Source organism: Brevibacillus sp. (assembly GCF_003521185.1).
Classification (GTDB): Bacteria; Bacillota; Bacilli; order Brevibacillales; family Brevibacillaceae; genus Brevibacillus; species Brevibacillus parabrevis.
Genome location: NZ_DOTK01000060.1, coordinates 1 through 55419, shown reverse-complemented (window position 1 = coordinate 55419; position 55419 = coordinate 1). Strand labels below are relative to the sequence as shown.

Below are 55419 nucleotides of genomic sequence, written 5' to 3'. Positions count from 1 at the left end.
ACTTCCACCGCTTTCCCTTGCGTTTCCAAGTCTGCGAATTTTCCAGTCCCGAGCAACAAACGGGAGCGAAACTCGTAAGGTCCAATTTTCAAAGTATCCATGATGATCATCCTCCTCCGACAAAATGAACGATTTCGATGCGGTCTCCATCGGCAATCGGCGTTTGTTCATACAGGGAGCGGTCGATAATTTCTCCGTTGCGCTCCACGACCACGATTTTCTCTTGCAGGGAATACGAAGCGAGCAAAGCGCGAACCGTATTGATTTCGGCCGAAAGCTCTGCTGTTTTTCCATTCAGCACAACAACCATTGTATTCCTCCTTCTTGGTGGCACTTGCCGAGGGACAAAAAACGGCTTCCCTCGCCTGCCGGAAGTCACTCCAGTCAAACGGTGGAAGCCGTATACGTATCCAAACGGACAGATGGAATAAAAAAACCATCCGCCGTGGGATGGTTGAGTTGATCTCATCAACTGGTGCGCATCCTCTGCGAAAAATCTCGCAAACGACCGCCCTAGTGAAATCGATTCATATACCTCTTCCTCCGCTGGCATGACCCAGGTCAGGTTCAACGGTCAGTAACACACTCGTTACAATCTCAGCCAACGACGCTCGGCCCCCGTTTGGTAGTAAACCTATGCAATTGTCTTACGTTCGAGTATTACAGTACCACTCTATTTCGGGTTTGTAAAGGTTTCCTTGTGCATTGCTTCCAGTTCCGTCAGGCAGCGCTGTGCCCAAGCCGCCATTTTTCTCAGCTTGTCCATCTCGCTCTCCATGGCGATGCGCACAGATTCTTTGTACTCGGGCACCTCGCCGTTGTAACGCATCACTGCCGACACCGGGGCCATGAATTTTTCCAGATAAGAAAGCGCTGGACGCTGGTGGAACAGCGGCACGTCTACTTCATAGGAAGTGTGCAGATCGCCCTGTTGCGGGTACTTCGTCACCGCCAGCACTTTGACCAAAAGTTTTGTATCGTGAATTTCCAGCACTTCGGCGATGTATTCTCCTGTCCGCTGTTTGACGCGGACTTTGTCTCCGGGATTCCAGAACATGATAGACTCCTCCTTGCATTGTCGTTATGGTTGCGCGTCGTATTAAGCCAGCAGCTGGGCAAGCAGCTTGCGCGCGTGGGCAATTACTTCGTCAGCATGCGGCTCGGACTGTCCGCCGCCTTGGGCCATCGCCGGGTTGCCGCCGCCTTTTCCGGCAATCAATGGCAAGGTGTCTTTGATCAGCTGATTCACGGCGACATTGACTTCTTGCCCGCGTGCAAACACAAGCTGGGTTTTGTCGTCTGTTGCAGCCGCGAGCAGGCAGACGGCATCTGGAGCTTCCGCGACCATCAACTGGGCAAACTGCTGCAATTGCTGGATTGATTTGTCCGGGAACACACGGGCGATCACGCGCGCGCCACCCTCCCGCTCAGCCGTGGCGAGCTGTTTTCGCACCTCGACCTCAAGCAATTGTTTTTCCACTTCGGCGAGCTTGGCTTTTAGCGAATCGCGCTCGGACAAAACACGCTCCGCCTGGGCGATCAGCTCGGCCTCGCTCGTGACGAGCAGCTTGGCCAGTTCGCGGACAGTCGCCTGCTTGCGCGTGTAATCCCGCAAAGCGCGCAAACCGCAAATAAATTCCAGGCGGATGTTCCCGCGATGTCGCTCCCAGCCGAGGATTTTGATGGCGCCCACTTCACCCGTGCGCGCCGGATGGGTTCCCCCGCATGGATTGTAGTCGTATTCGGGGATGATGACGACCCGGACGTTTTCTGTCACGGTCGGCTGCTTTTTCAACGGCAAGCTGGCAAGCTCCTCGTCGTCCACAAAACGGGCGATGATCGGATGATTTTCCAGCACAACCTGATTGGCTCGCTGCTCGACAGCTTCCCATACATCAGCCGTCAGCTCATCCAGTCGCACGTCGATGGTCACGCGCTCTTTTCCCAAGTGAAACGCAACCGTCTCCGCCTGGGCGACTTCCAGAAACGCAGCGGACAAAATGTGCTGCCCGGCATGCTGCTGCATGTGATCAAAGCGGCGATCCCAGTCGATTTGTCCCGTTACTTCCGTGCACTCTTCCGGAAGGGGCACTTCCAGCCGATGGCGCACTTCGCCGTCTACTTCCTCCACATCCACGACCCGACATTCGTTCAAGCTGCCGAGATCGGAGGGCTGTCCGCCTCCCGTCGGGTAAAAAGCCGTCTGGCTCAACACGACATATGGCGTGCCATCTGCTTCCTGACCGCGCTTTTGTACGTGTGCCGCAAACGTTCTCGTATACGCATCCTGGTAATAAAGTCTGTCTTCCATGTTTGCTCCTTGCCGCCGGAAGGAAAAGACAACTGCTTTTTTCGCATTCCGGCCGTTTTCTCCCGCCAGGGGTTCTTAGTATACTGGTACCATACAGATCGAGGAGGGGTTATCCTTGAACAAAAAAATGTTTACGCTTGCAGAAGCAAACGAATTGTTGCCATATGTACGCGAAGAGCTATCCTTTTTGCAAAAATCGAAGCGCTCTTTCTATGAACTGTATCAAAAACGCGAGCAGCTCAAAAAACAGCAGCCCCTCGATGAAGGGGCGATCTTTTCCCTGGAATGCCAGCTTGAGTTTCTCGAATTGGAAGCGAAAATGCACGTCACCCAATTAATCTCCAAAGGAATCCAGGTCAAAGACATCGATATCGGTCTGTTTGACTTTCCAGCGATGATCGACGGAGAGGAAGTGCTGCTGTGCTGGCGCGAAGGCGAGGAATCGATCACGCACTATCACGGCTTGCACGATGGCTTCATGGGCCGCAAACCGATCGTGTAACGGCCGCCTTTTCCTTTAGCCAAACAGCCGATCCATCTGCTGTTCGCGGACGAGCCGTTCCTCGGGGCTTGCCAAGTCGTATTTTTTCAACAGGTGAAACAGCTCGTTCAAACGCTCCTGGTCAAGCTCGCCTGCAAGCATGCTCTGAAATTGTCCGACCCGCTGTTCCGACAAATAGGGGGCTTGCTCGGCGAGCTTTTTTTGCACATCCTCTTTGCTGTGATCCAGTTTGCATTCTCCCATGGTTTCTCTCCTTTTCCGGTATTTACTCCCATCATACCACGATCATCCCCTTTCGAAAACGTATCCGCGCCGCCACAAGTGCCAGCTGGCGCATGTCCTGTGCCACTGCGTCTGAGCGCATCTGCCCCCGGCTGCCCTGCATCTCGTTTTGTCAATAAAAAGGGGCTGTCCCAAAAGCCGATTTCCGACTGAGAGACGCCCTTTTTGTCTTTCAAAAACGTGGATACATCCACGGTTTCAATTGTTTGTTTGACGTTAGCTAGTCTGCGCTTTTGGGACAGCCGCTTTCACCTACGCCCGCTTGCGGACCCGGAAGTTGCTTTCGATCAGGAGCCAGTTCTGCGGAAACGGCAAGCCAAGCTTCCAGTAGCTGACTCCGCGCAGCCCCAGTTGTTTGACGAGATCAAATTTGGCCTGGATAGATCGGGCATCCTCGAACCAAACCTCATGCTGCCTGCCTTCTTCATCCATATAAGTGAAAAACGGGGCTTGCGCGCGGTAGTCGTAGCGAATGACGGCGTTTTGCTGCGCCGCCAGCGCGATGGCAGCCTGCGGACTTAACGCTTTTGCCGTCGTCCCTTGCTGGAAAGGCAGCGTCCAGTCGTAGCCGTACAAATTTTGTCCCATTAAAATCTTCTCCGCCGGCATTTCCGTTATGGCGTACTGGAGAACCCGCCGCACCGGGCCAATCGGAGACACGGCCATCGGCGGTCCGCCGCTGTAGCCCCATTCGTACGTCATGATCACGACGAAATCGGCAATTTCCCCAATCGCCCGATAGTCGTGCGCACTATACCATCTGCCCTGCTGCTCTGCACTCGTCTTTGGCGCCAAAGCGACGGAAACCATCATCCCCTGAGCATGTGCGCGATCGCGTGCGCGGCGCAAAAACCGGATGTACGCCTCCCGATCCTGGGCCGGAAGCGCCTCCATGTCAAAGTGGATGTCTCCCATACCCAGCTCGCGCGCGGTGGCAAAAATGTTGTCCAGCAGCTTGTTTTGCAGCTCCTGGTTATTCAAAACAAGACTGCCCAGTTCCGTGCTGAACTGCCCGCCCTCCAGGTTCGTGACGACGAGCATCAAGACGACCTGGTTTTCTTTGGCAATAGCCGGGAAATCGTTCAACGTCGGACGGGCCAGCGTGCCATCCCGTTTGATCCGAAAGCTGAACGGCGCCAAATAGGTCAAATGCGGTGCCGCGGTGCGCACATCGGCTTCCAAGGCTGGCGGCACTGTCTGGCGCGGCTCCACATACGCATTGAAATCGGCCGCTCGGCGCGGGCGGGGTGGAATGTACAGGCGTTGCCCGATTTGCAGCGGGCGGTATTGCGATATCCCGTTAACGCGGGCCAGCTCGGCGGCACTGATCTGATAACGCTGCCCGATCGTGTACAAGGTGTCTCCCTGCCTGACCCAGTAGTAACTGCCAACAATCGGAATCACCATCGCCTGTCCCACGACAAGCTTGCCTGGATCGGGCAGCTCATTTGCTTTCGCAATCGCCTCGGCAGTCGTCCCGTACGTCGAGGCAATCCCGGTCAGTGTCTGTCCTTCTTCCACTACATGGATTTGCATGAGCCTCCCCCTTCGCAAAATGTCTCTCTTTCTTTTATTCAAGGCGAAGGGGATAGGTGTTTGTCTAGACGAGTGTTTTCAGCACATCGTACAAATAGCCGACAGAGTGCAAGGCATAATGCCTGCTTTCGACCGACCCGCCACGAAACACAAACAATGCGGGAACGCTGGTAATTTGCAACTGCTCCGCCAATGCCGGAGCCAGATTAATATTGAGCTGGTACAACGGAAGCTCGGGCCGCGCTGCGCTGATGACGGAAAGCATCCGCTCCGCCAGCTTGCAAGTGCCGCACATCGGTGTGTAAACAAACAGCGCCAAGACCGCTTTTTCCTGGCACAAACGGGCGAGCGTGCTTGTGTCTATGTCTTGCATGGTGCGGGAGTCTCCTTTTTTCTCGGATTCTTTATGCTAGGCAGGTCGCGGCTTTTTTGTCAATGGATGGGGGGAGGAAAGCTCATATCTATTATTCTGCGAGAAGGATTGATCGTGGTTCGTTTCTTGCTTACAATGTCCGTAATGAAGCAGCTCATCCTAGCTGTTAGTAAAGACGGGAGGTTTTTTATGATGGGAAAATACGGAGATACAGCACTTATGACCATGAAGCTGGTTGAATCCCAAGAAGCCAGTAGTCCACTGGAAGCTTGGGAGAGAGCGTCTATCCATATGTTTGGAGCAGGTACAGCTAGTCAGAAAAAGGGTTGCCCGAAAAGTGCATTTTTCGGACTTTGTGAAGAGGGATTCGTTCGTGGCATTGAGCCTGGAAGTTACACAACCTCAGTGGACAACAAAGCTTACGCCCTTCAAGCAGTTGAATGGCTAAAGAAAAACCCTTCTCTTTCACCAAAACCAACCCAGTTGTGGAAAGCGCTTCACATTCCGAAAAGCCACAACAATCAGATGGATGTTGTCCTCTCGCTGTGGAATCATGGCTATATCGATCGCTAGAAAAACGCGCGCCTCTTCTTCCTATGATCAAGAGAATCCCCCTCTCCTTGCAAAAGAAAAAGCACCCCGTCAGGTGCCATTTATCTGTTCCGCAATTTGCTCACGATAATCGGGATCGCGATTAGGGTAATAACGATCGGAAAAGAAACGTCACCGATTGCCGAGATGAGTTCCACTTGGTTCAAGCTCACTGCTTCCATGATTTCCCTCCTCTTTCCTCTATTAGACTTCCTATCCGGAGCAAAGTTGCGTAATCAGCATGATTCTGTCCATCGCCGTTCTTGCCCAAAACCTGGGGTAAGGTACTTTTGGGGCATCTCATCTATAAGTATGATGGAGGAAAAACATAAGGTGGCTCTCATGAAAAGCATCACTCTTTTCTTATCGCTTTTCCTGCTGGTTGATGAGCCGTATTTGTCATCGGGCAAAAAGACTGTCCACGAAGACAACATCCCGTTTACAGATGATTTTGGCCCGATCACGATTCCAAACGATGCCGCCTTTGTGATGGGAGATAATCGCTTGAACAGCTATGACAGCCGCTCTGTTGGACCTGTACCCATTGCACAAGTGATCGGGAAAGCAGCCAAAAAACTCGCAGAAAAGCGCTGATTTCAGGCATTGGTTCATTGGGCTTATATGCCTCTTTGAAAAAATAAATGGAATTAACATAATTTTTTTACATAAATTGGTGATTTTTTCCCTCTCTTTTACGACTTTTTAGTAGAGTGCTTGTTTCACTCTTCTATTCCTGTCAAAAGGAGGTGATCTTTGTGAAAAAGGTTGTTGCGATGATTTTTACCGCTGTGATGATCATGTCGATTTGCGGCAGTGCTCTCGCTTACCAGGGAACTGGATATTTGCCGCTGCTTCGATAGAAATGCCACCCGGGTGCTGAAAAAGCACCCTTTCTTTTTGGGAGATTTGACATGCGATTGCGATTATTTACCCGCTATATGGAAAAATGTGTAATATGCGTCTGAATCGGCGTCTCTTCCTGGCAAAATCATTTTGACATAATGAATATTATGTAAACAAAAACTTTACTGTATGCCTTCTCTCTCTTCCCCCGATTCCTCTACCGCGCGATATCCAGATGATGGTATTGTGCTACAAGTAAGCATACATTCGCTTTTCAAATTTTCATCGCAGAATTGACAAAAGGGAGAGAGCCTACTGAAATTCAGATTGCTATTTTTCCTGCCATTGCTCGTTTTACTACCCGCCACCTTCGTTGGTGCTTTGGCGATGAGCGTGCATGAAGTCCCGCCCTCGATATGGCTGCAAAATATAGTCGTATTCATCATTGGCGGGAGCGTATCCGCACTCATCCTTGCCAGAAACAGACACCCCCATGCAAATCGATCGCGGAACATTATCCTCACGATCGCAGTGCTCTTTCTTTTCCTGCTGCTAACCTTCTGGGACAGCGGCATCGACAATGTGCACCGCTGGATTGCGCTCGGTCCTTTGCGTTTTCATGTGGCCAGCATCGTCATCCCCTTTTTCATTATGCAATTATGGCGACTATTGAAAGCCGAAAACTGGTGGTTTTCCTTTCTGCTGACGGCAGCAACGTCCTTGCTGTTGTTTTTGCAACCAGATGCCTCGCAACTTACTGCCTTCACTGTCTCCATGGCTATTCTTTTATGGAGTCGAGCAGATCGAAGCATCCTTCGTTTTGTCGTTGTGGGCCTGCTCTTTATTTTCGCAGTTATATCGCGGATCAATCTCGATCGCTTATTGCCTGTTCCCTATGTCGAAAAAATTTTGTACCTGGTTGTTGACATGGGAATGGTTTGGCTGCTTGTCGAAGTCCTTTCCATTTTCGCACTGATTGCCCCTTTTCTGTTGCTGCATTCTGCGCATGCCAAAATCGTTTCCATCGCGCTCGGCGTGCATTTTGCTGTGCTTTTCCTGACAGCGCTTTTCGGCAATTTTCCTGTACCGATCATCGGATACGGCGTCTCGCCAATGATTGGGTATATCATCGCCTTGACATCGATCATACGCGCAAGAAATGACCTGCCTTGCTCATAGCGCAGGTCATTTTTTTGCTAAAAAGCATCGAGCAGTCAAGCAAGCTGACGTTTGGGTGCAAAGCCGCTCCCACTCCATGTAAAGCTAACTTGACACACCACCACCTGTAAAGTACACTTTACGTAAAGTTAGCTTTACAGGTGGTGTATGATGAAAAATCGCGTTCGTGAAAGACGTCTGGAGCAAGGCTGGTCACAAGATGCGTTATCGGAAAAGGTGGGTGTTTCACGACAAACGATCATTTCTTTGGAAAATGGAAAATACAACGCTTCCTTGATCCTCGCGCATAAGCTGGCACAAGTATTCGGCTGCATCATTGAAGAGCTGTTTATTTTTGAAGGAGATGAGAATATATGATCGATACCTATTTCGGTTTGTTCGGTTTGCTTGGCGGGCTGATCATCGGCTTATCCGGTCTATATTGGGGCAACAAACTGGCCGGGAAAAGGCGTGGATTGGACGAACGCCACCACCTGATCCGCACGAAGGCAAAATCGTCCTCGTGGATCATCACGCTGGCAGCCGTCTACGTTCTGTTTGCCGTTGCCATTTTGAATCCGGGCGTCTCGCTTGCTTTTGTCCTCGCGATGATCATACTGGTGCAGTTAGGCAGCTGGTGCTGCTTCATCTTTTATTACCAGACGAAATATTGAACAGGCGAACACTTGGGCATTGCCTATCCGCGACAAAACCCGCCGCTTGAACAAGAGGGACGGGTTTTGTTCTGAGAAGCGCCCCATATACAAGGCAGAGAACGTCTCGACTTTTTTCATAAAAGCGGGGGTTAGCGCCTGTAATCAGCACTTTTCCCCCGAAAAAGGGAACCACGCTCATGGCTGCTTCCATTTTTGCTTAATCTATCCCTCCTGCTCCTGCATCGTCTCCATCATCGTATAAAAATAGCGGCCATCGCCAGTCTGGAAGTAGCGATACCACGCCTCCAACGTGTCCTTTTTAAACAGATCGAGCAGCGCAATCACTTCCCGCGCCAATAGCAGACTGCCAGCAGCGCTGGTCGTGATCAGATTGCCGTCTACGACGATCTGCTCGTCCTGATAAAAGGCAGCGCCTTTGTATGTCGGACAAAACATCGTCAAATAATCCAAGCTGTTGCTCGTATGCTTACGCTTATCCAATAAACCGGCATTGGCAAGGGCGGCCGTCGCTCCACATATCGCTGCCACATTGCCGCCTGCATGCAGCAGTTGTTTTGCTGTCTCGACGATTGGAGCATGCTCGGGATCATTCCAACGGTCTGCTCCCGGCAAGAGCAAGATCGCGGCGGTTTTAAGCGTGATCTCATCGACCGTCACATCCGGTACAACCGTCATGCCGCCCTTTGTCGTGATCGGACGTTTGGAAGCCCCGACCGTTTTGACAGGAAGACGGCTCCCCCTGTTTTTAAAATATTGACCCGAGTTCAACTCGGCAATTACCAAGCCAAGCTCCCAATCTGCCATCGTATCCAGCACGTAAACGTAAGCGTACTTCATATGATCCTCCCGGGGTTTCTCTGATTTCTCCACTGATAAGGGCGTCGAATCCTTGTCTATACCGAATTGTAAACGTCCAATGTTGACAACAGCATGTCAATGATCTCTCACGTCTGCCCCCATTTTTTTATTGAGCTTGTCGGCTATATCCATATCAATCGGAGAAATGCAAAAAAGAGGAGGAAATCCCGTCAATCTATAACTTTAGTTAGGCCTTCAAAAACATAAAAATTGGTACAATCGAATAGCCCGTTGTACATTTTCTCTCTTTTACTGTTGATGGAACGCCGTGTGCGATGAAAGTCGCCCGCACGGTGTAGGCTCGAACGAACACCCTCACCCACAGAAGGGGATAAGTCGGGAATAGCTATCAAGTGATTATGAGACCTGCTCAAATTTTGGAACCTGCTGGACTTTCGATTAGCCAATCTCCAGTCATCATCAAATGCGGTGATTATACGTACTGGTCGTATACACCTTCGACGAATGACCTTGTACTGGTTGTCGTCGCCTTTGATTCCAACAACCAGGAAGTCAAACGCTGGGAAGTTCCAGGTTATCGGTATACGCTCGACATTGGGATCGACAACCAAAATCGAACCGTAGTGTTCTACATGTGGCAAAAAGCTCCCAACTATCCAAACGGCTCCTATCCTGTTTCTTTGACATGGGATGAGCTGCGGATTAACTAACTTGCCTTCAACGCCCCTCGGGATCACCCGGGGGTATTTTCTTATCTGAATAGGCGTACTGCTTTCATCCGGTGCCATTCCAGCAAAAAAGCCGACGCCCCTCCAACGGGAACATCGGCTTTTGCCAAAACCTTTATCTGGCGATCGTCGTACCAGCCAGCTCTTCCGTCACCGTGCACACAGCGGAAGAATCCCAGCTGCCTTTCCCTTGCGCCTTGGCTGCTTCATACATTTGCGCCACGGTGCCGCCGACGAGGACGGGAACGTGTTGCTCGCGAGCCGCAGCCGCGTACAGTTGCAAGTCTTTGTGCATATGATCGAGCGAAAAGATCGCATTTTCGTACGTGCCATACAAAATATTCGGGCCAAACACAGACAGCACGCGATTGTGGGCGGAGCCTTTCTCGATGACGGCGGCAAGCTTGTGCGGGTCCACTCCTGCTTTTGCCCCTACACTGAATGCTTCGCCAAGAGCGGCCGTGATGACAGCGACGACAGAGTTGTGACACAACTTGGCTACCTGACCGGAACCGGACTCTCCGAGGTAAAAAATTTCTTTGCCGATTCCTTGCAAGTACGGCATGATCTCGGGCAGCTTGCTTTCATCTCCCCCGACCATGATCGTCAAGGTCCCTGCTGCCGAGCCTGCTGGCCCGCCGCTAACCGGGCAATCAAAGTAGGAAATGCCCCGCTCAAGCCCGGCCTGATTCAACCGTTTGGCCGTCGCCGGATCGATCGTGCTCGTGTCAAAGACGAAGCTGCCTGGGCGAAGCTCGGCAAAAAGTCCGGCCTGTCCCAGCATGACCTCCTCCACGACAGAAGGGCCAGGCAGCGAGGCGAAAACAACCTTTGCCTCGCTCCCTATCGCTTGCACGCTGTCTACGACAACGGCCCCTTTTTCCGCAGCCCACTCTTTTGCCGCCGGACTTGGATCATACGCGTACACTTGATAGCCTTTTTGCAACAGGCTGCCGATCATCCCTTTGCCCATTGCGCCGATGCCAATGACTCCAATCGTCGCTTCCATCTCTCTTCCCCCTATCTATCCAGAACTTATGGCCGGATGTAAACCGTCTTCGTTTCGACATAGAAATCGAGCGCGGATTCGCCCTGCTCTCTCGGCCCCAGGCCGGAGATTTTTTTGCCGCCAAACGGAAATTGCGATTCAAAATGGGTAGACGGCATATTGACGTGCGTCACGCCTGACTGGATACCTTTCACAAACTGGAACGCTTTTTGCAGATCGTTGGTAAAGATCGTGGAAGACAAGCCGAACTCCACCTGGTTTGCGATTTCCATGGCGTGATCGAACGAATCGACGTCAATGACCGCGATCACGGGCGCGAAAATCTCTTCTTTGGCAATCGTCATCTCCTGCGTGATTCCGGTAAAGACGGTTGGAGCGACGAAGTAACCGTTCGCCAAATCTCCGTCTGTCAGCCGCTGGCCGCCGCATTCCAGCACGCCGCCTTCCTCGATGCCTTTTTGAACATAATGCAAATACAGGTTGAGCTGATGCTCGTCCACGACCGGGCCGTTATGGCTTTCCGGATCGAAGCCATTGCCAACTTTCAGGCTGCGTGCGCGCTCCACCAGCTTGCGCTTCACTTCCTCCGCCACTTCCGGTACGACCAGGACGCGGCTTGTTCCCGTGCACCGCTGTCCGTTGTCAAAAAAGCCGCTGGTCACGATGCAATCGATGGCAAGGTCAATATCTGCATCCGCCAAAATGATTGCCGGGTTTTTCCCGCCCATTTCCGCCTGAATTTTGCCGCCGCGGGCACCGACCGCTTTTCCTAACGCCAAACCGACCTCCGACGATCCCGTAAACGAAATCCCTTTGATCAGCGGATGATTGGACAGCTCGTCCCCGATTACCGAGCCAGGACCAGTCACCAGATTGACAACGCCTTTTGGCACGCCGCTTTCAATCAGGAGTTCCGTCAGCTTGACGCTGATCAAGGAGGTGTTGCTGGCAGGCTTGAAGACGACTGTGTTGCCCGCGAGAATAGCCGGAACGATTTTCCACAGGCCGATTCCGAGCGGGAAGTTCCACGGCGCGATAATCGCGAAGACGCCAATCGGCTCGCGCACCGTGTAGCCCAGCACACGCTCATCAAACGAAGGGACGGTTTGCCCCGTCAAACGAGTGGCTTCTCCTGTCAACTGCTTCATGGAGGCAATCGTCTTGAGCACCTCGCCCCGCGCTTCCCGCAATGTTTTTCCTACTTCGCTTGTAATGATCGCAGCCAGTTCTTCTCTCTGCTCTTCCAGCAGTCGAATGAGCGTAAACAGAAACTCTCCGCGCACCGGAGCCGATTTTTTGGCCCAGTCAGGAAAAGCTTGTGCTGCCGCTTCGATGGCAGACCGCGCATCCAGTCCATCGGATTTTTGAAAATAGCCGAGCACCTCGCTCGTATTGGCAGGGTTCGTGCTAGGAAATACTTGTCCGGTATGGCTATCCACCCATTCACCGTTGATGTAGTTCTTGTGCGTTGTCGTCATGTATGACTCCCACCTTCCGTCTTCGATAACCATATTGTATAAATTCGAAATTGTTTATACAATGTAGAGGCACACACAAATAAAATGAATTTTATATACATTTCTCTACACGGAAGGTGCCTACATGCATACTCTTTCCTACTTGAACGAAAAGTTGAGTGCGTGGCTTGCCATTGCACCTATGTCGATCTGGGTTCGCCTCCCGCGCGACCGCCAATTTCGGCTGGCGTATACAGTGACGCCGTCAGCTGCCGTCGCTTTCGGGACCTTGCTGACCGCTCCCGCCACGCTCCCGGCTCATGAGCAAGAGCGCTACCGATATGAAGAAATCGAGGACAAACATTTGCTGCGGTTCTTTTTCGCTGAGGAAGGACAAGCGCTCATCTGGTTGGACTCGCCCTCGGAAGCGGCCTCCACGTTGACGGATGATCAATGGGAGCTATTGTGGCTCGGGTTGAAGCTACATCTCGCAGAAGAAGCGATTGCGAGCAAAAACGCCGAATGGAGCAAACTTTTGGCAGGCATCCGCTCGATTTCCGGTACGCTTGATACCGAAGCGATCATTCGTGACATCATCGGCAATGCCCTGTCCGTCATCCCTGCCGCTGACGCCGGACTGCTGCATTTGTACGATCCTGCCATCGACCGCCTCGTGCCGAAAGCGACCGTCGGCTTTCACGACACGCTGTTCAAAGACTTTCGCCTGAAAATCGGCGAGTCGATCGCCGGGAAAGTCTTTTTGGACGGACAACCCCGCCTGTATCGCTCCCATCCCGAGACGACGCAAGCGATGAGAGACATTTCCGCGGACAATTTTCACTCGTTGAACCACGCGAAAGACTTGCAAAATTTGAACGGGCTTTTATGTGTGCCGATCTCGATTGCCGAAAAGCGAATTGGCGTGCTCGTCCTGCACCAATTTCACCAAGACAACGAGTTTACCGACTACGACCTCGCCCTGTTGCAAGGCTTCGCCGATCAAACCTCTGTCGCGCTGCAAAATGCCGAGCTGTACGCCGAGACGAAGCAGGCGTATGAAAACATGGCGACACTCAGCGCCCAACTGCAAGCCCGGCATGATGATCTGATCAAGCGCAACAAAATTCACGAATCGATCAAGCAAATGTCCCTGCAAAACAAAGATGCGGCCACAATTGTGAAGGCACTGTCGCGCATGACCGCCAAGCCCATTCAGTTCGTAGACTGGCTGGAAGAGGGCCACGAAGCTTTTGCCCAGCTCCCCTACTTCAACCGCGACGAGCTGCACACTTTGCTGGCTGGACGTCGCCACCCGCTTTTTGTCCACTTGTATTCCGCAGGGCGTGCGGACAGCGAATACTGTTACCTGTATCCGCTGATCAACGGCAGCGTGCTGCTCGGCTGCCTGATCATCCCTTCCGCCAAAACAGGCTTGTCGGAGCTGGCGAGAATGACAATTGAGCAAGGGCGGTCCGTGCTCACTCTCGATTTGGTGAAAAAGCAGTCGATCAGCTCTGTCTTGTACAAGCGTGCCCACGACCTTTTCCAGGAAGTAATCGGCAGCAAAGGCAACGACCTGTTGGAACGCGCCCGCACACTCGGACTGGTGCCGCACGCCCACTACCTCGTGGTCTACGCTCATCTGAGTCACTGCCACGATCTCGCTCTGCTCGAAGCCAACATCCATCGGCTAGTGAACCGCTGGAAGCGCGATTTTGCCCCTGCACAAGTGCTGACCTACGGCTTTCACAATCACGTCACACTCCTGCTGCAAATGAATGGAACAGAGGAGCGAAAAGCTTTGAGCGAGCAACTGCAAACAGCCGTGGAGGAATGGGAGCGGGCCCAGGAAGCGTCCTTGTCGATTGGAGTAGGCAGCATGATCGAAGGCGTCGAGCATCTGGGCAAAAGCTTTGAGGAAGCGAGAAAAGCGGCGCACTACTTGGCGGCACGAAATCGCAGCGGTGTCATCCATTACGCCGACCTGGGCGTCAATCGCCTGATGCTCAACCAAAGCCAGGCTGACATTGACGCTTTTGTCGCCGACGTGTTTGCTCCCTTTTGGGCTGAGCCACAAAAATATCAGGAGTGGGAGCACACGCTTGTGACGTATATCAAATGCAGCCAGTCGCCGCAGCAAACCGCCCGCGAGCTGCACATCCACGTCAACACGCTCTATCAGCGGCTGAAAAAAGTGGAGGAACTGCTGGAAATCGACCTGCACCGTCCCGAAGACTTGCTCAAGGTCCAGCTCGCCTGCCATCTCCGCTACGAATAGCTTTTTCGCGCAAAGAAAAACCAGACTCACTTCGACGTGGGTCTGGTTTTTTCGTATCGTTTTACTTGCGCAAGGAACGGCGCAAAATTTTGCCTGTGGTGTTTTTCGGAAGCTCCGGCACGATTTCCACCTGGCGCGGCACCTTGTATTTCGCCAGCTTATCCTGGCAAAAGGCGACGATGTCTTCCTGCGAAACCGCCACTTCTTTTAGCGCGACAAAAGCTTTGACCGCTTCGCCGTGCACCTCGTCGGGAACTCCGATGACCGCCGCCTCGATCACGGCAGGGTGCTGGTACAGCACTTCCTCCACTTCACGCGGATAGACGTTGTAGCCATCGACGAGAATCATGTCCTTTTTGCGGTCGACGATGTAGACATACCCCTCCTCGTCCATCCGCGCCATATCTCCTGTGTACAGCCAGCCGTCCTTGAGCGCGGCCTTCGTATCTTCCGGCAGCCCCAGGTAGCCGAGCATGACATTCGGCCCTTGCACAGCCAGCTCGCCTACCTCGCCCCGCGGCAATTCGTTGCCTTCCGGGTCGACGACCTTGTTCAAAACATGCGGCAAGTTTATCCCGACCGAACCGGGCTTTCTCGTGCCGCGCAGCGGGTTGAAGGCTGTTGCCGGAGCAGCTTCGGACAGCCCGTAGCCTTCCAGTACCTTCACTTCGTACTTGGCTTCGAATTTGTGCAGCAGCTCGACAGGCATCGATGCGCCACCCGAGCAGCAGAGACGGATCGAAGCGAAATCTTCCTTCGTCGCATGCGGCAGTTGCAGCATGTAATTGTACATCGTCGGCACCCCGGCAAAGCAGGTCGCCTGTTGCTCGCGGATCGTATTGACCACTTCGACCGGGTGGAAACGCGGGATGATGATCATCGCCGCTCCGTAGCGAATCGGACCGTTCAGGCACACCGTCATGCAAAAGACGTGGAACATCGGCAATACCGCGACTACCCGATCTTCCGGGATCAGCTCGAACAAAATTCCCATCGCCTCTGCGTTGGAGGCCATGTTGCGGTGGGACAGCATTGCCCCTTTTGGCTGCCCGGTCGTACCGGACGTGTACAAAATGACCGCCAAATCGTCTTCGTTTCGCTCCGGCTCCACAAAGCTGCCGTCTCCCGCTTGTGCTACCTGCGCCAATGTCAGCTCGTCGCCTGTCGCTTCGTTGTAGATGAGATGTGTCAAATGCTCCAGTTGTTCCTTCAGGGGTGTCAGGACAGGTTCGAGCGTAGCAAGGGCAATGACCGCTTTTGTCTGGCTGTTGGCGAGAATGAAGCTGATTTCTCGCGGCGTGTAGATCGGGTTCATCGGGACAACGGCCGCACCCACGCGCAAAATCGCGTAGTAAGCGCTTACAAAATCGGGTCGATTGTCCATGATCAGCGCTACAGCGTCTCCCTTGCCAATCCCGAGCTTGGACAAGCCTTGCGCCAGCTCATCGACCCGGCGGTTCAGCTCCTGGAAGGTAGTCGTCTCCCCCAAAAATATGTAGGCGGGATGGTCTGGGAAATTTTGCGCGCTTTGCAGCAAATTTTCGTTCAAATGATACATCGCTCATCTACCCCCTTTTCAGAAAATTTTAACACCTGAGACGAGCATGATAAAGCTTTTCTTTTAGGAAATCGTGGGGATTTGCGCTGCTGTCGCTGTCTTGTTTTCTTCCCGTTTGGCAAAGAGCAGGAACAGCACGCCGCAACCGACAAACAACAAGGCATTTACGATCATCGCCTGGCCAAAACCGATGCCCACATTGGGCGCTGCTTGCACAATCGAGCCTGTGACGAGCGGAGAAATGATTCCGGCGAGCGTAACGAGGCTGGAGAGCGTGCCCACCAGCAAACCTGTGCGCTCCGGCAACATGCTGCTGACGATGACAGAGGCAGCCGTCCCTACGGAAAAAGCAAACCCTTTTCCCAAGCAAAGCGCAATCAGCACGAGCGGCAAAGACTGTACCAGCGTCACGGCGTAGAAGCAAATTCCGCCCAGGATGATGGACGCTCCTCCCACCAGCACGTACGATTTGCGATAACTCCGATGTTTTTTGTACAGACGATCGCCTGTCCAGGAGATCAAGATCGTCATCAATCCGGCCAAAAGTCCCATGCCAGCAATCGCGTAAGCCATTTGTTGATTCGTCAGGTGAATCACTTGCACCAGGTAGACAGGTTCCCACACAGCGGCAAAGGTTGTGCCCCACATTTGTGCGAAATAAATCAAAAAGCTGAACAAAAAGGTGGATGACAGAAAAACTTTGGATAAGTCCGACCATTTTGCCTTGGGCAGTGCTTGCACAGTCTTCGCCGCCTCGATGCTGACTTGCGGCCTGTCTTTGCCGACCCACAGCCAGATCAAAAGCCAGATCAGGCTGAGCGCACCCATGAACGCCCAGGCAAACCGCCATCCGTTGCTGTCAATGAGCGAAACGATGAGCGGTGCCGAAGCGACTGCCCCTACAAACGCGCCGAAGTTGACCGTGGAGTAAACAAGCCCGCGCTTTTCTTCGGGAAACCATTTGTTCAAGTGGCTGACGACTGTCGCCCAAAATGGTCCTTCGCCAATTCCGAGCAACACCCTGGCGATCACAAGCATCGGCAATCCGGCAATGGCGTAGGCGCCAAACTGGATAACCGTCCAGGACAAGGCCATGATGGCGAGCATCTTTTTCGTCCCGATCCGGTCGGACAACGCCGCTCCCAAAATACCAGCGATCGAGAAAAACCAGAAGAAACTGCTACCGACAAGTCCCCATTCTTTCTGGGACAAAGAAAATTCCGCCATAATAGGAACAGCCGAATAACCCGCAATCGTTTTATCGGCGTAGTTAATCATGTATAGCACGAACAGCATGATCATGGTGATTCTCGCCATCATCTGAATCACTCCATTCCAATAGGTGGGGGCAAGGCAATTACTCAGTCTTTTCTCAACCTCACGCGGCCGATTCCATCCTCGATCTCAATCACGGTTCCATACGCTTCACTCATCGTTTTCAGTCCTTGCAATATCTCGGGATCTGCACTCAACCTCGGCCAGCCCATCCGGTAGACAGGCTCCTCGAAGCCGAGTTCAATCGGGTGCAGCTCCAGCTCGCTTAGCTCGCCACCCTCCATTTTCCAAAGCGGGATGACGGACTGCCACACTTCTTTGTGCACGCACAGTCCGCGCGTATAGCCAGCGCTCATCGCTTCCAGCGCATCAGCGACGTTGTGCGAATGGTCCAGTCCGTATTGCTCGTAAAAGTCCGCTGGCTGCGAAGTGACAAGCTCGGTTTGGAACACGAAGTCTCCCAGACTGTAGAAGATCGGGCGGTTTTTGTAGATTTCAATGCCGCGCAACAGATGCGGGCCGTGTCCGACGACCGCGTGTGCCCCGGCGTCGATGCACGCTTTGGCAAAAGTCGGCAAAAAGTCGGCAGGCACTTCTTTGTCCAAGCCTTTCATCTCGTGCGCGTGGATGCTTACGACGACGTAATCCGCGCGCCGCTTCGCTTCCCCGATTCGTCTGACCATCCTGTCCAGATCGCGTGGGTGCGGCTGTGTCGATGTTCCCGCCTCTTCCCCTGCCATAAACCGGGAGGCACCGAACAAAAACACGTCTTTGCCCGGATGATTCATGAAGCCTTCCTCGATCAGCACTTTGCTGAAAGCGTTAATGTCTGTCGAATCCGCCAGCTCTTGCAGTTGGGCGAGCTTTTCTGGCGGCAGATGATGGGTCATGACATAGCGCATCGGGTTGACGCCCGGCCGTCCGATGCTGTCTGCACGCTGCTCTCCCGCCGCCCACCACGGATGAAAGGTCGATGTCGCCGCGATCAGCGCGACTCGGGCCGACTCGCATTCGAGATAGCGGGGAGCAGAAGCCTCCGCCAGATTTTTGCCAGCTCCGGCATGGACAAATCCGTATTCGTTCAGGTGGCGCTCTGTCGCTTCCAGCCCGCCGTACAAATAGTCGAGGGTGTGATTGTTCGCCCATCCGATCATGTTGAAGCCGTAGTCTTTCATCACTTGCAGCGATGACGGCGGCGACATGGCCCAGGTTCCGCCGCTTTGCGCACTCGGATACCCTTCGTTGTCATGGACGGTCGTCTCCAGATTGGCAATGCGCACATCAGCGCGCTGAAGCAAGCTGGCAATCTCGCGAAAAGCATTGTCTCGATAGGGCAGGTCGCGGGTGATGAAGCTGTCTCCCGTCGCTGCAAACCAAACAGGCACAGACATGAAAAGTTCCTCCTTTATGAGTCGCGTAATGGCTGTTTCAATAAATCGTGAAGTCGTCCTCCCCCTCTCCCACGAACGAATAAAGCGTCGAGCTGATTTCGTCATAGTGCTGGAGCCTTTTTTGCACAGAGACGGGGTCGTGGATCATGACGCCTTTGACAAGGGCATTCAGCACAGAGAACAAGGTAGGCATGCCGCTGGTGGCGACCGGCTGCGGCGTGGAGATTTTCAACAACAAGTCTGCCGCCTGGCTGATCGGGGCCAGCTCGCCTTCGGTAATCGCCAGCACCTTCGCGCCCAAAGCTTTTGCCGAGTTCACCATCGCTACTGTTTCACTCGGATGGCGAGGAAAGGACAGCGCAATCACAAGCCACTCCTGATCCCGCTCGGTCAAAAAATAGTCGGCATTGTCTACCGCTCCTGTGTATAAATGGGTGTTGCCCTTGATCGCGTTTAAGGTAGAAAACAGCCACTTCGCCGGGATGTGGCACCAGCGAAAACCGACGACAACGATGCGGTTGGCAGAAATGATGCTCTGCACGGCCTGGTGCAACAACTCGTAGTCGATCTGGTGCAAAGCTTGCTGGAGGTAGGCGATATCGGTTTCCATGACTTGGTGGGCGTAATTGTTGCGCGTCAGTGCCGCCTCCGTGTCGCGGTACTTCTGGATCGGCCCTTTCGTCTGCTCGCTGGTCAAGAGCGATTTCTTGATCTCCTGCTGCAGCTCGGTATAGCCGGAATAACCTAGCGCGTAGCAAAAACGAATGACCGTCGCTTCGCTCGTATTGGTCAGCTCGGCGATTTTTTTGGCTGTGTGGATCGCGAGCAGGCTCGGCTTTTCGAGGGCGATTTTGGAGATGATTTTTTGGCTGGCTGTCAAGTTTCCATACTGCTTGCGAATCCGTTCCGTTATGAGCTGATCCATGCCGGAAAACTCCTTTGCGGTTGCTTTGCGAACCTATTTTCAAGAATAGTATATATCTTGAAATAATTCACTTCAATACATCTTAGAAAATGTAGTTTATCCTTCATTTTGAAGCGAAAAAACGCATTTTGACAGGAGTTATTGCGCTTTTCGCAAGGCAAGATTGCAGGCGGAAAAACCGGGGTGGTTTGCATGCCGCCTCCTTTTTCAGCCGGGCAAAAGTTGATTGAAAAAGAAAAAGACCGTCGCATCCGGCATGGAGTGCGGCGATCTTGCGGTTGTCTGTTGTGCTAATATAACCTCAAAATTTGAATCTGCTGATCTTCCACTGTCGCGTTGTACTCATGTGTCCATGTTCGTTCCAGCTCGCTTGGGCTGGAGAGCTTTTGCTCGATTCCTTCCGTCAACTCCGCACAGGAACGTCCCAGCACGCCTTCGACCGCTTCTTCAACCGTTCCCTGCTCGTTCATGGAAATCCGCAGCTTCCGCGCATCTGTTCCGATCGTCAGCACATAGGAAATCACTTGCCCGCTCTTTTCCTCGCTTACCGTCACCGTTCCTCCCGCAGCCACAATCGAGTCGCGCAGAGCTTCGACGGTTCCCTGCAAATACCCCTCCCTGATTTCGGAGAGCAGCGATGCGGAGCGCTGGCGAAGGAGGCCAGGCGACAAATCATGCGATTCAAAGTAAGGGATAAGCCCGTCTTTTGTCTCCTCGAAATAGACGTGAATCCCATCCTTGAACCCGGTCAGCAGCTTGCCGAGCACAGTTCCGCCAATCATCAATTCTTTACTGAACATGTTTTTGTATTCTGTCCAGACAACGTTCTCCGGCTGGTAGCCCAAAGTTCGCAACGCTCGAAAAAGCGTACGTTTGTCCTGGAATGACATCGAAAATGTCGTGCAGTGGCTCAAGCGAATCCCTCCCTGGGCTAAAAATCGATATTTCTGCCGACTGCCTCCTCGCGAGCGACTCCATCTGCCACGGCATTTGCCGGGCTTGCTGGGCTTGCCAGGCTGGCGCGGACGGCAAACTCTTTTGCCCACGAACGCAGCTTCTCGATTTCCTCCCGCCTGGCTTTAGCCAAGGGAACTGTGCGCTGCATGGCCAGCAAAATATCTTCCGTGTCGATATCCCGATCTTTTTCCTCGGGATTACTGCGCTTCGCAAAAGCATCGATCAGCCCTTCATGGAGCGAAGCCTCAATCTCGGCACCCGTCAGGCGTATGCCTTCCCCCCAGTATTTCTCGCCCGATACTTCGACGAGCCTATCGATGTCAAAACGGGCCGGGTTGCGCTTCAGCCGCTCCAGGTGGATTTTGAGAATTTCTTCGCGCTCTTCCGGTGTAGGCAAGTCCACAAAAAAGATTTCGTCAAACCGTCCTTTTCGCAAAAGCTCTGCTGGAAGCTGCTCGATCTTGTTGGCAGTCGCGAAGACAAATACAGGACTCTTTTTCTCCTGCATCCAGGTCAACAACGTTCCAAAAATGCGCGTGGCGACTCCCCCGTCGGAAAAACCGCTGCCCACGCCGGACAAGCCTTTCTCGATTTCATCGATCCAGACGATCGACGGCGATACGGCTTCACACATCATGAGCGCCGAGCGAATATTCGCTTCGGACGAACCGACGATGCCCGCGAATACCCGTCCCAAGTCCAGGCGGAGCAGCGGCATTTGCCAAGCAGCCGCCACACTTTTCGCACACAAGCTTTTTCCGCAACCGGGAACGCCGACCAGCATGACCCCTTTTGGCCACTGGATGCCGAACTGTCTCGCTTCCTCCGAGTACGACGCTTTTCGTCTCAGCAGCCAGCGCTTCAAGTTTTCCAGTCCGCCGATCTGCTCCAGGTTCAATGATTCTGTCGAGATGTATTCCAGAACCCCCGATTTTCGCACAATCTGCTTCTTCTCTTCCAAAATGGTAGAGACATCGCTTGCGGATATTCCGCGATTTTTAACCAGCGCCTTCGCCAAACAGTTCTCGATCTCGTTGCGCCCCAAACCTACGGCGGCCCGGGCCAGCGCTTCTATGACTTCCGGGGATTGGTCGATCACGATGCCCGGACGACCGACGTACGCATCGGTAAAGCTGCGGATGATTTGCTTTACTTCATCCAGGTCAGGCAGAGGCAGGTCGAGAATCGTGATCTCATGCTGCAGCTCTACAGGAATTTCCAGGGAAGGAGCGATGATAATCGAATTGGAAGGGAAGCCTGTCCGCGTCTTTTGCGCAAATTCGCGAAACGTTCTGATGTTTACATGCGATCCGCGCAGCAGCGGGTGCAGATCAAACCATAAAAACAGCGTAGGCTCTTTCGCCAAATCTTCGGCCATCGTCAGAGCGATGCGAAAATCTGTGCTCTTGTGGTCAAGCTCTTCCCCGTTCAGCACAAGACCTTTTGTCGCTGTCCACGTCACAATCCGCTTGTTCAGGCTGGCGCCAATCCCTTGGAACACATCGAGCGCCCGCTCCTCTTCCGATGTAAAAATGTACAGGATGCTGTATCTGGCGCGAATCAAATACTCCACTTCCTTGACAAAATCTTGCAGCATGTATGTACTCCTCCTACAGCCATGTGTACAGGCTCGATTGAATATTCGCGGTAGGAAAACCAGTCAGATGCAAGGAACGCTCCCCTTGAACCAGTTCGACTTTTCGTTGGGGAATCAACTCTTCCGGCGTGATCCGGTTCGTCAGCACAATCAGTTTCTTGCCATGCCAAATCTCCTCCGACTGCGCCTGATAAGGCCCTGCAATCGCCACGTCAAACAGAAGCAAGGCTTTGCGCTTTTCCTCGCAACGCAAAATTGCTTCCGCTGTATAGCCTGTGAACAAAAGGACGGTGCCCGAGTGAACCTGGCGAAACGACTGAACCAGCCGCCTTACTTGCTCCGGCTGATCCAGCGGTTCTCCTCCGGAAACGGTCAGTCCGTCAACTGGCAGTCGTCCCAGTTCTTGCCCTAAAGAGTCTGGTTCATAGAGCCGACCGCCTTGCTTGTCCGGGTGCGTATTCGGATTAAAGCAGCCGCGGCAGCCGATGGAGCAGCCTTGCACCCAGACGACAGCACGGTTGCCTGGTCCGTTTACCCTGCTTTGCTTGCATATTTCATGGACTCGCAATGACTGCGCCAACATGCTCTCCCTCCTACAAGTCTAGCTGCCTTCCTGTCGCACCTGTCTTTCTCGGTACTTGCCCGCTGTCGTTGTTGCTGGCCGCACTTGACGGAAGCTCAATTTCCCGAATGACCACCCTTGGCTTTTCACTAGGTGCGTGTTCCTGAAGTTCGGGACGCGGCATCATCCGCCCATCGCGAATAAGAGCGGGTGTACCGGGTGAAGCAGTCTGAAGAGCTTCATCCAACGCTTGCAAAAAATGCGAGACAAACTCTTCGGGGGAATCCTGAAAGCTTTTTCCGTCCAGCTTCAGGCGAACAGCGTTATCATGGACGGTCCCGATCAGCAGAAGCAAGCCTTCGCCATTCTTTCCGCTGCCGACGATGCCAAGCTTTTGGATATCGCGCAGCCGACATTCCATCCGCACGGCTTCGTGCCGCTCCTGCATGACGATGCAGACGAGCGCGTCCTGTTTGACCAAAAAGATTTTGTTGTTGGGCTGCACATGTCGCCAGCTCTCGAAATCTTTGTACAGCGCCTTCACGATATCTTTTGGCGTAATAATCCCGATTTCCTCCAGCTCAAACAAGGTGGCATCGTCAATTTTCGTATGTACCTTGATCCGGCGCTTCATTACGAACTGCAAGTAAACAAGCGCGGAAAGGCCGATAAACAGCGTAGGCCCGACAGAAAGCTTTGTGATCAGGCTGAACAAAATCAAGCCAGCCATGCCAATTTGGGTGTACGTGATCACTTTGATTTTTTGTTCTCCTGTCTTGCGAAAAAACGAGAACCCTTTTCCGGGCTGATAGTCGGCAAGCTGGTTTTGCAGCATTCTTTTAAATTTTCCAATCGCCCAAATGCCAGGTACAACAAACACCAACCCCAACAGGAGCAGAAGAAAATTGCCCGTCATGATGCCGAACAGTGACATCAATCCGAAAAAGGCGCTGGTGATCCAAAGTGTCCTGATTTTCTTGTGAATCTCTGCAACTGCTTCGTTCTGGTTTTGCAAGTTTGTGCCCAACCTCCACTCCATTATTTACTACTTTTTTCCTATGCCTATTATAGTAGAGACAAGAAGGTGAGTAAATAAATCGGTGCCAGCAAAAAACCCCCACCAAAGTGAGGGTTTTGCTGCAAAATTCTATTGTTCCGCTTTGCGCTGTTTTCTCAATGCGTAGCGGTGCTTTGCCTTTTCATGCTGGATGCGCTCTTCTTCCGTCTCGGGAATGACAGCCGGCACTAACGTTGGCTTTCCTTGGTCGTCGAGCGCGATCATCGTCAAGTACGCCCTCGCTGTCATTTTCTTTTCGCCCGTCAGCAAATTTTCCGACTCGACCTTGACGAACACTTCCATCGACGTGTTGTGTGTCCAGGTGACGTATGCTTCCAGATTGATCGCTTCGCCCGTTTTGATCGGCGCGAGAAAATCAAAGGAATCGCTGGAAGCAGTGACGACAGGCTTCCGGCAATGACGCATCGCCGCTATGCAGGCGATTTTGTCGACGTACGCCATGACTTTTCCGCCAAAAATCGTATTGTGATGGTTCGTATCCGGCGGGAACACGAGATCAGTCAAATAGGTTCGGGATTGTCCGGTCGGGCATGCTTCTGTTGCCATCTGTGCTGCTCCTCTCGTTGCCATCATGCGATTATGCTTTTTGTGTCAAACGGTCACGCACAGCATGCGTCGCCGCCACCATGTTTTTCAAAGCTTCCACTGTCTCTGCTCTTCCGCGCGTCTTCAGACCGCAATCCGGGTTGATCCAGAATTGGGCTGGTGGCAATACTTGCACGCCGCGCGACACCATCTCTTCGATCTCCGCGACAGCCGGAACGCGTGGGCTGTGGATGTCGTATACGCCCAGGCCGATTCCTTTATCGTACGTGCAAGTCTCGAAGACGGAGACAAGCTCGCCGTGGCTGCGGGACGTCTCGATCGAGATGACGTCGGCATCCAGCTCGCTGATGACGTCGATGAAGTCGTGAAATTCGCAATAGCACATATGCGTGTGAATTTGCGTGCTCGCGGCAACTGTCGAGGTAGCCACGCGGAACGATTTGACGGCCCAGTCCAGATACGCCGCCCTGTCTGCCTGCTTGAGCGGCAAGCCTTCCCGCAGCGCAGGCTCATCCACCTGAATCATGCGGATTCCCGCCGCTTCCAGCGCCTCCACTTCTGCTTGCAGCGCCAGGGCGATCTGTTCGCACACCTCTTGGCGGGACACGTCATCGCGGACAAATGACCAGTTCAAAATGGTCGCCGGGCCTGTCAGCATGCCTTTTACTGGTTTTTCCGTCAACGACTTGGCGTATACGCTCTCTTTGACGGTCATGGGAGCGACGAACTGCACATCGCCGTAGATGACAGGTGGCTTGACGCAACGGGAACCGTACGACTGAACCCAGCCATTTTTCGTGAAGACGAAGCCGTCGAGCTTTTCCCCGAAATATTCGACCATGTCTGTCCGTTCAAACTCGCCGTGGACAAGCACGTCCAGCCCGATCTCTTCCTGAATCGCAATCCACTGCTTGATTTGCTCCGCGATGAAGGCATCGTACTGCTCGACTGTCCAGTTCCCTTTTTTGTACTGCTGTCTGGCCTGACGAACCTCTGCCGTCTGCGGGAAACTGCCGATCGTCGTTGTAGGCAAAAGCGGCAGCTTCCAGGCGGCTTGCTGGATATCGCGGCGCTCGTGGAACGGCACGTCGCGTTTGGCTTCTGTCGTCTCCAGCGCTTTTCGAGCCTGCTGTACTTTCTCCCGGTTTCTCGCCGGAGACTCGGCCAGGCGGAGCAAGTCCTTTTCGTTCTGGGCAATTTCCTTCGAGATAACATACTTTCCAAATCGGAATCCTTGGACTAAAAGCTGCACTTCTCCCAATTTTTCGTCCGCAAAGGCTAATGCCGCTTGAACTTCCCCAGGCAAATCGGTTTCTGCTTCAACAGTGACGGGAACATGCAAAAGGCTGCTCGATGGCTGTAGCCAAATCCGGTCCGGGTCGACCACATTGCTGATCGTCTTGACCAGCTCCCACTTTTCCTCCAGGGCCGAGCGCCAAATGTTGCGGCCATCGATGATTCCTGCGCCGAGCACTTTTTCCTGCGGGAAACCATGTGCCGTCAGGTTGGCCAAATTCGCTTTTCCTCCGTGGACAAAGTCCAGGCCCAAGCCTTCCACTGGCAGCGCGATCAGCTCCTCGTACCAATCCACCACTTCGAAATACGTCTGAACCATCAGCTTGAGGTGTGGCAGCGCCTGACTGAACTGTTCGTACACCCGGCGAATGAGCGCTCTGTCCTGCTCGGAAATATCTTGGACGAAAGCCGGCTCATCGATTTGCACCCATTCCACGCCATGCAGTTCGAGTTCACGAAGCACGTCCACGTAAAGCGGCACGATCTGATCGACAACGCGTTCGAACTCGTCTTTCGCATATCCTTTCGCCAGCTTGACAAACGTGTACGGCCCGACAATCACCGGCTTCCCGACGATGCCCAGCTGATCCCTGGCCTCCAGGTACGCTTTCAGCGGCCTGTTCTCTGCCAGCACTGGCGGGCGTTGGCCAAACTCAGGAACGATGTAGTGATAGTTCGTATTGAACCACTTGGTCATTTCGCTTGCGACAGCTTCTTTGTTGCCGCGCGCCATGGCGAAGTACGTATCGAGCGGTACCGGGCCGCCATCATAGGCAAAACGCTTCGGAACGAGTCCGAACATGACAGCCATGTCCAGCATGTGATCGTAGTAAGTAAAGTCGTTGACGGGAATCCACTCGATGCCTTTGTCTTTTTGCTTGATCAGATGCTGCTGGCGGATTTGCTCCATTTGCGCAAGAAACGCTGACTCTTCCAATTTGCCTGCCCAAAAGGACTCCAATGCTTTTTTCCACTCCCGGTCTTTGCCGATTCGCGGATATCCCAGGTTGCTGCTTTTCATGAGCTTTCTCTCCCATCCATTGAAGGTATTTGTAAAGCCAATCAAAAAAGGCACTTCCAACGGTCAAAAAGAACGTTAGAAATGCCAAATAAGCACTGCGATCACAGCATCCTAACACCTCCCTATCTCCCGTAGGTTAAGCAGTGTTGTCGAAACAGGCAGGTCTCCTGACTTGAGGATCACGATCTGCACAACGCCTTCCCAGTCCGTCTCGACCAGTGGCTTATCGCTGTGCAAACTCCCCTCATACAGTGGCGGGACCGTGTCGGATTCTCACCGACTTCCCTTTTCATCCTTGCGCCGATTTTCGCGGCCAAGGAACCTGTTCCCACTCATATGAAATTGTCGGTATGAGTGCATGTGCTCTCGCATCTAGCAAAAGAGCACCTTTCTCCTTACAGTAACACGTAAACCAGTTTTTGTCATGCTAAACTATTTCCACTCACCAAAATTATTTCAAAGTTCAGCCTGATTGCCTCTACTCTGCCAGCTTCCCGGTTTATTGCTTGGTCAGTCGCAGCTCCTGTGCCCGCAGAGAAGGTTTGCGAATCATGTAAATAGTGTAGCCGATCACAGCGCCTGCAACAGCGGGCAGCATCCAGCCAAGCCCGATCGTATACATCGGCAAATAGCGAGTAAAGAAGTCGTTGATGACGGGAAGCTGGGCACCTGCCGCGTTCAGTCCGTCAAACAGGCTGATCAGAAAAGTAGCGAGCAAGCTTCCCTGATACACCTCTGGTCGTCCGCCAAATCCTTTGTGCATAAACGTTAAAAAGACGAGGGAAATCGCAATCGGGTACATGGTCATCAAGATCGGAACCGACACTTTGATCAGCGCCGTCAAGCCGATATTGGCGACGAGTGTACTGAACACAGCCAGAATGACGGCAAACTTTTTATACGAGATCGCCGGAAACAGCGAATGGAAAAACGAAGAGCAAGCTGTAATGAGACCGACGCTGGTGGTCAGGCATGCGATCGTAATCATGAGGCCGAGCAAAACGGCGCCGTAAGAGCCGAAGTAGTAATTGGACACCTTGGCCAAAATTTGCGCCCCGTTTTCCAGATGACCAAGCTTCTCCACACTGGAAGCGCCCATATAGGCAAGCACCGTGTAGAAGAACGCCAGAAGTGCGCCCGCGATCATCGTTGCTTTTGCGCACGTGAGCAAAATTTGCTTTTTCGCCGTGATGCCTCTTTGCTTGATCGCATTCACGATGATGATTCCAAACACAAATGCCCCCAAAGCGTCCAAGGTTAAATAGCCGTCCTGAAAGCCTTTGTAAAACGCTTTGGACTGATAATCCGTCACAGGTGCTTGCAGCGCGCCAATCGGGAACAAAATCGCCGTCAACACAATCACGCCGATAAAAGTCAGCTTGATCGGTGTCAAGACTTTTCCGACTACATTGATAATTTTCCCAGGATTGAGAGATAACAGGCAAGCGAGTGTAAAGAACAAGACGGTGAAGACGATCAGTGGAACCGGACCAGCTTGCTCGGACAAAAATGGCTTGATTCCGATCTCAAACGAGACGTTCCCGGATCGCGGAATAGCGAAAAACGGCCCGATTGCCAAGTAGAGCAAAATCGTAAACACAAGACCAAATACCGGATGCACACGACTCGCCAACGAACGCAAATCATCCATTCCCGAATAAACCAGAGCGATAATCGCCAGCAGCGGCAGCCCGACTCCCGTCACCAGGAAGCCCGCATTGGCCGTCCATACGTTCGTTCCAGCCATTTGCCCCAGCATTGGTGGAAAAATCAGATTCCCCGCTCCGAAGAACAGAGCGAACAGCATAAAGCCGATGATGAGGATGAACGAAGAAGAACCTTTTTGATGCATGACACAAACCCTCCTGTAATTCCAAAGCAAAGGTGCTTTTCAGCAACCCTCTGATTAGTGAAAAAATTCACACAATCACTCCGCCCGCTCATGCCCCAACAACCGGGATCAGATCGAGCGGGAATAATTGTCAGATAAATCAGTCGACCAAATCGGTAATCGATGACCAGATCGCTTCTCGCTTGCCACTTCCGCGCTGATCACGATTCTATCTGGACAACCAGAAGTAAAACAGCTCGTTACGTCATTTATTTATAACATAAATATAAATGAAAAGATATTGAAAATAGGCGATTCATTTCCTTCCCATCTATTAAAATATTATTTATCGAGCAAACCTCACGTGTATTCTACTGACGCATTTTTGGATCGGAATCGAAAAAAGACTGCCAATGAGCGGCAGTCTTTTTAAACATACGTTTAACTTTTTACTCAAAGCGGAAATCATCATCTGTCAGCGGCTCGACGTTGAGCGTGCGGACATAGCCATTTCCTTTTTTCGAGAAGAAATCATGCTGCTTCGTATGCGTCCGAATCCCGTTCAAAACAATCGGATTGACTTCTTCCTCCGGGAAGAACGGGTCCAGTCCCAGGTTCATCAACGCTTTGTTCGCGTTGTAACGCACGTAAGCCAGCACTTCGTCCGCCAAGCCAATTTCCGTATATAGAGACACGGTATACGCCTCTTCGTTCTCATGCAGCTCGTGCAGCAACGCGTACAGCTCCTCTTTCACAGCTGTCTGCTCGACGACGCTGAGGCGTTGATACACTTCTTGCGCAAGCACGCCGACATACAGGCCGTGAATGCTTTCGTCGCGCACAATCAGGTCGATGATCTCGCCACTGCTCGTCATCTTGCCCTGTCCAGCCAAAAAGAGCGGGTAGAAGAAGCCGCTGTAAAACAAATAGCTTTCCAGAAAAACAGAGGCAACCATCGCCATGTACAAGTCTTTCGCTGTCTCGATGCTTTGATAGCGTTGCGAGATCAACGCCGCTTTCTTTTGCAGATGCGGATTGCGCTCCACCCAGGCAAAAATCTCGTCGATTTCTTCGGTGGCAGCCAAAGTCGTGAAAATGCTGCTGTAAGACTTGGCGTGAATTTGCTCCATCATGCCCATGAAAGCCAGGACGGCTTTTCGCTGCAATCCGTCCACATGCTCCATGATTTTCGGCATTCCGACGCCGCCTTGCACCGTATCGAGCAAGGTAAGGCCACCCAGCACTTTTTTATACGTGTCCCGCTCGGTAGCGCTCAGCTCCATCCAGGACATTTTGTCGTCCGACAGCGGAATCTCGTCATCGGTCCAGAACTGCATGATGTTCTGATTCCAAAACGTCATCGTAAAATCGTCGTCCGGCCTGTTCCAATTGACTGCTTTCATAAGGCGTTCCTCTTCTCTATCAACTTGTTCCAATGACCTACATCTGTTGTTAAACGGCGCAGCTAATGCACTCTTCTACCGTCAGATGCTTGGTGCGCGTGTAGTAGAGCGACTTCAAGCCTTTTTTCGCCGCGTAAATATAGTAGCGAGCCAGCTCTCTTGTCGAGATGTTGCTGTTGACGTGCAGCACGGTAGAAATCCCTTGATCCACATGCTCCTGGATTTCGGCAATCAGATCGATGACTTTGAACTGGTCGATCACATAGGCAGACTTGTAGTAAAAATAGTTCTCTTGCGTCAAGTACGGCATCGGGTAATACGTGGTCGAGTTCGCATACGTTCTCGTCTCGATATGCTCCACGATCGGCATTACGCTCGATGTCGCATTCTGAATGTAGGAAATGCTCTGTGTCGGAGCAATCGCCAGACGATAGGCGTGATACAGCCCGTTCTCCTGCACTTTTTGCTTGAGAGAAGCCCAGTCCTCTGGCGTCGGAATGTGCACGCCCTCGAACAGCTGCTTGCCTTTTTCCGTACGCGGACGGTAATCGGTTGCGAGATATTTGTCAAAATAAGTGCCCTTGGCGTACTCCGACTGCTCAAAGCCCATGAAGGTTTCCCCTTTTGCCTTGGCAATCTCGGCGCTCATCTCCAGCGAGTAAAAGTTCATCATCATGAAGAACGTGCGGGCAAAATCTTTTGCTTCTTCACTCTCATACGCGATTTTGTTTTTCGCGAGGTAGCCGTTGAGGTTCATCGCACCCAATCCGACAGAATGCAGCTCGCGGTTCGCTTTTTGCACGCCCGGCGCATTTTCCACACGGGTTACATCGCTGACGGACGTAATCGCTTCGATGCCTTCGCGCACGGATTCACGGATTTTTTTGTGCTCCATCACGTTGACGATGTTCAGGGAAGCCAGATTGCAACTGATGTCGCGGCGGATAATGTCTTCCTCGCCGTAATTCGTGATCGTGGTAGTCTCCTGCAACTGGAAAATTTCCGTGCACAGGTTGGACATTTTGACCGCTCCAATATCTTTGAGCGCGTGGTTTTTGTTCGCATTCGTCTTGTTCATGATGTACGGATAGCCCGATTCCATCTGGATCATCGCGATCTTGGTAAGCATCTCGCGGGCGCTCATGACGATCTTTTTCTTGATGCGCTCGTTTGCGACCAGCTCGTCGTACATCTGATCGAGATCCAGATCATCCAGATGAACGCCGTATTCCTTGTAGACCGAGTAAGGAGCGAACACGGTCAGAGGCTTGTTCTCCTCTGCCAGCTTGTAAAACACATTCGGCACAATCAGGCCGATCGACAATGTCTTGATCCGCGATTTTTCGTCAGCGTTGATCTTTTTGCAATCGAGAAACTCGTTGATGTCCCAACCAAAAATGTTGTAATAAGCTGCCCCGGAGCCTTTGCGCTGTCCCATCTGATCGGCGTAGGAAAACGCATCTTCCAAAAGCTTGAGTACAGGCATGACGCCTTTGGCTGCGCCCTCGACGCCTTTGATCGGCTCTCCCCGCCCGCGAAGCTTGGACAGATTGACCGCTACGCCGCCGCCGATTTTCGAGAGCTGCATGCAAGTTCCGAGCACGTAGTTGATCGAGTTCAGGGAGTCGTCCATTTCCAGCAAGAAGCAGGAGACCATTTCCCCGCGGCGGCTTTTCCCTGCATTGAGGAATGTCGGTGTAGCCGGCTGGAGACGCTGTTCCATCATGGAAACAGTCAGGCGCTTCGCAAGCTCGAAGTCTCCGCGGCCGAGCGAGAGAGCAACAATCGCTACCCGATCCGGGTACTGTTCCAAATACGTGGACTTGTCGTCCGTTTTCAGAGCGTAGTCTTTGTAAAACTTGGAGATGGCCATGTACGACGCGAATTGAAAACCAGTGTCATGCGCCAGTCGGAAAACTTCGTCGACCTGTTCAACGGTGTAGTCCTCATACACATTTTCATAAAAATCATGCTGGATCAAATAGTCCATCCGCTCTTTGACACTGTTGAAGGTCATGGTCTTCGCCTGCACTTCCTCCATGAAGACGGCGACTGCCTCTCTGTCTTTTTCCAATTGGTAAAACCCGTCGTTTCCACGCTGCATTAGTTGGTTGTTCAATTCAATGTGCCGCAATTGCTGCCACCCCACTCGTAAATTGTTCCACGTCACGGCCGGTACCGGACAATTCAAACTTGGAAATCACCGGAACGCCATACTGGATCGCGATTGTATCTGCGCTTTTGGCAAAGCTGGTGCCCCAGTTGCGATTGCCGCTGGCAGACACTCCGCGCAAATAGACATGATTTCGCTTCAGGAAACGGTCCACCTTCTCTGGCACCTGCCCGAAGCCTGTCGTGTACGTCACCAGGATGAACGGCTCGTCTAGCACCATCTCCGGATCGATTTCCACGCGCGGCAGATCGATTTTGTTTACGAATCGTCTCACGTTTCCTGTTTTTGAATCAAAAGCGATTATCATGTCCCTCATCCTTTACTGCAATTGTATACTTTTTAGCCAAAGTAAAAGCGCATTCGACGCCAAAATGTCGAATGCGCATGATGATTCCCATCGTATCCATTCAGCATGACAAACGAATGGAGCGCTCGAACACTTCCCTATCTTCCGTAGGTTACACAGTGCTTGCAGTCAGGCAGGTCTCCTGGCTTGGGGTCATTGCTCCATTTGGCCTTCCCGATTGGCTCAATCAGTGGCGATCACAAGCAAATGGAACTCTCTCATCACAGTGGCGGGACCGCGTCGGAATCTCACCGACTTCCCTATTAAGTCTACCAAATATAGCGTGGTAAACACCTGTCCGCATCAATATGTAGTTGGTAAAACTTACTTTACCTCAATATATCGTAGGAGTCAAGCTTGGCATGTTCAATTTTCGTAGTGATAATCTCTCTCATTTCTCTATTGCCAATCTCTGGTTTTCGTCCATATAATAAGTTTCGTGTACATAAAAGTTAACGCCTACGGACGAATGGAGAGTGACCCATGATGGACAGTACGACTTACGAGGCAGTAGCGATTCCCCGTTCCCAAACGAGAAAAATAACATACAACGATCGTACGTTCCACCTATTTGTGAGCACGCCAGACACAGCCCCGCCGCCAACAGGCTTTCCTGTCATCTATTTGCTGGACGCCAACTCGGTTTTCGGCACGATGACCGAAGCCATTCGCCTGCAATGCCGCGCTCCTGAAAAAACAGGCGTGCAACCAGCCATCGTCGTCGGCATCGGCTATCCGACGGAAGCGCCTTTCCATCCGTCCCGCTACTACGACTTCACGCATGTCGTTCCGCAAGACGAGCTGCCCGCTCATCCGCGCGGCGGAGAATGGCCGGAAATGGGCGGCGCCGAAAGGTTTCTTTCGTTTATCGAGAAAACGGTGAAGCCTGCTATCGAAAAAGATTTTCCTATCGATCGTACCCGCCAGACGATCTTCGGTCATTCTCTCGGCGGCTTGCTGGTGCTGCACGCCCTGTTGACGCGGCCGCACGAGTACCAATGCTATATCGCCGGCAGCCCGTCCATTCACTGGAACGAAAGCGTCCTGCTCGAAGAAGAGCGGCGCTTGCCTGAACGGCTTACAGACGAGCTGAAAGTCAGAGCGCTCCTGACGATCGGGGAACTGGAGAACGACGGGCGCTTCCACGTCAACGTCAAAGCTGAGGCCATGGCAAAAAGGCTGTCCGCTCTCGGCACAGGTCAGATACAAGCCACGTTCCGTCAATTCCCGGACGAAAATCACACCTCTGTCTTGCACGTCCTGATCAGCCACGCGATCCGCTTCGCTTCCAAAACCGCTGCCCGCTAACCAGGGCAGCTTTTTCTTTTCCCAAAACCGGCCAACAACCGCTCCACGCACGCAAAAAACCGCCCATACGAAACATATGAGCGGTCATGCACGCATTTCTGCTCTTTTTCGGCTTACTGGAGGGACAACACCTTGTTGATCTGCGGCAGCTCTTCAATCGCCGCTACAACTGTTGGCGTAATCTCTTCATCCGTGACGCAAACAAGCAGGGCGTTCTTCCCTTTTTGCTCGCGCGACACGTTCAGCTTGGAAATATTGATTTCGTGGTCAGCCAGTTTGCGGGATACGTCGTAAATGACCCCGGGATAGTCGGTATGGTGTACCAAAAGACCGTGACCGCCCGGCGGAATCCGACAGGCGCAGTAATTGATCTCACTGATGTACACCTCGCGCCAGTCCTGGGCGAATGTATATTTGTTCGCGCCCACGCGCAAATTCGCCAAATGGTTGGCGTATTCGCCAGAGCTGTTTTGCACGGAAACGCCGCTGCCCAGCCCTTCCAGAAGCAAGGACGCGATCTGCTCTTTGTTTTCATGGGCCAAAATGCTCAAGGTTGCCCCTGCAAGCTGCGGCTCCAATCTGCTAATCAATTGGGCCAACTCACGAAGTCCAGCGTATTGGGTCATGTAATGCCCTCACTCTCCCAGTCAAGGTTATTCTTCATTTCGGAAGAATCCACTCTTCCGGCTCTTTGATGATGGAGGAATGGTTTTCGGAACGGTACCAGGCTGTCAGGCTTTCCCCGTCCTTTTTGTACACAATGCGGTAAATCGTATTGCCTTTTCCGCTTTTGGCAAAAGGGCTTTCATCGGCAGGAACAGCGGTCACGCCGCCCGGTTCAATCACGCCGCCTTTTTCCTTGATGACAGCCTGGATCGTCGCCATGTGCTCACTGCTCGTAGCCGACATTCCCATGTAAGCGAGAAACCCCAAGAGGAGTGCTCCCGCCAAAAACGAAACGATAATCACTTTGGATTTTTTCGTTGCATCCACCAAGCGCTTCCCCCGTATATTAATTCTCTTTATCTATCGAACGCACCTTGTCGATCGTTCCTCCGCCGAGACAAACTTCGCCATCGTAGAAGACGACGGCCTGTCCAGGAGTAACGGCTTTTTGCGGTTGAGCGAAAACGACCTCTACGGTGTTGCCTTCCTGCACGTGTACCGTCACTTGCTGATCCGGCTGACGATAACGGAACTTCGCGGTGCAGACAAACGATCCGGTTGGCTTGTTGGCGCTAACCCAGCTCACGTCTGTCGCCAAAAGACTGCTTGAGTACAGGCGGGGATGATCGGAGCCTTCCCCGACAATCAGTGCGTTGCGTTCCAGATCCTTGTCCACGACAAACCACGGTTGACCGCTCGTGCCGTGTCCGCCGCCGATTCCAAGCCCTTGGCGCTGACCGAGCGTGTAGTACATCAGTCCATCGTGCTGCCCGATCACGGTTCCCTCGACAGTCTCGATATTGCCGGGCTTGGCTGGCAAGTAGTTTTGCAAAAACTCGCGGAAGTTGCGTTCGCCAATGAAGCAAATCCCTGTGCTGTCCTTTTTCTTTGCGGTGTAAAGCCCTGCTTCCTCGGCAATTTTGCGCACCTCGGGCTTTGGCAAATGTCCGATGGGAAACATCGTTTTGGACAACTGCTCCTGGCCGAGCACGTTGAGGAAATACGTCTGGTCCTTGTTGTTGTCCGCGCCTCGGATCAGCTTGTACTCCCCGTCGATGAATTTCACCTGCGCATAGTGGCCTGTCGCGATGTAATCGGCTCCCAGGTCCATCACTTTTGCCAGCAGTTCGCCAAACTTGATTTCGCGGTTGCACATGACGTCCGGGTTCGGAGTGCGCCCGCGTTTATATTCATCCAAAAAATACTGGAATACTTTATCCATGTATTCTTTTTCAAAATTGACGGTGTAATATGGAATGCCGATCTGTTCACAGACGCGCCGGACATCCTGGAAGTCTTCTTCCGCCGTGCAGTGGCCGAATTCATCGGTATCATCCCAGTTTTTCATGAAGATGCCGATGACGTCATATCCCTGTTGCTTGAGCAGGTAAGCCGTCACGGAGGAGTCGACTCCGCCGGACATGCCGACAACGACGCGTGTGTCTTCTGGTCGTTTCATAGTCTTTCTCCTCTTGATTCAATTTGTTCTTCTACAGATTACCATGTTTCGCAAAACAATTCATGTTTTGTTGCACTTTTCCCCGCTCCATGCCAAAAACACCTGCCGCAACTCTTGTGGCAGGTGTCGATGCGAGATGATTTTCAGCTCACTGGGACGTCTCATCCTCGATTTCCGAACGGAAGCCCTCTGCACTTTCTGCACGACGCTCGTTCTTCGCCTCGATGTCCGCACGTTCCTTGGCGGAAATCTCCCCTGCGTGCGCAGCCAGATAGTCATTCGCCTCGTTGATATTTTCCTCTGTATTTCGCGCCATTTCTTGCAGCTTGGCAGCGTTGTCAGAGCGATCATCCGGTTTTGCCATCACAATTCCTCCTCTGGTTCCAACTAGATTCACTACCTGTACCATTGTTCTCCGTTCACGCCAGAAGTATGTATGATAAACTGGTAGCATCTGATTTTGGACGAAGAGGAGTTTGACCGATGGCTTCCCTTGATTTTCTGGAACGAAAGCTGTTAAAAATCATCGCGGAGACAGACCCGGTGCGGCTCAAGCGCCAATGGGTGAGCAGACATGCCGAGCCGTTCCCCGAAATCGAGCAGCGCAAAAGGATCGCGCTATTGCTGCGCAGACTCGACAAGCTGCCTGCATCCAAGCGCGAGGAAGTGCGCGATTTGCTAAATCAGTTCAACTGGAACGGATAAGCCGGATAAACGACTAGCGAATAGACCCGCCGATGCGCCAATGCCCGTCCACTTTTTCCATCCGGCGAATATCGGCAATGGCATCGTGATTGAGCGGACCGTAAATATGCGGATAAAGCAGTCCGTCGCTCGCCTGCTCGTATTTGATCGGAGAAGCGGATTTGCTCTCGTCGACTACGAGGACGAACAACTCCCCTTCAAATGCGCCGTATACCCGGTCCGCTACCTTCCCCAACAGCTCGTCGCCTTTTGTGGCATGAATAAAACCTTCCTGCTCGTAGTCTCGGGGCAGGTAATGCTCCTTCTCTTCCCACTGTTCCCAGTAAGCTTTTGGCACCATGCAATAAATGATCGATTCCTGCATCGAAAGTATGTCTCCTTTTTCGCTTGCGCTTTATTTGTTTCCCATCGCTTTGTTGACATGCCGCATGGCTTTATCGAAAAACATCCGGTCAAATGCCCCTTGATCGAACTTCCATTCAATGAAGTTTTTCAATGAATGCAAATCCACCCACGCATCCTTCGCTTGCGGATTGCGGTTAGGCACTTCACCCGTAATTTCTCCCTCGTAAACCAGCTTGGCCATCTCGTTTGGGTGCATCCCGATTTGATAGGCGATCTGGTGCAGCGCTATTTTCATCGAACTCCCCCTGCTCGGTAAGTCAATCCATACGTACGCTCTATTCTGCCAGTCTTTTTTCCCCGTGCCAAGTCCCTCTTGCGCACAGAGACATGTTTTCCTCCTGGCGCCTGCTTTGGTAAAATAGCGGTAGAAAAACAGGTCATACAGCACCGGAGGCCGCTCCATCTATGGAAAACATCAAATCGGCACCGAAAAAGAAGCGGTTGCGCCGCATCTTCTTTTGGGCATTCCTGACGCTCCTTCTCTATATGTGGGTCGTCAACAGCTCTTTTTTGGCGAGTCCGCCTGACGGCTCTCCTTTTTTGCTGGCTCACCGCGGAGTGGCGCAAACCTTTCATATGGAAGGAATCACAAACGAAACGTGCACAGCCGAGCGAATTTACCCGCCAGAACATCCTTACCTGGAAAATACGCTTCCTTCCATGCGCGCGGCTTTCGCAGCCGGAGCCGATGCCGTTGAGCTCGATGTCCACTGGACGAAAGATTCTCAATTCGCCGTCTTTCACGACTGGACGCTCGGATGTCGCACCAATGGCGAAGGGGTGACGAGAGACTTCACCATGTCCGAGCTGAAAAAGCTGGACGTGGGCTACAACTACACGGCAGACGGCGGGCGCACGTATCCTTTTCGCGGCAAAGGTGTCGGACTGATGCCTTCTCTCGACGAGGTTCTGACAGAATTTCCGACGGAGTCATTGTTGATCCACATCAAAAGCAACGATCCAAACGAAGGCAAAGCGCTTGCCGCCTTTTTGCAGCCCTTGCCGAAAGAACGGCTGGCGAAGCTCGCTGTATACGGCGGCGACGAGCCTGTTGCCACGCTGAAGCAAGCAATGCCGGAGCTGCGCGTCATGTCGATGAGCACGATGAAAAGCTGCCTGATTCCTTACATCGCTGTCGGCTGGTCCGGATACGTTCCGGACGCCTGCGCCGGGACCCAGCTGCATATTCCCGATCAAATCGCTCCCTGGCTGTGGGGTTGGCCCAATCGCTTCATGGAAAGAATGGAAGCAGCGGATACTCGCGTCATCCTGGTGGCAGGAAGCGGCGACTTCTCCCAAGGCTTCGATACCCCGGCCGATTTGAACCGGGTTCCCGAGAAGTTCAACGGAGGAATCTGGACAAATCGGATTGATCGCATCGGACCGCTTTTGCATAAAAAAAGCGAAACAAAGTGAAACTGTCTCCAGACATATGCGTATATACGAATACGCAGCCGAATCTGACAAGACAATTGGGAGTGATGGGGATGTTCAAAAAGCTTTTGAAAAATTTACTGGGTAATCACTCGAATGCTTCCCACAAATACCGCAAATACAGCAGCAGCGACCGCAAATACCGGAAAGGTTACGGGTCCAGCCACAGGGGGCACGGACACTCTCATTACGGCAGTTCCCACTACAAAAGAAAACATTCCAGCAGGAGCTTTTTCAGCAGCTAAACGACCTGCTCTTGGTACGCAAAAACACTCTGCCAGCTTCTGCAGCAGAGTGTTTCTTGTTTACGTATGCTACAATATGGAAAAGGAGCGTGCTGAAATGAACCCTTCCAAATCGTTTTATTATACCGTTGATCACTCCATGGTAGATGAATACAAAAAAATGCTCGATTTGATGAAAATCCCCTACACGATTGAAGCGCCAGTCGCTTTGCTCAAGGAAGGGGCCAATCAGTATTCCTTTGTGTTCCCGGATATGTCCGGCCGTTTGTATCAAATGGTAAGCAAGCTCTTTCAAGGGGAAGGCAAGCCCTATCCGCAATAATCGATGGCCTCGGGCAAAAAAAGGGACCCATTTCTGGGCCGAAGATAGGAAGTGGAGAGAATGCATGCTATGTAATATATACTAACATGAAACGAGTGATTGTCAACTTGTTTTGTCATTTTTCTGAGTTTTTATGTTAGTTTTTCTTACACCATTTCTTTCCGTTATCATTCTCTATCTGTTCGCACGCAAAAAGGAGGGACTTCGCGCCCCTCCTTTTCTTGTTTTTTCGGTCGTTTCGTTTATCCAAGAACGTTCACGATCTGCTCCAAACCGATCCACTCGCTTCTCGCTTCATTGACCAGTTGAACCTTGCGTGCCTTGGGGTCAACCCACTTGACTACGCCCCACATGCTGTGCGTATTCCCGCGCTCGCCATCCATGGACACCCACCAACTGACTGTCACGCCATAATCTTCCCTGCCGGAATCACGGAGCATGTACAAAAACGATTCACGCTCCTGCTTTGTGATCACTGGCTGAGCCATGTCTTGCGGAAAAAGCTGACGTCCTCCGCCGTTACGAATACCGCTCATCACTTGATTTCACCCACCCTAGCCTGTACAAATCGTTTACTGCCCGTCTCATTTGACGATTGGACGCGATCGTCTGAATCTCTGTTCCATTTTCCAGCATTCTGTAGACGCGAAGATGTACGGCTGTCAGCACGGGAACCCGCTGCATCTCCTTGTTCACAGGAACGAGAATGGTCTCCAGCATAAACATCACCCTCGAACATACGTTTGCTTCATTATATACGAACAATATGCGAACAGGCAATATGAAAAAGCAGAATCTTCCTGCTTTCTACTGGGCGACTTCCTTCCTGATTGGTTGCGGCCGCTTTTCCACCACATCCAAAAACTTGCCGAACGTAGAGGCGAGCGTCTGCTGAAACAGCATCCCGAGCACGACAGGCAGGGCCACTGTAGCAGGGAAATACGTAATCGCCATAACCGCTCCGGCACTAATATTGCGCATCCCGCTATTAAAAGTCAGCGCGACGATTACGTCCCGTTCCCAGCCAAACAGTCTTGCCATCCACCAGCCTAGCAAGTAACCGAGAATGGCGAGCAAAAGCACCAACACAGCCATCCCGAACAGCTTGGCGTCCCATGCCTGGAAATAATTCGACACCATCGAGCTGTTAATCGCGACGACCACACCCATGCCCAGCTTGGAAAACGGAGAAAGCTTGGGAGCCAGCGTCTGTTTTACTCTCCCCCGCGACAGATGATGCAACAGCATGCCGGCAAGCGACGGCAGCACGATCATGAAAAAGAGTCCCTGCATCATGTCCCATGTATCCATCTCTACTTTCGCCCCGAGCAACACGTACATGCCGAAAGGAACCACAAGCGGCGAAATCATCGTGTCGAGCAAAATAATCGACAGCGTCAGCGCGACGTTTCCCATGTAAATCGAAGACCACAAAAAACTGGAGATGCCCGTCGGAATGAGCGCCGCCAGCAAAAAGCCGGTAATGACATGAACATCGTCGGGATAGAACAGATGCGCCACTCCCCAGGCAATGAACGGCATGATGACATGCAAAATCATCAAATTGACCAGCAGCGGCAACGGACGTGCCAGCACTTTGGCAAACTCCTTGAACCCAGATCCCAGGCTCCCTGCAAAGGTCATAAAAGCGAAAACCCACGGAGACAAAAACGCGAACGGCTGCAGGTGCGATCCCGCAAGCACGCCAATCGCCACACTGCTCGGGGTCAACAACGGCATGATTTTTTCCAGCGACTTGTTTACTTTTGCGAATACATCCATTTCCTGCACCTCATTTGCTTTTGCGAACGCCTGATGAAAACCCATCTTTCTATATTACGTACTGGACAACTTTATTTCTAGAGAAAATGACGGGCGCCGCACTTTGACGGGCAAACAAAGGCACACTTGCATACTTTTTGGCGAACGGGTAAAGCCTAAGCTTTAGAAAGGAGGTATTTTTATGAACGGCATGGATTGGGTAGAATTTATCCGAAAAACCGAAGATAAAATGTTTCACCTCCATCGGGCGATTGATGGGATTTGTAACGAACCGGATTATAAAGAATCCGTCTCCGCTCTGACCGAAGTGGTCAGAGATTATCAAGTATTGGTTGAAAAAGCAAAAAGCGAGCTGCGTGGCATCGACTTGCATCGTGATCGTGGCGAACGCGATCGCGACCATCACGATCATGACCGTTACTAGAAGAAACTCAACTCCCCAATCGGGAGTTTTTCTTTTTTTACACGAAGCAAAAAACCTCAATCCATCCGCTTGCGATGGTGAGGTCTTCGTCCCAGTTACCCTTTCATTTTCTTTTCCAGCTCTTTTGCAGCTTTTTTCTTCTGGCACGCCTCTTTTACATCCGTCGGCCATGGCGTACCGCTCATCGATTGCAAGTCCATAAACAGTTTCTTATCAGAAGTGACGTGAACTTTCGAATCGGGAAATGCCGTTTTCAGCTTGCCCGCCACTTCTTTTTCAATCGATTGCAGTTTAAAGCGATTGAAGTTGCTAACCTTGATGGCGAGGTTCAAATCGTTGTCAATCTGGACAGCAACCACTTCATCGATCCCATCCACTTTAGCGGCAATCGCTTTCGCCTGCTCTTCCCACTCCGCATGCCGGACAGGCACAGGTGTGCACAACGGCTCTGCCTTGTTCTGTTGCTGTGTCTGCGCATTGTTTTTCCCCGAGCATCCTGTCATGACCAGCGCGATCGCCAAAATTGCCAGTATCGTACGCATGCAAACACCTCCTGACAAGTTATCCTTACTTTAGGATGACCGGAAATGGAGCATGTATGAGTGCGGGTTCTTTCCAATATAGAGACGCAGGAGACCGATTTGACCGTCCAGGACTATGTAACTATTTATCCCCGCCTGCGATTTTGGCATAAAAAAATGCGGCGGCTCATCTGCATTATTGAGCCGCCGCAGACCCCAAGAACATTGCGAGTCCTCCAATAGGATATACCAAATATGGCTTTGTAAGCGATAGGAGATCACTGGATGGCTTTTGGTGAACAAAAAAAAATCCCAGCCGCTGCTTCCGGCCGGGGCGTACGGGGTAGTACGCATATGTCATACGTGAATGATTTCATGATATAGGACAATAGAACTCGCAACAACCATCACTTTTAGGTAATAATACCTATGAATGGAACAAAAAAATAGCGCCGACCTATCTGCCTGAATTAAGTCGAACGCATTCAATCCCCAAGTTGGATTATACTAGCTAGCTTGGATTACTTTTCTATTATCTACGGAATTGGTCGATCATACCATGCGAAAATTATGGTAACAAACGCAATACTTTCCGCTTGATTTTGTTTCGTGTCGCTTTGAATCGTAGCGCTTTTCCAATATTTCGGCGAAAATGCTTTTATGGTATGCTAGTTTTGCCATAAAAAGGAGTGAGACGATGAATCGCGATCAATGGACAGCTGTAGATGAATATTTTACGACGAAACTGGTTTCAGCAGATCCTGTACTCGACGCCGTTTTGGAACACAACGCAGCATCTGGCCTTCCGCCAATCGACGTGGCCCCCAACCAGGGGAAGTTCCTGCATTTGCTCGCCCAGATTCAAGGGGCACGTTCCATTCTGGAGATTGGTACACTCGGTGGCTACAGCACGATTTGGCTCGCTCGCGCCTTGCCTCAAGACGGCCGACTGATCACGCTTGAAGCCGCACCGAAGCATGCAGAGGTAGCAAAAGCGAACATTGCTCGTGCCGGACTCGAAGCGCTGGTGGAAATCCGCCTTGGCGACGCTCTGGACAGCCTCGCCGCTCTCGATCGCGAGAATCAAGGGCCGTTCGACCTGATCTTCATTGATGCAGACAAGAAGAACAACCCGGACTACTTCCGCTATGCGCTCAAATTCTCGCGCAAAGGCAGTGTGATCATCACGGATAATGTCGTGAGAAAAGGGGCGGTCATCGACGAAACGAGCACCGATCCTAACATCCTCGGCGTTCGCCAGTTCGCCGATCTCGTTGCCGCAGAGCCAAGAGTGAGTGCGACTGCCATTCAAACAGTCGGCAGCAAAGGCTACGACGGTTTTGCCATCGCCCTGGTGACAGCAGATCCTAACTAACACACATCTCCCAATAAAAACCCGTCCGATGCTGAGCGCACAGACGGGTTTCGTTCATTGCAGACCGATTTGGGATTTGACTTGCAGTTTGCCATCCAGGAATGCCAAACTGGCACTGCTTCCGAGCGTTTCTCCTTCATACATGTAGACGACAGCATGATGCTGCTCCCCTTTGTTTCCTGCTTCCGACAGCAGCTCGCCTTCTCCCCCAATGATGCCCGTTACTTCCTCATACGTCATGCCGTTTTCGATCTTGTCAAAGGCAGCCTTGGAAATTTTCGTTTTTTCATTGGCAGCAGAAGCCGGCGCTGCATTGGTCGGCGAGGAACTCTCAGAAGAGCTTGCCTGTGTTCCCGCAGCGGGTGTTTCTGCTGGTGCAGCGGCAGTCGAAGTCGCATTGGTCGGTGCGGAACTTTCAGAAGAGCTTGCCTGCGTTCCCGCAGTTGGCGTTTCCGCTGGTGCAGAAGCGCAACCTGTCAGTCCCAGTCCGATACTGAGTAGCAATGCACATATTTTTTTCACGGTAACAAATCCCCCTTTTCATCTCTACACCTTAATCCAAAATATTACCAGTTTCATGAGAATATTTTCCTAATTGGCGACCTTTTTCCAAGCAGAGACAAGCAGGGAATACAATCGGAATAATTGTTGACAAAAATTTATTTTTGTGTTATATTAAAATATTTAATCATTTACATCAGCTTTTAAACCTTTCATACTATTCTTTACGCAAGGGACAGCGAAGAACTGGATGAAAGGATGTGCTGTAATGAACACATTGCCATGTCAGGGCTGCAAAGGCTTATGCTGTGGCCCGGTACCCATCACTGACAAGGAACGAAAGCTCATACATAAAAAGCTGAAAGCCATGCCGAAAAAGCTCCGCGAAGGCTTGGCGCATCAGCAGCGCTTTCCCGGCACCTGCATTTTCTACGACGTCAATCACGATCGTTGCGGCATTCATTCGTTTCGTCCAGACGTTTGCCGCCTGTTTGGCTATCACGAAGACCTCGTCTGTTTTCGCAAACCGGAACTGGCGACAAAAGGGAAAGCGCCGATCAAAGAACGACATGTCGGCTACCTCTCGATCGATTTTACGTGGAAAGATTTTCAGTGACGTATCTAGGCTGGACGTAAGGTGACACGGCGCAGCGATTGCAAGCATGGAAGTGCCAGGAAATATTCGGGAGGTGCCAGTCAAATGGAACCGTTCATCGGGTTTGTCATTCTCGCCTTTCTTGCCATCCTGCTGTTTCTCGTACTGGAAAGGCTGGTCGAACGCGCCGTGCATCCCCAGCATTTTTGGGCGGGTGCGATCATGAAAACGGTCATTTTCTTGTTGATTTGTGCAGGCATCTATTTGTCACTGCCTTGGTTTAGCGACCTGTTCTCATCCTGATTGGCAAGTCCAACCAAAAACCCGCCCTTTGCACAGGACGGGTTTGGATCGCAAGCAGACCATGTCGGGCTTGCCTGCTGCTTTTTAGGAAGCTGCTTTTATTTCCAATGCTGCTGAATGTACGCATCGCGGCCGGACTTTTCCCGGTCTTCCTTGTAATGCTTCGGATTTTTCTTGTGGTAGCCTTGGTGATATTCTTCGGCGGGATAAAAAACGGACGCAGGCAAAATATCCGTGACGATTGGCTTGGAGAAGCGACCGCTCGCCGCCAGCGCTTGTTTCGATGCGACCGCCAGCTCATGCTGCTTTTCGTTATGGGTAAAAATCGCGGTGCGATATTGGCTGCCCCGATCGTGAAACTGTCCATCCGGGTCAGTCGGATCGATTTGCTGCCAAAACAGCTCCAGCAGTCTTTCATATGGAAACAACTCGGGATCGAACGTAATCTCGACCGCTTCCCAGTGTCCGGTTTCGCCTGTTTTTACTTGTTCATAGGTCGGGTTTTCCACCGTTCCCCCGGTATACCCGGAGATGATGCCTCCGATGCCCGGCAGCTCATCAAACGGTGTCACCATGCACCAGAAGCATCCGCCCGCAAATGTCGCTTTTTCCATCTGTATTTCCTCCAGTCCCAGCTACAGGTAGTCTCCATGTTCTGCTCTCATTCATTGTACAAGAGCTTTCGGCTCGCTTCTAGGAAAAAGTGGGCAACAAATCTGCTCATCCATAGAATCTCGTGAAGCCGATGCCCTCAGGATGTTTTATAATATCTGAGTAAAGCCATAGACAATTAGCTGTTAGGAGGACCATCCATGTTCCAAGTCGAAAAATTTCAAGGAAATAGAGAAGAGCAATACGAACTGGTCATCAAGCAGTTGGAAGCCTTGCTCGCTGGCGAGTCCAATCAGGTTGCCAATCTGGCCAATGCCGCAGCGCTGCTGAACCAGTTTTTTGAGGAAGTCAACTGGGTGGGCTTTTATCTGAACGACGGAAATGAACTCGTGCTCGGTCCGTTCCAAGGACTGCCTGCATGCGTGCGCATCCCGTTCGGAAAAGGCGTATGCGGCACCGCCGCGCAGAAGCAGGAAACGGTTCGCGTAGAGGATGTGCACTTGTTTCCAGGGCATATCGCGTGCGATGCAGCTTCCGAGTCGGAGATCGTCGTCCCGATCGTAAAAGACGGACAACTGCTCGGCGTCCTCGACATCGACAGCCCGCGCAAAAACCGTTTTGACGAAATCGACCAAGCTTATTTGGAAAAGTTCGTCCAGGCGCTCGTGCGTTTTTTGTGATCGCGCCTTCTTTTCCACGCGAAAAAAGAGCAGGCTTCCTTCTGCTCTTTTTTTCATGGCGATTTGTTATTTTCGGTAGTAGTGCTTGGCCCATTCGTTTTGGATTTGCTTTTTTGACTTTGCTCTCACTCGCGGCACCTGGCTCGTTTCCCATTCGCGGATGGCAGCCGCAAGAGTTCGGTAGAAGCGAAAATCGTTGATGTCCCAGGAGCAAAACAGCTTGCGATACATCGCGCCGACAGAAATGCCTTTCTGGTATCCCGCATCACTTGCGCAAATGCTCCGACAGCTGCGCAAGCTTTTCGTTATACTCGCGGTCCAGCCGGATTTTTGTCTTCATGAAGTGAATGGCCTTCACAATTAGATAGATAGCAAGTCCATACAGCAAAAGCATGGGCAAAAAAACGAGCACTTGCGTAAGCAGAGTGCCCCATTCTAAAGAAACAGCGCCAAAATCGAGCACATTTCTCGTCTCCTTTCTCCCCTTTTTGCGTTTTCCGTCGCACATCGTTGGATGCAAAGCGTAAAGAAGTTCTTTTTATATTACCACCATCTTCCACGTTTTCAAAATAAACAGACCGCGATAAGCACAAGGAAGCTTTTTATGATCATCATGAAAATATTTCGCTGTCGCTGGAAAATAGAGGTGATTTTCGATCGTTCTTGTTGTAATATTATCCCAACTCCAGATCAACTGACAAAGGAATGATGCAGACGCCATTCGCTCTGCTGCTACTAGGCTTCTTTTGCCTTCCCGGCTGACAGCCACACTACTTCGGATGTAAAAAGGAGACTGCCATGTCCAATCCATTGACCAGTCAACACTTGACTCTCACCAAACTGGCTCCGCCCGACTGGGAATTGATTCGCTCCATCTACACCAATCCGGTCCTCATGCAGCATATCGGCTCCCCTATGAGCGAGGAAGCGATCCGAAGCAACTTTGCGAAAGAGTTGGCCCCGTGGACTCTCGACTCCACCCACTGGCTCACCTGGATCATTCGCGAAACAGACACCGGAAACGACGTTGGCTTGATCAGCATCTGCACCCGTGATCGTGACGTGCTCACTGCGGAAGTAGGCTTTATTATTTTGGATACGCACAAAGGCAAAGGCTATGCAACCGAAGCGCTTGCTTTTGTCCTGGACCACGCTGCTCATGCATATGGCTTCCGAAAATTCACAGCTGTTTGTTCCGAAGAGCACGCAGCTTCCAGAAAGGTGTTGGAAAAGGCGGGAATGAAGCTGGATAAAATCGTGCCGGAACATACTGAAATTGCTGGCACCATGGTGAATGACTGTTTTTATTCGTTGGAAAAATGAAAGGTTGTTACAAAGATAACGGCCCCGTTCGCATAAGGAGAGGTACTAATGAAGCTCTGGCAACAAATGATCATCGTCATTGGCTTACTGCTATTTGGCAGCCTGCCTGTCTTCGCTGCATTCGAAAACGAGCCAGCAGACAGGAGTGCGTACGAAAGCTATCGTCCATATGAATCTTCCGCAAATGCACAAAAATTCCTTGCCCATACCGTGAAACATCTGTCTGAGGGAACCATGGGCGGCAGCATCCCTTTACAGACGACGCGCGACGAGCTGCAAGCAAACTATGGTTTGCAGGAAAGCGAAATCGTATCGCCAGTCCCGAACGCCCATTTTTTTGAGCGGGACGGCTACCGTTACTTCCTCAATCGCATCAATGGCGAATCGACTGTCATGGTCATCCAAGCTCCCTTTGCCCCGTTGACAAAAGAGGAAATTTTTGAAGTGGTTGGCGATCAGCCTTGGTATGGCGGCAAAAGGCAACACCAGATCATTTACAAGCTGGATCGCTACATGCTCATATTTACCCACACGGATTCCAAGGAGCAAGTCTACTATAATAGCGTTATGATCAGTCCTCTGGACCCTACCAAAAAATAAGCATAAAGCGTGACCAACCCCCGTGCTGTTGACGGGGGTTTCTTGTACTTTACATTTGTGTCCACGCACGCCGCCCCATCCATCTGATGCTTGTATAGCCTGCAAACACTCAGTAAAGATGACCACGGTCATGTGTTGATTCAGCTCTCCGCTTCCCATTCTCGCTTAAACGCAATTGCCTTGCTCTATTTCTTTAATCGGTTCGGGACTGTTTCAGGTTCACCCCACCACGAACCGATTGGACGGGCGCGGCACGCCCAGATGCTCACGCAGCGTACTTCCGCTGTACTCCGTGCGAAAAATGCCACGATTTTGCAGTTCGGGGATGACAAAATGAACGAGATCGTGCAGCGATTGCGGCAGCAGGTGCGGAATGAAAGTGAATCCGTCCGCAGCATCGTTCGTCAGCCATTCTTCCAAGCGATCGGCAATTTGCGCTGGAGTGCCTGTGATCGAAAAATGCCCGCTCTGCTGCCTCACATGCTCGTACAACTGGCGAATCGTAACCAAACCGAGCTGATCCGCTGTTTGCTTCCACTGTCTGTACGAAGCCATGCCAGCGTCAGCCAGATCCGGTTCGGGAAGCGGATCGTCGAGCGAGTACCCAGAGATGTCGAGTCCAAGCGAGGATGAAACGATATCCTTGCGCGCCTCCGGAAGCAACAAACGCTCCTGATGCTCCCGCTTCTCCTTCGCCTCGGCTTCCGTTGCGCCGACCACCACATTCAAGCCCGGCATCAGCAGCAAATCAGACGTTGCCCGGCCGTATTTGGCCAAGCGCCGTTTCAGGTCGAAATAAAAAGCTTGTGCTTCCGGCAAGGTGCGTAAAGCGGTGAACACGACGTCCGCCTGCTGGGCCGCCCGTTCCCTGAAAGTATCAGACCGTCCGGCTTGGATAATGACGGGATGACCCTGAATCGGCCTTGCCACATTCAGCGGCCCGCGCACGGAAAACCACGCCCCTTCATGATGCAACGTGTGAATTTTGGCAGGATCGGCAAAATCGCCCGTTTCCCGGTCAATCTTGATCGCATCGTCCTCCCAACTGTCCCACAGCGCCTTAACCACATCAAGAAATTCCCCAGAATGCGCGTGCCGCTGCTCGTGCAACGGACGGTGATCGTTGCGAAAGTTGTGCGCATCCAGATCGCCGATCGAGGTGACGACGTTCCAGGAAGCGCGGCCGCCGCTCAGATGATCGAGCGTCGCCAGCATGCGCGCGACATGAAACGGTTCATGGTAGGTCGTCGATATCGTCGCGGACAAGCCGATATGCGAGGTCGCCCCTGCAAGAGCAGACAGCAACGTCACAGGCTCGGGCCAAATGTTAATCCCCCGGCGAAGTTCTTCCGGGCTGTTTGCTGATATCGTATATTTATCCGGTTGAAAAATATAATCGAGCTTGCCTTCCTCTGCCGTTCGCGCCAGCTCGCGATAAAAGGCAAAGTCCAGTATCCGTTCCGGCTGCGCCGTCTGATCCCGCCATCCCCCGCCAGACGAACCCGGCGTTATAAGCAAGGTAGACAGCTTCAACTGCTTTTTACAATGGAGCATGATCGGCCCACTCCTGTCGTTGGTAAATGGGATAGTAGACGGTCAACCTGGTCCAGCTGCCATTCCAATGTGATCGCTTCATAGGAAGCCCAGCGATGCTCAAGCACATGCACCTGGCCCCTCCGTACTGCTTCATGGTTTTTCCAGCCTTTCGTACGCTGCAATTCGTCGAACCATTCCTGAAATTGTTGTTCTCTCCCGCGGATGACGATCAGCTTATCTGCCTGCAAATCCGCGAATCGAGCAAAGTCAATCGGCACTCGGCGAATGTGTTCATCCTGCTGGACGTGGTTCACCAGCAGGCTTGGAGCAGAAAAACCGAGCACCTCGTAGACGGTCGGAAAAAAACGCGGGGCGTGCAGCCACACCTTGCCATTGTCTATGCGCAGAACAGCAGCGGTTATTTCCGGAGCGACCAATGGACGCACTCGCTTCTGAACAACCTTTTTCTTCAACTCGTAGCGCTCCAGCCACTGGTTGGCTTCCGCCTCTTTGCCGAGCACCCGGGCGATTCGCTGAAGGCGCTCGAACGGCCGTTCGTCCCAAGGTACGACGATAACAGGTGCCAGTCGGGAAATGACGGAAAACTCCGAGCTTACCATAAAATCTGAAGCCACGATCAAATCCGGCTGCAGAGGTTCAATTCTCGCCAGCTCCACTTGGTTGTCGCCGATACTCTTGATACTGCTCGCTATTTCCCGAAGCGAATCGAGCGAAATGTCGAGCGCGCCAATCGGCTTAACGCCAAGCGCCAGCATGTCCCCAACATAGTGCGGCGTGACGATTTTCGTATCGCAGCCACGACTGCACGCATATTGTTTCGGGGGAAGGCCGACGATTTGTTTGAATCGCCGATTGAAATAATGCGTGTCTTTGAACCCGCTGTTGCGCGAGATGGTATGCAGCAGCTCGCCACCGATAAGGAGTTCCTCCTTCGACCGATTGATCCGATAGGTGGTCAAGTAATCGATCGGGCTTTTTCCCGTCGTCCTTTTGAACAAACGGGTATACTGGCGAACACCGAGATTCGCTTGCTTCGCCAATTGCTGCACGGTCAGTTCATCGGCATAATGATCGTGCAAATATGCAATCGAACGCTCGATTGCAGCGGCCGAGTTCTCCTCCGCATCGACCGTTCGCGTTTGCTCAAAAAGGAAGCACAGCAACTGCTGAAAGGCGATCTGCATTTTGAATTGCTCGATATCATCCTCCGCCGGCCAACGCCGCAGCAAAGCTTGACAGTCGACGAGCACGCGATGAGCCGGCTTCATGTTGAAAACGTGATCGAAACGGAACCGGAACGTTTCCCCGCCCTTATTCCCTTTACTGCGCTCCACTGTCCGAAATAACAGGCGGTACAGCCGCAGCTCCTTTTGCCCCGTATTAGCTATTTCGCAAAAGGTTGCAGGCTCCACCATCCAGCAGGCTCCCTTGGCAATCTGCTCAGCGTTTTCCTGAAGCCAGAGCTTGCCTTGTCCATCTGCCACAGCCATAAAACTAAAGCTGCTTTCCGCCCGAAACCGCCTAGTATCCTTCGCAAGTACGCAAACTTTTTCGACCTCTTCAAGTACGAACAAGGGGAACTGATTCCTCGTGTTTTCATCCGATGCGTTTCCCATGTCCGAACCCCCTTTCGCTTTCGTGCTTATTTCAGCAAGAGCCTTTCCACTTCATCAAACGCCCAATCCAACGTGCTGGCATCGGCTATAGATAACCGTTTGTCAATCACATACACCTGGTTATTTTGAACGGCGGGCAAGTTTTTCCAAACAGCACCTTTCTTCGCGTCTTCAAACGTCTGTTGCGATTCCTCGTCATTCACGATGACGAAAATACGATCTGCCGCAAACTCCGGCAACACCTCCTCCGCCAGCGGTACAACTCCCTTGAAATTCTCTTGCTGCTCCAATTCCTGCAGCTTTTTCGGCGGAATCAGGCCCAGCACCTGATAGACGGTCGGAAACGTGCTTGTCCGGTATGTATAGATTTGCTTTAAGGCAAATTGAATGACGACACCTGTTTCCCCTTGCTTGAACATTGGCTTGACTTTGTCCTGCAGCTGTTTGGCTTTCGTTTCATAGCGCTCGATCCATGCCTTCTCCTCCTGCTCCTTTCCCAAAATGTCTGCGGCGAGATGCAGCGATTCAAATGCGTCCCCGAAGAAAGGGACCGCCACGACTGGCGCGATTTTGCTGTAGGCTTCGATTTCTTCTGGCGCCATGCGGGCGGAGACGAGAATCAAGTCGGGATTTAGCGCCAATACGGCTTCCTTGCTCGCTGTGTCCACAGCGATGTTGGCAATGCCTTGCTTCTCCTCGGCAGAAAAAAATCGCAGTAACTGGTCTGTCGCTCCGATCGGTTTTTGCCCGAGGGCCAACATTTCGCCGACAAAGGCCAAAGCGACCACCCTTTGGGGCCGAACGGGAATCACCACTTCCCGATTCAACGAATCTTTAAACGTTCTCATTTCTCCTTTTTCCGCCTCGGAAGCGGACTGCGCGCTTGAACTCAAGCTTTGCGCTGCCCCAGACTGAGAACTTCTGTTACCATCTGCATTGCTTCCGCAAGCGGACAGTACAACTGTTAGGCTCAAAAGCAAAGCGGCCGCACCGATCATTGTCTTGTAACGAAACAACTACAACCCCTCCGATAATATTGATTATCATTTTCACTTGGCTATTATAATCGGATAACAAAGGCTATTCAATGGAGGAACAGGACTTGTTTCGATTAAACAATTGCGACATGCAATTGGCGCTACCAGGGCGACGTCCCAGTCACTAGCTCCAGTTGCCCATCAATCACCTGCCCCTCTCCTGCTCTGGTGAGACGAAAACATATCATCGTTTTCCCATTTGAGCACTGCCTTCGTCACTCGGGATTTGAACCGTACAGATGTCTTCTATGCTGGGCGCACAAAAAAGAGAAGCTACGCTTGCAGCTTCTCCAAACTTCCGTTCTCAACTGTTTGCGGAATCGTCACCATCCCCAAAGAGTCTCCCACCATGGCTTCGGTTTCTCTACTTTATACTGACAAGTAAATTTTGTTTCTACACCCATCAGAGAATCTTTTTCTCGGCCCAAAGCCGTTACGCCCCCCTGATAGTCCCCGTCCGCCGTGTCTTCGTTAACATGCAGCCACACATCCACTTCTTTTGTTTGGCCTGCTGGCAGTTCAAACGGCTTTTCTGTTACCACCAAACCACCCGAAGCTGTGAGCGTAAACGTTTGTGGCTGAGCGCCCTCGTTTTTCACTTGCATTTTTAACAAAAGCACTTTTCGTCCCGACATTTAATCTCACGCCTGGCATGATTTTTATACTTTTGCGAAAGCCCCAGCCCATATGTTCCCCTCCTTTTACAATGATTGGAATACTTATATTTTCCTAATTACACCTGATATGATGAGTAGGTGGAAATGACTTCAACCTAGTTTATAATCCGTGCCACAAATGGTTGTAAAATTGGTTCGACAAAAGGAGTTGATTGCATGACTGAAGTTAAGCAAACTGCCTATAAAAAACTGATTCATCAGGCTTTTTTAGACTTGAAAAACAGTGGTACGTTTGACGAAGCTACCTTTTACAAAAATTTGCGTATCGCTCATGCATTCCACAATCTCGCTGAGTTTATCGTGGTAGATTTTGTTGGTTTTAACGAAGATGAGTTTTGGAGTACAGTCGATGCCTTAGCGGATCAATTTGATCTGCACCATTACAGAAGCATTTTCAATGATAGCGTTCAGGGAAAGGAACTGTAGCATAAACTGCCAAGACGTACGATCTCACTGTTCAGAAGAATCTATCACCTGTGGTTAGACGTGATCACCTGAGCGACATCGATTCGCTTGATAGCGATCAGCTGACCGAGAGCGCATTCGTGAAGACAGCTTGGACACCTGCCGCTTCATAGGCAATCTGCACGGCGCCACCTGCCGCTTACTTCTTCGCTCCCGTGCTCACCAACCAATCCGCCAGCTCTTCCGTTTGCGACAAGGTGGCGATCGGGTCGAAATACCATGATTTCGCTTTTTTCCAAATGTAGACGCGATCGTTTTTCACAGCGTCGAGCGTGCGCCAGATCGGATCGGCTTTCAGATCAGCCATCGTTCGCTCCTCAGAGGTCAAGATGATATAGTCACCCGCGTAAGTCGGCAACCTCTCGCTGGAAACTTCCACCTCCTGCTTCTCCATGATCTCCTTGGCGATGGCAGCAGGAGGTTTCAAGCCTAGCCCGCCATAGACGGCTTGGCCGCCGCGTCCGAAGTTGTCGCCGAAGACGCCTGTTTGCTTGCCCCAATCTTGCATGATGGAAACGGTGGCATCTGCCGGAACGACTTTGGCTATCTTTTCCCGCGCCTGCGCGATTCGCTGGTCATACTCCGTGAGCCATGCCTTTGCTTCCGCCTCTTTGCCCAACAACTGTCCGACAAACGTAATCTCTTCGTGCACATTTTTCAGCTGTCCAAACGGAACGACAACCGTCGGCGCGATTTTCTGGTACTGCTCAAAAGCGGCCTCGTTTCCGGTGAAGATCAAGTCAGGTTGAAGTTCCAGCATTTTCTCCAGGGAAATATTTTCGTAATCCCCGATGTTCTCCACTCCGACAAGGGACTCCGCAAAGTACGGGTTTTTCAAATTCAGCTCCGGCGTGCCGATCGGCTTGAACTGCAAGGCGATGAAGCTGCCGAGGTACAAATCGACGATCACTCGCTTCGGCGCTGAAGGAATCTCAATCTCTCCTTTGATCGTTTTCATGATGCGCACCTGTTTTTGGCTATCTGCGCTCGCGGCACTTTGCTCTTTGACCGCAACCGCTTGCGGATTGCCGGAAGCAGCGCCTGCCCCGCCACCAGTACCTGCACCGCATGCGCTCAACACCAGGGCGAAGCAGACCAGCATCGTCGCGACGATTGACAACTTGCGACTGTTCATCGATGTTTCATTCCTTCCTTTATATCGATAATGATTCTCATAACCACTATCAATATAACGGCGGACGGAAAGCGGAACAATGGACGAACGGCGCAAAGCGTATGGACAAATTTCCGTCCCGAGCGCTTCCCCCTGTTTTTTGAAGCGGATCGGCGACATCCCCACGTATTTCGCAAACAGTCGCGAAAAATAAAAACGATCGGCGTAGCCGACTTTTTCGGCAATTTCCTGCACAGTGGCATCCGAATGCAGCAAAAACGCTTTGGCTTGCTCCATCCTGACCTGGATCACAAACTCCATCAAGCTGTGCCCCGTCTGTTTTTTAAACAGCTTGGACAGATGCTTGGCGCTATAGCCGAAGCGCTGCGCGATCGTATCGACTGACAGAGGCTCCGCGTACTTGCCTTGTATGTATAAAATCGCTTGCTCGACAACAGAAAGCGCCCCCGTCTTCCCGTCCTGCTCCTGGAGCTGCTGCAAAATCTGGTGCACCCACAGCTGAAACAGCGTTTTGACGTGAAATCGCTGCAAAGGTGTGGACGACTGCCATTCCTCGTACATGGCGACAAGCAAGTCTAGCAGTTCGAGCGGAACTTTCGGCTTGACTTCGTACGTGCGGGCGAAAGGATTGGCTGTCTCAAGCAGGACGCGAAGCTCTTTTCGCCAAGGCAGAAACACTTTCGCCTGATAGAGGATCAAATAAAAGACGACGGCATCGTCCAGGCAATGAATCTCCACCCGCGAGCCTTTTCCGCTGTGCAAGACGTGGAAAGGACGCGCGTCGTAAAAACGCCCATCCAGATAGACATGGGCGTGCCCGATCGTCGTGTACAAAAATGCGCTGGCTGGCAAGCAGTAGGAAAACGGGGCTTCATCGCCTCGCAGACGATGCTGCCGAACATCGATCATTTTGATTGTCGCCTGGTTCCACAAGGCGATGTACTGTTCCAGTTGCAGATGAATCTCCCCCTCTTTTTTCCAGCAGACTGGACTGTTCTCTACAACACTCTATCGATAACCATTCTCACTGTCAATTCACGCATCGCGCTAAAGGGCCATGAATGCTGCGTGAACGGCAAGCGGCTCTATCCCCTTTTCTTTTCCGGAAAAACAGCGACGCGTTTTTCAATCGAGTAGGAGGGGGCGACT

At 52.0% G+C, this 55419-nt stretch carries 63 protein-coding genes and 3 riboswitches (1 of these 66 only partly in view); of the genes, 21 read left to right on the top strand and 42 right to left on the bottom strand.

The features are described 5' to 3' along the window. The 4 genes from DEP07_RS18565 to DEP07_RS18550 all read right to left on the bottom strand — a co-directional run. Positions 1–101 carry the 5' portion of a thiazole synthase gene (locus tag DEP07_RS18565; protein ID WP_122963637.1) on the bottom strand. The gene continues 670 nt to the left of window position 1, outside the view, so only the first 101 of its 771 coding nucleotides appear in the window; it begins with the start codon at positions 99–101; its stop codon lies off the left edge, out of view. 5 nt (positions 102–106) lie between these two features. Next, on the bottom strand, positions 107–310 hold the full coding sequence (thiS, locus tag DEP07_RS18560; protein WP_063231021.1) for a sulfur carrier protein ThiS: 204 nt from the start codon (positions 308–310) through the stop codon (positions 107–109). 211 nt (positions 311–521) lie between these two features. Beyond that, positions 522–632: riboswitch (TPP riboswitch) on the bottom strand. A 41-nt stretch (positions 633–673) separates the two neighbouring features. Then, positions 674–1057: a sporulation phosphorelay system protein KapB gene (gene kapB, locus DEP07_RS18555; protein ID WP_063231022.1), complete on the bottom strand. Its 384-nt coding sequence runs from the start codon at positions 1055–1057 to the stop codon at positions 674–676. 42 nt (positions 1058–1099) lie between these two features. Further along, positions 1100–2311, bottom strand: coding sequence for an alanyl-tRNA editing protein (locus tag DEP07_RS18550; protein WP_287102867.1), 1212 nt, complete (start codon positions 2309–2311; stop codon positions 1100–1102). Positions 2312–2426: 115 nt separating this feature from the next. Between DEP07_RS18550 and DEP07_RS18545 the strand changes: the two genes are divergently transcribed. Then, the gene (locus tag DEP07_RS18545) at positions 2427–2813 is read left to right on the top strand and encodes a DUF2203 domain-containing protein (protein ID WP_063231024.1); all 387 of its coding nucleotides are present in this window, start codon (positions 2427–2429) and stop codon (positions 2811–2813) included. A gap of 15 nt (positions 2814–2828) precedes the next feature. Here DEP07_RS18545 and DEP07_RS18540 read toward each other — a convergent pair whose 3' ends face one another. The 3 genes from DEP07_RS18540 to DEP07_RS18530 all read right to left on the bottom strand — a co-directional run bounded on the left by DEP07_RS18540 (position 2829) and on the right by DEP07_RS18530 (position 5004). Next, the gene (locus tag DEP07_RS18540; RefSeq protein ID WP_063231025.1) at positions 2829–3056 is read right to left on the bottom strand and encodes a hypothetical protein; all 228 of its coding nucleotides are present in this window, start codon (positions 3054–3056) and stop codon (positions 2829–2831) included. Positions 3057–3347: 291 nt separating this feature from the next. Continuing rightward, complete coding sequence (locus DEP07_RS18535) at positions 3348–4631, bottom strand: LysM peptidoglycan-binding domain-containing protein (RefSeq protein ID WP_122963299.1); 1284 nt, start codon at positions 4629–4631, stop codon at positions 3348–3350. A 64-nt stretch (positions 4632–4695) separates the two neighbouring features. Continuing rightward, a complete protein-coding gene (locus tag DEP07_RS18530; RefSeq protein WP_280648384.1) occupies positions 4696–5004 on the bottom strand; it encodes a thioredoxin family protein in 309 nt (102 codons plus the stop codon). 189 nt (positions 5005–5193) lie between these two features. Between DEP07_RS18530 and DEP07_RS18525 the strand changes: the two genes are divergently transcribed. The 5 genes from DEP07_RS18525 to DEP07_RS18505 all read left to right on the top strand — a co-directional run bounded on the left by DEP07_RS18525 (position 5194) and on the right by DEP07_RS18505 (position 8270). Continuing rightward, positions 5194–5577 (top strand): DUF6979 family protein, encoded by a 384-nt coding sequence (locus DEP07_RS18525; RefSeq protein WP_208715194.1) that lies wholly within the window; start codon positions 5194–5196, stop codon positions 5575–5577. A gap of 360 nt (positions 5578–5937) precedes the next feature. Further along, positions 5938–6189, top strand: a complete 252-nt coding sequence (gene lepB, locus DEP07_RS18520; protein WP_229049911.1) for a signal peptidase I — start codon at positions 5938–5940, stop codon at positions 6187–6189. Positions 6190–6825: 636 nt separating this feature from the next. Beyond that, positions 6826–7617, top strand: coding sequence for a hypothetical protein (locus DEP07_RS18515; RefSeq protein WP_280648383.1), 792 nt, complete (start codon positions 6826–6828; stop codon positions 7615–7617). 150 nt (positions 7618–7767) lie between these two features. Next, on the top strand, positions 7768–7974 hold the full coding sequence (locus tag DEP07_RS18510) for a helix-turn-helix transcriptional regulator (protein ID WP_122963302.1): 207 nt from the start codon (positions 7768–7770) through the stop codon (positions 7972–7974). Continuing rightward, entirely contained in the window at positions 7971–8270 is a 300-nt protein-coding gene (locus DEP07_RS18505) for a hypothetical protein (protein WP_122963303.1), read from the top strand. The genes DEP07_RS18510 and DEP07_RS18505 overlap by 4 nt, the downstream gene beginning before the upstream one ends. A gap of 204 nt (positions 8271–8474) precedes the next feature. Here DEP07_RS18505 and DEP07_RS18500 read toward each other — a convergent pair whose 3' ends face one another. Beyond that, entirely contained in the window at positions 8475–9110 is a 636-nt protein-coding gene (locus DEP07_RS18500; RefSeq protein ID WP_122963304.1) for a type 1 glutamine amidotransferase family protein, read from the bottom strand. A gap of 374 nt (positions 9111–9484) precedes the next feature. Between DEP07_RS18500 and DEP07_RS18495 the strand changes: the two genes are divergently transcribed. Beyond that, positions 9485–9802, top strand: a complete 318-nt coding sequence (locus DEP07_RS18495) for a hypothetical protein (protein ID WP_141254150.1) — start codon at positions 9485–9487, stop codon at positions 9800–9802. Between the two features lie 133 nt (positions 9803–9935). Here the strand turns inward: DEP07_RS18495 and DEP07_RS18490 are convergent, their stop codons facing one another. Beyond that, the gene (locus tag DEP07_RS18490) at positions 9936–10829 is read right to left on the bottom strand and encodes an NAD(P)-dependent oxidoreductase (protein WP_287102865.1); all 894 of its coding nucleotides are present in this window, start codon (positions 10827–10829) and stop codon (positions 9936–9938) included. A gap of 26 nt (positions 10830–10855) precedes the next feature. Next, complete coding sequence (locus tag DEP07_RS18485) at positions 10856–12307, bottom strand: aldehyde dehydrogenase family protein (RefSeq protein ID WP_122963307.1); 1452 nt, start codon at positions 12305–12307, stop codon at positions 10856–10858. A gap of 124 nt (positions 12308–12431) precedes the next feature. Here DEP07_RS18485 and DEP07_RS18480 point away from each other — a divergent pair, with 124 nt between their 5' ends. Beyond that, on the top strand, positions 12432–14564 hold the full coding sequence (locus DEP07_RS18480) for a helix-turn-helix domain-containing protein (RefSeq protein ID WP_122963308.1): 2133 nt from the start codon (positions 12432–12434) through the stop codon (positions 14562–14564). A 61-nt stretch (positions 14565–14625) separates the two neighbouring features. Here DEP07_RS18480 and DEP07_RS18475 read toward each other — a convergent pair whose 3' ends face one another. From DEP07_RS18475 to nrdI, 14 genes are all read right to left on the bottom strand, one after another. Continuing rightward, complete coding sequence (locus tag DEP07_RS18475) at positions 14626–16122, bottom strand: long-chain-fatty-acid--CoA ligase (protein WP_122963309.1); 1497 nt, start codon at positions 16120–16122, stop codon at positions 14626–14628. A gap of 63 nt (positions 16123–16185) precedes the next feature. Beyond that, positions 16186–17442, bottom strand: a complete 1257-nt coding sequence (locus DEP07_RS18470; RefSeq protein WP_122963310.1) for an MFS transporter — start codon at positions 17440–17442, stop codon at positions 16186–16188. Positions 17443–17483: 41 nt separating this feature from the next. Beyond that, positions 17484–18788: a CapA family protein gene (locus tag DEP07_RS18465; protein WP_122963311.1), complete on the bottom strand. Its 1305-nt coding sequence runs from the start codon at positions 18786–18788 to the stop codon at positions 17484–17486. 37 nt (positions 18789–18825) lie between these two features. After that, positions 18826–19713: a MurR/RpiR family transcriptional regulator gene (locus DEP07_RS18460; protein WP_063231037.1), complete on the bottom strand. Its 888-nt coding sequence runs from the start codon at positions 19711–19713 to the stop codon at positions 18826–18828. A 290-nt stretch (positions 19714–20003) separates the two neighbouring features. Further along, positions 20004–20627: a DUF2997 domain-containing protein gene (locus tag DEP07_RS18455; protein WP_122963313.1), complete on the bottom strand. Its 624-nt coding sequence runs from the start codon at positions 20625–20627 to the stop codon at positions 20004–20006. Between the two features lie 17 nt (positions 20628–20644). Continuing rightward, positions 20645–22267 carry an AAA family ATPase gene (locus DEP07_RS18450; RefSeq protein ID WP_173595952.1) on the bottom strand — a complete coding sequence of 541 codons (1623 nt, stop codon included), beginning with the start codon at positions 22265–22267 and terminating at the stop codon, positions 20645–20647. A gap of 13 nt (positions 22268–22280) precedes the next feature. Then, positions 22281–22850, bottom strand: coding sequence for a 4Fe-4S single cluster domain-containing protein (locus DEP07_RS18445; protein ID WP_173595951.1), 570 nt, complete (start codon positions 22848–22850; stop codon positions 22281–22283). A gap of 10 nt (positions 22851–22860) precedes the next feature. Beyond that, positions 22861–23844 (bottom strand): hypothetical protein, encoded by a 984-nt coding sequence (locus tag DEP07_RS18440; RefSeq protein ID WP_173595950.1) that lies wholly within the window; start codon positions 23842–23844, stop codon positions 22861–22863. A 132-nt stretch (positions 23845–23976) separates the two neighbouring features. After that, entirely contained in the window at positions 23977–24453 is a 477-nt protein-coding gene (locus tag DEP07_RS18435; protein ID WP_229049910.1) for an acyl-CoA thioesterase, read from the bottom strand. A gap of 31 nt (positions 24454–24484) precedes the next feature. Beyond that, complete coding sequence (metE, locus tag DEP07_RS18430) at positions 24485–26770, bottom strand: 5-methyltetrahydropteroyltriglutamate--homocysteine S-methyltransferase (RefSeq protein ID WP_287102863.1); 2286 nt, start codon at positions 26768–26770, stop codon at positions 24485–24487. A gap of 140 nt (positions 26771–26910) precedes the next feature. Continuing rightward, positions 26911–27111, bottom strand: a riboswitch (cobalamin riboswitch). A 158-nt stretch (positions 27112–27269) separates the two neighbouring features. Continuing rightward, the gene (gene brnQ, locus DEP07_RS18425) at positions 27270–28622 is read right to left on the bottom strand and encodes a branched-chain amino acid transport system II carrier protein (protein WP_122963318.1); all 1353 of its coding nucleotides are present in this window, start codon (positions 28620–28622) and stop codon (positions 27270–27272) included. A 428-nt stretch (positions 28623–29050) separates the two neighbouring features. Further along, entirely contained in the window at positions 29051–30004 is a 954-nt protein-coding gene (gene nrdF, locus DEP07_RS18420) for a class 1b ribonucleoside-diphosphate reductase subunit beta (protein WP_122963319.1), read from the bottom strand. A gap of 49 nt (positions 30005–30053) precedes the next feature. Then, entirely contained in the window at positions 30054–32138 is a 2085-nt protein-coding gene (gene nrdE / locus DEP07_RS18415) for a class 1b ribonucleoside-diphosphate reductase subunit alpha (RefSeq protein WP_063231041.1), read from the bottom strand. Then, positions 32125–32484: a class Ib ribonucleoside-diphosphate reductase assembly flavoprotein NrdI gene (gene nrdI / locus DEP07_RS18410; RefSeq protein ID WP_173595946.1), complete on the bottom strand. Its 360-nt coding sequence runs from the start codon at positions 32482–32484 to the stop codon at positions 32125–32127. Before nrdI ends, nrdE begins: the two co-directional genes overlap by 14 nt. A 154-nt stretch (positions 32485–32638) precedes the next feature. After that, positions 32639–32836: riboswitch (cobalamin riboswitch) on the bottom strand. Positions 32837–33009: 173 nt separating this feature from the next. Between nrdI and DEP07_RS18405 the strand changes: the two genes are divergently transcribed. Continuing rightward, positions 33010–33831 carry an alpha/beta hydrolase gene (locus DEP07_RS18405; RefSeq protein ID WP_280648400.1) on the top strand — a complete coding sequence of 274 codons (822 nt, stop codon included), beginning with the start codon at positions 33010–33012 and terminating at the stop codon, positions 33829–33831. Between the two features lie 113 nt (positions 33832–33944). On the opposite strand, the gene DEP07_RS18400 is transcribed toward DEP07_RS18405, so the two are convergent. From DEP07_RS18400 to tlp, 4 genes are all read right to left on the bottom strand, one after another. Then, entirely contained in the window at positions 33945–34457 is a 513-nt protein-coding gene (locus DEP07_RS18400) for an ACT domain-containing protein (RefSeq protein ID WP_063231043.1), read from the bottom strand. 34 nt (positions 34458–34491) lie between these two features. After that, complete coding sequence (locus tag DEP07_RS18395; RefSeq protein ID WP_122963321.1) at positions 34492–34824, bottom strand: hypothetical protein; 333 nt, start codon at positions 34822–34824, stop codon at positions 34492–34494. A 19-nt stretch (positions 34825–34843) separates the two neighbouring features. Then, the gene (mnmA, locus tag DEP07_RS18390; protein ID WP_122963322.1) at positions 34844–35956 is read right to left on the bottom strand and encodes a tRNA 2-thiouridine(34) synthase MnmA; all 1113 of its coding nucleotides are present in this window, start codon (positions 35954–35956) and stop codon (positions 34844–34846) included. 148 nt (positions 35957–36104) lie between these two features. Next, positions 36105–36320, bottom strand: coding sequence for a small acid-soluble spore protein Tlp (tlp, locus tag DEP07_RS18385; RefSeq protein WP_122963323.1), 216 nt, complete (start codon positions 36318–36320; stop codon positions 36105–36107). 119 nt (positions 36321–36439) lie between these two features. On the opposite strand from tlp, the gene DEP07_RS18380 reads away from it, so the two are divergent. Beyond that, positions 36440–36661: a hypothetical protein gene (locus DEP07_RS18380; protein ID WP_122963324.1), complete on the top strand. Its 222-nt coding sequence runs from the start codon at positions 36440–36442 to the stop codon at positions 36659–36661. Positions 36662–36674: 13 nt separating this feature from the next. On the opposite strand, the gene DEP07_RS18375 is transcribed toward DEP07_RS18380, so the two are convergent. Both DEP07_RS18375 and DEP07_RS18370 read right to left on the bottom strand, forming a co-directional pair. Next, positions 36675–37025 (bottom strand): DUF952 domain-containing protein, encoded by a 351-nt coding sequence (locus DEP07_RS18375; protein ID WP_287102862.1) that lies wholly within the window; start codon positions 37023–37025, stop codon positions 36675–36677. A 30-nt stretch (positions 37026–37055) separates the two neighbouring features. Continuing rightward, the gene (locus DEP07_RS18370; protein ID WP_063231049.1) at positions 37056–37301 is read right to left on the bottom strand and encodes a hypothetical protein; all 246 of its coding nucleotides are present in this window, start codon (positions 37299–37301) and stop codon (positions 37056–37058) included. Between the two features lie 170 nt (positions 37302–37471). Between DEP07_RS18370 and DEP07_RS18365 the strand changes: the two genes are divergently transcribed. The 3 genes from DEP07_RS18365 to DEP07_RS18355 all read left to right on the top strand — a co-directional run bounded on the left by DEP07_RS18365 (position 37472) and on the right by DEP07_RS18355 (position 39067). Beyond that, positions 37472–38482, top strand: a complete 1011-nt coding sequence (locus DEP07_RS18365; protein ID WP_287102861.1) for a glycerophosphodiester phosphodiesterase family protein — start codon at positions 37472–37474, stop codon at positions 38480–38482. Between the two features lie 71 nt (positions 38483–38553). Continuing rightward, positions 38554–38745: a hypothetical protein gene (locus DEP07_RS18360; RefSeq protein WP_122963327.1), complete on the top strand. Its 192-nt coding sequence runs from the start codon at positions 38554–38556 to the stop codon at positions 38743–38745. A 97-nt stretch (positions 38746–38842) separates the two neighbouring features. Next, on the top strand, positions 38843–39067 hold the full coding sequence (locus tag DEP07_RS18355; protein WP_122963328.1) for a hypothetical protein: 225 nt from the start codon (positions 38843–38845) through the stop codon (positions 39065–39067). Between the two features lie 242 nt (positions 39068–39309). Here DEP07_RS18355 and DEP07_RS18350 read toward each other — a convergent pair whose 3' ends face one another. The 3 genes from DEP07_RS18350 to DEP07_RS18340 all read right to left on the bottom strand — a co-directional run bounded on the left by DEP07_RS18350 (position 39310) and on the right by DEP07_RS18340 (position 40849). Continuing rightward, positions 39310–39603 (bottom strand): YolD-like family protein, encoded by a 294-nt coding sequence (locus tag DEP07_RS18350; RefSeq protein WP_122963329.1) that lies wholly within the window; start codon positions 39601–39603, stop codon positions 39310–39312. Continuing rightward, the gene (locus DEP07_RS18345; protein ID WP_063231052.1) at positions 39587–39787 is read right to left on the bottom strand and encodes a hypothetical protein; all 201 of its coding nucleotides are present in this window, start codon (positions 39785–39787) and stop codon (positions 39587–39589) included. The genes DEP07_RS18350 and DEP07_RS18345 overlap by 17 nt, the downstream gene beginning before the upstream one ends. Positions 39788–39874: 87 nt before the next feature. Continuing rightward, positions 39875–40849: a bile acid:sodium symporter family protein gene (locus tag DEP07_RS18340; protein ID WP_242771506.1), complete on the bottom strand. Its 975-nt coding sequence runs from the start codon at positions 40847–40849 to the stop codon at positions 39875–39877. Positions 40850–41030: 181 nt separating this feature from the next. Between DEP07_RS18340 and DEP07_RS18335 the strand changes: the two genes are divergently transcribed. Then, the gene (locus DEP07_RS18335; RefSeq protein WP_063231054.1) at positions 41031–41273 is read left to right on the top strand and encodes a hypothetical protein; all 243 of its coding nucleotides are present in this window, start codon (positions 41031–41033) and stop codon (positions 41271–41273) included. Positions 41274–41368: 95 nt separating this feature from the next. Here the strand turns inward: DEP07_RS18335 and DEP07_RS18330 are convergent, their stop codons facing one another. Then, the gene (locus DEP07_RS18330) at positions 41369–41815 is read right to left on the bottom strand and encodes a YhcN/YlaJ family sporulation lipoprotein (protein ID WP_122963332.1); all 447 of its coding nucleotides are present in this window, start codon (positions 41813–41815) and stop codon (positions 41369–41371) included. Between the two features lie 676 nt (positions 41816–42491). On the opposite strand from DEP07_RS18330, the gene DEP07_RS18325 reads away from it, so the two are divergent. Further along, positions 42492–43169, top strand: a complete 678-nt coding sequence (locus tag DEP07_RS18325) for an O-methyltransferase (protein WP_242771511.1) — start codon at positions 42492–42494, stop codon at positions 43167–43169. A gap of 54 nt (positions 43170–43223) precedes the next feature. On the opposite strand, the gene DEP07_RS18320 is transcribed toward DEP07_RS18325, so the two are convergent. After that, complete coding sequence (locus tag DEP07_RS18320) at positions 43224–43691, bottom strand: DUF3862 domain-containing protein (protein WP_287102860.1); 468 nt, start codon at positions 43689–43691, stop codon at positions 43224–43226. A gap of 247 nt (positions 43692–43938) precedes the next feature. Between DEP07_RS18320 and DEP07_RS18315 the strand changes: the two genes are divergently transcribed. Beyond that, a complete protein-coding gene (locus tag DEP07_RS18315; protein WP_122963335.1) occupies positions 43939–44286 on the top strand; it encodes a YkgJ family cysteine cluster protein in 348 nt (115 codons plus the stop codon). An 84-nt stretch (positions 44287–44370) separates the two neighbouring features. After that, complete coding sequence (locus DEP07_RS18310; protein ID WP_287102859.1) at positions 44371–44568, top strand: hypothetical protein; 198 nt, start codon at positions 44371–44373, stop codon at positions 44566–44568. 98 nt (positions 44569–44666) lie between these two features. Here DEP07_RS18310 and msrA read toward each other — a convergent pair whose 3' ends face one another. Then, entirely contained in the window at positions 44667–45182 is a 516-nt protein-coding gene (msrA, locus tag DEP07_RS18305) for a peptide-methionine (S)-S-oxide reductase MsrA (protein WP_122963337.1), read from the bottom strand. Between the two features lie 198 nt (positions 45183–45380). Between msrA and DEP07_RS18300 the strand changes: the two genes are divergently transcribed. After that, complete coding sequence (locus DEP07_RS18300; RefSeq protein WP_122963338.1) at positions 45381–45860, top strand: GAF domain-containing protein; 480 nt, start codon at positions 45381–45383, stop codon at positions 45858–45860. 265 nt (positions 45861–46125) lie between these two features. Here DEP07_RS18300 and DEP07_RS18295 read toward each other — a convergent pair whose 3' ends face one another. Beyond that, entirely contained in the window at positions 46126–46323 is a 198-nt protein-coding gene (locus DEP07_RS18295) for a hypothetical protein (protein WP_173595941.1), read from the bottom strand. 335 nt (positions 46324–46658) lie between these two features. Here DEP07_RS18295 and DEP07_RS18290 point away from each other — a divergent pair, with 335 nt between their 5' ends. Next, on the top strand, positions 46659–47183 hold the full coding sequence (locus tag DEP07_RS18290) for a GNAT family N-acetyltransferase (RefSeq protein ID WP_122963340.1): 525 nt from the start codon (positions 46659–46661) through the stop codon (positions 47181–47183). A gap of 48 nt (positions 47184–47231) precedes the next feature. Continuing rightward, the gene (locus tag DEP07_RS18285; protein WP_173595940.1) at positions 47232–47783 is read left to right on the top strand and encodes a hypothetical protein; all 552 of its coding nucleotides are present in this window, start codon (positions 47232–47234) and stop codon (positions 47781–47783) included. Between the two features lie 219 nt (positions 47784–48002). On the opposite strand, the gene DEP07_RS18280 is transcribed toward DEP07_RS18285, so the two are convergent. The 4 genes from DEP07_RS18280 to DEP07_RS18265 all read right to left on the bottom strand — a co-directional run bounded on the left by DEP07_RS18280 (position 48003) and on the right by DEP07_RS18265 (position 52628). Continuing rightward, positions 48003–49337, bottom strand: a complete 1335-nt coding sequence (locus DEP07_RS18280) for an LLM class flavin-dependent oxidoreductase (protein ID WP_242771519.1) — start codon at positions 49335–49337, stop codon at positions 48003–48005. Beyond that, the gene (locus DEP07_RS18275) at positions 49313–50956 is read right to left on the bottom strand and encodes an AraC family transcriptional regulator (RefSeq protein ID WP_274875291.1); all 1644 of its coding nucleotides are present in this window, start codon (positions 50954–50956) and stop codon (positions 49313–49315) included. Before DEP07_RS18275 ends, DEP07_RS18280 begins: the two co-directional genes overlap by 25 nt. A 26-nt stretch (positions 50957–50982) precedes the next feature. Then, positions 50983–51849: an ABC transporter substrate-binding protein gene (locus DEP07_RS18270; protein ID WP_173598763.1), complete on the bottom strand. Its 867-nt coding sequence runs from the start codon at positions 51847–51849 to the stop codon at positions 50983–50985. Positions 51850–52316: 467 nt separating this feature from the next. Further along, positions 52317–52628 carry a COG1470 family protein gene (locus DEP07_RS18265; protein WP_242775351.1) on the bottom strand — a complete coding sequence of 104 codons (312 nt, stop codon included), beginning with the start codon at positions 52626–52628 and terminating at the stop codon, positions 52317–52319. A gap of 198 nt (positions 52629–52826) precedes the next feature. On the opposite strand from DEP07_RS18265, the gene DEP07_RS18260 reads away from it, so the two are divergent. Further along, entirely contained in the window at positions 52827–53096 is a 270-nt protein-coding gene (locus tag DEP07_RS18260) for a hypothetical protein (RefSeq protein WP_242771523.1), read from the top strand. A gap of 178 nt (positions 53097–53274) precedes the next feature. Here the strand turns inward: DEP07_RS18260 and DEP07_RS18255 are convergent, their stop codons facing one another. After that, on the bottom strand, positions 53275–55179 hold the full coding sequence (locus DEP07_RS18255) for an AraC family transcriptional regulator (RefSeq protein WP_173595935.1): 1905 nt from the start codon (positions 55177–55179) through the stop codon (positions 53275–53277). Between the last annotated feature and the right edge of the window lie 240 nt (positions 55180–55419).

Excerpts from the sequence above, each read along its gene's own strand:
- thiS (WP_063231021.1), bottom strand. The coding sequence starts at position 310 with ATGGTTGTTGTGCTGAATGGAAAAACAGCAGAGCTTTCGGCCGAAATC.
- kapB (WP_063231022.1), bottom strand. The coding sequence starts at position 1,057 with ATGTTCTGGAATCCCGGAGACAAAGTCCGCGTCAAACAGCGGACAGGA.
- DEP07_RS18550 (WP_287102867.1), bottom strand. The coding sequence starts at position 2,311 with ATGGAAGACAGACTTTATTACCAGGATGCGTATACGAGAACGTTTGCG.
- DEP07_RS18540 (WP_063231025.1), bottom strand. The coding sequence starts at position 3,056 with ATGGGAGAATGCAAACTGGATCACAGCAAAGAGGATGTGCAAAAAAAG.
- DEP07_RS18535 (WP_122963299.1), bottom strand. The coding sequence starts at position 4,631 with ATGCAAATCCATGTAGTGGAAGAAGGACAGACACTGACCGGGATTGCC.
- DEP07_RS18530 (WP_280648384.1), bottom strand. The coding sequence starts at position 5,004 with ATGCAAGACATAGACACAAGCACGCTCGCCCGTTTGTGCCAGGAAAAA.
- DEP07_RS18525 (WP_208715194.1), top strand. The coding sequence starts at position 5,194 with ATGATGGGAAAATACGGAGATACAGCACTTATGACCATGAAGCTGGTT.
- lepB (WP_229049911.1), top strand. The coding sequence starts at position 5,938 with ATGAAAAGCATCACTCTTTTCTTATCGCTTTTCCTGCTGGTTGATGAG.
- DEP07_RS18515 (WP_280648383.1), top strand. The coding sequence starts at position 6,826 with ATGAGCGTGCATGAAGTCCCGCCCTCGATATGGCTGCAAAATATAGTC.
- DEP07_RS18510 (WP_122963302.1), top strand. The coding sequence starts at position 7,768 with ATGAAAAATCGCGTTCGTGAAAGACGTCTGGAGCAAGGCTGGTCACAA.
- DEP07_RS18505 (WP_122963303.1), top strand. The coding sequence starts at position 7,971 with ATGATCGATACCTATTTCGGTTTGTTCGGTTTGCTTGGCGGGCTGATC.
- DEP07_RS18500 (WP_122963304.1), bottom strand. The coding sequence starts at position 9,110 with ATGAAGTACGCTTACGTTTACGTGCTGGATACGATGGCAGATTGGGAG.
- DEP07_RS18490 (WP_287102865.1), bottom strand. The coding sequence starts at position 10,829 with ATGGAAGCGACGATTGGAGTCATTGGCATCGGCGCAATGGGCAAAGGG.
- DEP07_RS18485 (WP_122963307.1), bottom strand. The coding sequence starts at position 12,307 with ATGACGACAACGCACAAGAACTACATCAACGGTGAATGGGTGGATAGC.
- DEP07_RS18480 (WP_122963308.1), top strand. The coding sequence starts at position 12,432 with ATGCATACTCTTTCCTACTTGAACGAAAAGTTGAGTGCGTGGCTTGCC.
- DEP07_RS18475 (WP_122963309.1), bottom strand. The coding sequence starts at position 16,122 with ATGTATCATTTGAACGAAAATTTGCTGCAAAGCGCGCAAAATTTCCCA.
- DEP07_RS18470 (WP_122963310.1), bottom strand. The coding sequence starts at position 17,442 with ATGATGGCGAGAATCACCATGATCATGCTGTTCGTGCTATACATGATT.
- DEP07_RS18465 (WP_122963311.1), bottom strand. The coding sequence starts at position 18,788 with ATGTCTGTGCCTGTTTGGTTTGCAGCGACGGGAGACAGCTTCATCACC.
- DEP07_RS18460 (WP_063231037.1), bottom strand. The coding sequence starts at position 19,713 with ATGGATCAGCTCATAACGGAACGGATTCGCAAGCAGTATGGAAACTTG.
- DEP07_RS18450 (WP_173595952.1), bottom strand. The coding sequence starts at position 22,267 with ATGCTGCAAGATTTTGTCAAGGAAGTGGAGTATTTGATTCGCGCCAGA.
- DEP07_RS18445 (WP_173595951.1), bottom strand. The coding sequence starts at position 22,850 with ATGTTGGCGCAGTCATTGCGAGTCCATGAAATATGCAAGCAAAGCAGG.
- DEP07_RS18435 (WP_229049910.1), bottom strand. The coding sequence starts at position 24,453 with ATGGCAACAGAAGCATGCCCGACCGGACAATCCCGAACCTATTTGACT.
- metE (WP_287102863.1), bottom strand. The coding sequence starts at position 26,770 with ATGAAAAGCAGCAACCTGGGATATCCGCGAATCGGCAAAGACCGGGAG.
- brnQ (WP_122963318.1), bottom strand. The coding sequence starts at position 28,622 with ATGCATCAAAAAGGTTCTTCTTCGTTCATCCTCATCATCGGCTTTATG.
- nrdF (WP_122963319.1), bottom strand. The coding sequence starts at position 30,004 with ATGAAAGCAGTCAATTGGAACAGGCCGGACGACGATTTTACGATGACG.
- nrdI (WP_173595946.1), bottom strand. The coding sequence starts at position 32,484 with ATGATAATCGCTTTTGATTCAAAAACAGGAAACGTGAGACGATTCGTA.
- DEP07_RS18405 (WP_280648400.1), top strand. The coding sequence starts at position 33,010 with ATGGACAGTACGACTTACGAGGCAGTAGCGATTCCCCGTTCCCAAACG.
- DEP07_RS18400 (WP_063231043.1), bottom strand. The coding sequence starts at position 34,457 with ATGACCCAATACGCTGGACTTCGTGAGTTGGCCCAATTGATTAGCAGA.
- mnmA (WP_122963322.1), bottom strand. The coding sequence starts at position 35,956 with ATGAAACGACCAGAAGACACACGCGTCGTTGTCGGCATGTCCGGCGGA.
- tlp (WP_122963323.1), bottom strand. The coding sequence starts at position 36,320 with ATGGCAAAACCGGATGATCGCTCTGACAACGCTGCCAAGCTGCAAGAA.
- DEP07_RS18380 (WP_122963324.1), top strand. The coding sequence starts at position 36,440 with ATGGCTTCCCTTGATTTTCTGGAACGAAAGCTGTTAAAAATCATCGCG.
- DEP07_RS18375 (WP_287102862.1), bottom strand. The coding sequence starts at position 37,025 with ATGCAGGAATCGATCATTTATTGCATGGTGCCAAAAGCTTACTGGGAA.
- DEP07_RS18370 (WP_063231049.1), bottom strand. The coding sequence starts at position 37,301 with ATGAAAATAGCGCTGCACCAGATCGCCTATCAAATCGGGATGCACCCA.
- DEP07_RS18365 (WP_287102861.1), top strand. The coding sequence starts at position 37,472 with ATGGAAAACATCAAATCGGCACCGAAAAAGAAGCGGTTGCGCCGCATC.
- DEP07_RS18360 (WP_122963327.1), top strand. The coding sequence starts at position 38,554 with ATGTTCAAAAAGCTTTTGAAAAATTTACTGGGTAATCACTCGAATGCT.
- DEP07_RS18355 (WP_122963328.1), top strand. The coding sequence starts at position 38,843 with ATGAACCCTTCCAAATCGTTTTATTATACCGTTGATCACTCCATGGTA.
- DEP07_RS18350 (WP_122963329.1), bottom strand. The coding sequence starts at position 39,603 with ATGAGCGGTATTCGTAACGGCGGAGGACGTCAGCTTTTTCCGCAAGAC.
- DEP07_RS18345 (WP_063231052.1), bottom strand. The coding sequence starts at position 39,787 with ATGCTGGAGACCATTCTCGTTCCTGTGAACAAGGAGATGCAGCGGGTT.
- DEP07_RS18340 (WP_242771506.1), bottom strand. The coding sequence starts at position 40,849 with ATGGATGTATTCGCAAAAGTAAACAAGTCGCTGGAAAAAATCATGCCG.
- DEP07_RS18335 (WP_063231054.1), top strand. The coding sequence starts at position 41,031 with ATGAACGGCATGGATTGGGTAGAATTTATCCGAAAAACCGAAGATAAA.
- DEP07_RS18330 (WP_122963332.1), bottom strand. The coding sequence starts at position 41,815 with ATGCGTACGATACTGGCAATTTTGGCGATCGCGCTGGTCATGACAGGA.
- DEP07_RS18325 (WP_242771511.1), top strand. The coding sequence starts at position 42,492 with ATGAATCGCGATCAATGGACAGCTGTAGATGAATATTTTACGACGAAA.
- DEP07_RS18315 (WP_122963335.1), top strand. The coding sequence starts at position 43,939 with ATGAACACATTGCCATGTCAGGGCTGCAAAGGCTTATGCTGTGGCCCG.
- DEP07_RS18310 (WP_287102859.1), top strand. The coding sequence starts at position 44,371 with ATGGAACCGTTCATCGGGTTTGTCATTCTCGCCTTTCTTGCCATCCTG.
- msrA (WP_122963337.1), bottom strand. The coding sequence starts at position 45,182 with ATGGAAAAAGCGACATTTGCGGGCGGATGCTTCTGGTGCATGGTGACA.
- DEP07_RS18300 (WP_122963338.1), top strand. The coding sequence starts at position 45,381 with ATGTTCCAAGTCGAAAAATTTCAAGGAAATAGAGAAGAGCAATACGAA.
- DEP07_RS18290 (WP_122963340.1), top strand. The coding sequence starts at position 46,659 with ATGTCCAATCCATTGACCAGTCAACACTTGACTCTCACCAAACTGGCT.
- DEP07_RS18285 (WP_173595940.1), top strand. The coding sequence starts at position 47,232 with ATGAAGCTCTGGCAACAAATGATCATCGTCATTGGCTTACTGCTATTT.
- DEP07_RS18280 (WP_242771519.1), bottom strand. The coding sequence starts at position 49,337 with ATGCTCCATTGTAAAAAGCAGTTGAAGCTGTCTACCTTGCTTATAACG.
- DEP07_RS18275 (WP_274875291.1), bottom strand. The coding sequence starts at position 50,956 with ATGGGAAACGCATCGGATGAAAACACGAGGAATCAGTTCCCCTTGTTC.
- DEP07_RS18265 (WP_242775351.1), bottom strand. The coding sequence starts at position 52,628 with ATGTCGGGACGAAAAGTGCTTTTGTTAAAAATGCAAGTGAAAAACGAG.
- DEP07_RS18260 (WP_242771523.1), top strand. The coding sequence starts at position 52,827 with ATGACTGAAGTTAAGCAAACTGCCTATAAAAAACTGATTCATCAGGCT.
- DEP07_RS18255 (WP_173595935.1), bottom strand. The coding sequence starts at position 55,179 with ATGATCGATGTTCGGCAGCATCGTCTGCGAGGCGATGAAGCCCCGTTT.